At 69.1% G+C, this 54,829-nt stretch carries 54 protein-coding genes (2 of these 54 only partly in view); 24 read left to right on the forward strand and 30 right to left on the reverse strand.

Annotated elements, in window-relative coordinates; translation table 11 throughout:
• Positions 1-199 carry the 3' portion of a YlcI/YnfO family protein gene (locus DPV79_RS10825; protein WP_060064984.1) on the forward strand. It extends 77 nt beyond the left edge of the window, so the window shows 199 of its 276 coding nt (coding positions 78-276); its start codon lies beyond the left edge, outside the window; the stop codon is at positions 197-199.
• Positions 196-495 (forward strand): type II toxin-antitoxin system RelE/ParE family toxin, encoded by a 300-nt coding sequence (locus DPV79_RS10830; RefSeq protein WP_113045414.1) that lies wholly within the window; start codon positions 196-198, stop codon positions 493-495. Before DPV79_RS10825 ends, DPV79_RS10830 begins: the two co-directional genes overlap by 4 nt.
• A 47-nt stretch (positions 496-542) precedes the next feature.
• On the opposite strand, the gene DPV79_RS10835 is transcribed toward DPV79_RS10830, so the two are convergent.
• Positions 543-2,339, reverse strand: coding sequence for a sensor histidine kinase (locus DPV79_RS10835; protein WP_113045415.1), 1,797 nt, complete (start codon positions 2,337-2,339; stop codon positions 543-545).
• On the reverse strand, positions 2,336-2,980 hold the full coding sequence (locus DPV79_RS10840) for a response regulator (RefSeq protein ID WP_113045416.1): 645 nt from the start codon (positions 2,978-2,980) through the stop codon (positions 2,336-2,338). Before DPV79_RS10840 ends, DPV79_RS10835 begins: the two co-directional genes overlap by 4 nt.
• Before the next feature lie 320 nt (positions 2,981-3,300).
• Here DPV79_RS10840 and DPV79_RS10850 point away from each other — a divergent pair, with 320 nt between their 5' ends.
• Entirely contained in the window at positions 3,301-3,753 is a 453-nt protein-coding gene (locus DPV79_RS10850) for a hypothetical protein (protein ID WP_059484700.1), read from the forward strand.
• 102 nt (positions 3,754-3,855) lie between these two features.
• Positions 3,856-5,874, forward strand: coding sequence for a VTT domain-containing protein (locus tag DPV79_RS10855; protein ID WP_113045417.1), 2,019 nt, complete (start codon positions 3,856-3,858; stop codon positions 5,872-5,874).
• Between the two features lie 16 nt (positions 5,875-5,890).
• Here the strand turns inward: DPV79_RS10855 and DPV79_RS10860 are convergent, their stop codons facing one another.
• From DPV79_RS10860 to DPV79_RS10875, 4 genes are all read right to left on the reverse strand, one after another.
• On the reverse strand, positions 5,891-6,220 hold the full coding sequence (locus DPV79_RS10860) for a helix-turn-helix domain-containing transcriptional regulator (RefSeq protein ID WP_011356110.1): 330 nt from the start codon (positions 6,218-6,220) through the stop codon (positions 5,891-5,893).
• On the reverse strand, positions 6,217-6,549 hold the full coding sequence (locus tag DPV79_RS10865) for a type II toxin-antitoxin system RelE/ParE family toxin (protein WP_113045418.1): 333 nt from the start codon (positions 6,547-6,549) through the stop codon (positions 6,217-6,219). Before DPV79_RS10865 ends, DPV79_RS10860 begins: the two co-directional genes overlap by 4 nt.
• 370 nt (positions 6,550-6,919) lie before the next feature.
• Complete coding sequence (locus DPV79_RS10870) at positions 6,920-9,370, reverse strand: flavin-containing monooxygenase (RefSeq protein ID WP_113045419.1); 2,451 nt, start codon at positions 9,368-9,370, stop codon at positions 6,920-6,922.
• On the reverse strand, positions 9,357-11,066 hold the full coding sequence (locus tag DPV79_RS10875; protein WP_113045420.1) for a GMC family oxidoreductase: 1,710 nt from the start codon (positions 11,064-11,066) through the stop codon (positions 9,357-9,359). Before DPV79_RS10875 ends, DPV79_RS10870 begins: the two co-directional genes overlap by 14 nt.
• 297 nt (positions 11,067-11,363) lie before the next feature.
• Here DPV79_RS10875 and DPV79_RS10880 point away from each other — a divergent pair, with 297 nt between their 5' ends.
• Complete coding sequence (locus tag DPV79_RS10880) at positions 11,364-12,395, forward strand: AraC family transcriptional regulator (RefSeq protein ID WP_113045421.1); 1,032 nt, start codon at positions 11,364-11,366, stop codon at positions 12,393-12,395.
• A 55-nt stretch (positions 12,396-12,450) separates the two neighbouring features.
• Positions 12,451-12,960, forward strand: coding sequence for a GNAT family N-acetyltransferase (locus DPV79_RS10885; RefSeq protein WP_059653792.1), 510 nt, complete (start codon positions 12,451-12,453; stop codon positions 12,958-12,960).
• Between the two features lie 16 nt (positions 12,961-12,976).
• Here the strand turns inward: DPV79_RS10885 and DPV79_RS10890 are convergent, their stop codons facing one another.
• The 3 genes from DPV79_RS10890 to DPV79_RS10895 all read right to left on the reverse strand — a co-directional run bounded on the left by DPV79_RS10890 (position 12,977) and on the right by DPV79_RS10895 (position 14,955).
• A complete protein-coding gene (locus DPV79_RS10890; RefSeq protein WP_048020334.1) occupies positions 12,977-13,930 on the reverse strand; it encodes a CgnE/CgnB domain-containing protein in 954 nt (317 codons plus the stop codon).
• 58 nt (positions 13,931-13,988) lie between these two features.
• On the reverse strand, positions 13,989-14,111 hold the full coding sequence (locus DPV79_RS43620; protein WP_021158412.1) for a hypothetical protein: 123 nt from the start codon (positions 14,109-14,111) through the stop codon (positions 13,989-13,991).
• A gap of 388 nt (positions 14,112-14,499) precedes the next feature.
• The gene (locus DPV79_RS10895) at positions 14,500-14,955 is read right to left on the reverse strand and encodes an Lrp/AsnC family transcriptional regulator (RefSeq protein ID WP_059709839.1); all 456 of its coding nucleotides are present in this window, start codon (positions 14,953-14,955) and stop codon (positions 14,500-14,502) included.
• Positions 14,956-15,072: 117 nt separating this feature from the next.
• Between DPV79_RS10895 and DPV79_RS10900 the strand changes: the two genes are divergently transcribed.
• Together DPV79_RS10900 and DPV79_RS10905 are read left to right on the forward strand one after the other, a co-directional pair.
• Positions 15,073-15,618 carry an RBBP9/YdeN family alpha/beta hydrolase gene (locus DPV79_RS10900; protein ID WP_113045422.1) on the forward strand — a complete coding sequence of 182 codons (546 nt, stop codon included), beginning with the start codon at positions 15,073-15,075 and terminating at the stop codon, positions 15,616-15,618.
• A gap of 166 nt (positions 15,619-15,784) precedes the next feature.
• Positions 15,785-17,053 carry a YbfB/YjiJ family MFS transporter gene (locus tag DPV79_RS10905; RefSeq protein WP_113045423.1) on the forward strand — a complete coding sequence of 423 codons (1,269 nt, stop codon included), beginning with the start codon at positions 15,785-15,787 and terminating at the stop codon, positions 17,051-17,053.
• Positions 17,054-17,064: 11 nt separating this feature from the next.
• Here DPV79_RS10905 and hpaC read toward each other — a convergent pair whose 3' ends face one another.
• The gene (gene hpaC / locus DPV79_RS10910) at positions 17,065-17,610 is read right to left on the reverse strand and encodes a 4-hydroxyphenylacetate 3-monooxygenase, reductase component (RefSeq protein ID WP_048020438.1); all 546 of its coding nucleotides are present in this window, start codon (positions 17,608-17,610) and stop codon (positions 17,065-17,067) included.
• Positions 17,611-17,963: 353 nt separating this feature from the next.
• Here hpaC and DPV79_RS10915 point away from each other — a divergent pair, with 353 nt between their 5' ends.
• Positions 17,964-18,596 (forward strand): response regulator transcription factor, encoded by a 633-nt coding sequence (locus tag DPV79_RS10915; protein ID WP_048020328.1) that lies wholly within the window; start codon positions 17,964-17,966, stop codon positions 18,594-18,596.
• Positions 18,597-18,728: 132 nt separating this feature from the next.
• Here the strand turns inward: DPV79_RS10915 and DPV79_RS10920 are convergent, their stop codons facing one another.
• From DPV79_RS10920 to DPV79_RS10940, 5 genes are all read right to left on the reverse strand, one after another.
• Positions 18,729-19,472 carry an SDR family NAD(P)-dependent oxidoreductase gene (locus tag DPV79_RS10920; protein ID WP_021161076.1) on the reverse strand — a complete coding sequence of 248 codons (744 nt, stop codon included), beginning with the start codon at positions 19,470-19,472 and terminating at the stop codon, positions 18,729-18,731.
• 59 nt (positions 19,473-19,531) lie between these two features.
• Positions 19,532-20,656, reverse strand: coding sequence for an amidase (locus tag DPV79_RS10925; RefSeq protein ID WP_060065010.1), 1,125 nt, complete (start codon positions 20,654-20,656; stop codon positions 19,532-19,534).
• Between the two features lie 31 nt (positions 20,657-20,687).
• The gene (locus DPV79_RS10930) at positions 20,688-21,221 is read right to left on the reverse strand and encodes a nuclear transport factor 2 family protein (RefSeq protein WP_059589485.1); all 534 of its coding nucleotides are present in this window, start codon (positions 21,219-21,221) and stop codon (positions 20,688-20,690) included.
• 8 nt (positions 21,222-21,229) lie between these two features.
• The gene (locus tag DPV79_RS10935) at positions 21,230-21,607 is read right to left on the reverse strand and encodes a hypothetical protein (RefSeq protein WP_021161073.1); all 378 of its coding nucleotides are present in this window, start codon (positions 21,605-21,607) and stop codon (positions 21,230-21,232) included.
• A gap of 113 nt (positions 21,608-21,720) precedes the next feature.
• The gene (locus DPV79_RS10940; RefSeq protein WP_021161072.1) at positions 21,721-22,914 is read right to left on the reverse strand and encodes an acyl-CoA dehydrogenase family protein; all 1,194 of its coding nucleotides are present in this window, start codon (positions 22,912-22,914) and stop codon (positions 21,721-21,723) included.
• A 166-nt stretch (positions 22,915-23,080) separates the two neighbouring features.
• Between DPV79_RS10940 and DPV79_RS10945 the strand changes: the two genes are divergently transcribed.
• Entirely contained in the window at positions 23,081-24,628 is a 1,548-nt protein-coding gene (locus DPV79_RS10945) for an ATP-binding protein (RefSeq protein ID WP_060054523.1), read from the forward strand.
• A gap of 50 nt (positions 24,629-24,678) precedes the next feature.
• On the opposite strand, the gene DPV79_RS10950 is transcribed toward DPV79_RS10945, so the two are convergent.
• The 3 genes from DPV79_RS10950 to DPV79_RS10960 all read right to left on the reverse strand — a co-directional run bounded on the left by DPV79_RS10950 (position 24,679) and on the right by DPV79_RS10960 (position 27,028).
• Positions 24,679-25,065 (reverse strand): tautomerase family protein, encoded by a 387-nt coding sequence (locus DPV79_RS10950; protein ID WP_113045424.1) that lies wholly within the window; start codon positions 25,063-25,065, stop codon positions 24,679-24,681.
• A 179-nt stretch (positions 25,066-25,244) separates the two neighbouring features.
• A complete protein-coding gene (locus tag DPV79_RS10955; RefSeq protein ID WP_060129544.1) occupies positions 25,245-25,748 on the reverse strand; it encodes an aromatic-ring-hydroxylating dioxygenase subunit beta in 504 nt (167 codons plus the stop codon).
• The gene (locus tag DPV79_RS10960) at positions 25,745-27,028 is read right to left on the reverse strand and encodes an aromatic ring-hydroxylating oxygenase subunit alpha (protein WP_048020316.1); all 1,284 of its coding nucleotides are present in this window, start codon (positions 27,026-27,028) and stop codon (positions 25,745-25,747) included. The genes DPV79_RS10955 and DPV79_RS10960 overlap by 4 nt, the downstream gene beginning before the upstream one ends.
• A 322-nt stretch (positions 27,029-27,350) precedes the next feature.
• Between DPV79_RS10960 and DPV79_RS10965 the strand changes: the two genes are divergently transcribed.
• The 8 genes from DPV79_RS10965 (at position 27,351) to DPV79_RS11005 (ending at position 34,888) form a co-directional block, all read left to right on the forward strand.
• Entirely contained in the window at positions 27,351-28,685 is a 1,335-nt protein-coding gene (locus tag DPV79_RS10965) for an MFS transporter (protein ID WP_059484711.1), read from the forward strand.
• A gap of 270 nt (positions 28,686-28,955) precedes the next feature.
• A complete protein-coding gene (locus tag DPV79_RS10970; protein WP_113045425.1) occupies positions 28,956-30,140 on the forward strand; it encodes an acyl-CoA dehydrogenase family protein in 1,185 nt (394 codons plus the stop codon).
• A 38-nt stretch (positions 30,141-30,178) separates the two neighbouring features.
• Entirely contained in the window at positions 30,179-30,700 is a 522-nt protein-coding gene (locus DPV79_RS10975; protein WP_059589592.1) for a flavin reductase, read from the forward strand.
• Positions 30,701-30,703: 3 nt separating this feature from the next.
• Positions 30,704-31,408: an ethyl tert-butyl ether degradation protein EthD gene (locus tag DPV79_RS10980; protein WP_113045426.1), complete on the forward strand. Its 705-nt coding sequence runs from the start codon at positions 30,704-30,706 to the stop codon at positions 31,406-31,408.
• Positions 31,409-31,473: 65 nt separating this feature from the next.
• Positions 31,474-32,394 (forward strand): LysR family transcriptional regulator, encoded by a 921-nt coding sequence (locus DPV79_RS10985; RefSeq protein WP_021161062.1) that lies wholly within the window; start codon positions 31,474-31,476, stop codon positions 32,392-32,394.
• 92 nt (positions 32,395-32,486) lie between these two features.
• On the forward strand, positions 32,487-33,407 hold the full coding sequence (locus DPV79_RS10990) for a LysR family transcriptional regulator (RefSeq protein ID WP_113045427.1): 921 nt from the start codon (positions 32,487-32,489) through the stop codon (positions 33,405-33,407).
• Between the two features lie 473 nt (positions 33,408-33,880).
• On the forward strand, positions 33,881-34,642 hold the full coding sequence (locus tag DPV79_RS43040; protein ID WP_208866715.1) for a hypothetical protein: 762 nt from the start codon (positions 33,881-33,883) through the stop codon (positions 34,640-34,642).
• Positions 34,643-34,651: 9 nt separating this feature from the next.
• Positions 34,652-34,888: a hypothetical protein gene (locus tag DPV79_RS11005; protein ID WP_060065026.1), complete on the forward strand. Its 237-nt coding sequence runs from the start codon at positions 34,652-34,654 to the stop codon at positions 34,886-34,888.
• Positions 34,889-35,094: 206 nt separating this feature from the next.
• Here DPV79_RS11005 and DPV79_RS11010 read toward each other — a convergent pair whose 3' ends face one another.
• On the reverse strand, positions 35,095-36,075 hold the full coding sequence (locus DPV79_RS11010; protein ID WP_113045428.1) for a PDR/VanB family oxidoreductase: 981 nt from the start codon (positions 36,073-36,075) through the stop codon (positions 35,095-35,097).
• Positions 36,076-36,231: 156 nt separating this feature from the next.
• Positions 36,232-37,629: a spinster family MFS transporter gene (locus DPV79_RS11015; protein WP_113045429.1), complete on the reverse strand. Its 1,398-nt coding sequence runs from the start codon at positions 37,627-37,629 to the stop codon at positions 36,232-36,234.
• A gap of 411 nt (positions 37,630-38,040) precedes the next feature.
• Here DPV79_RS11015 and DPV79_RS11020 point away from each other — a divergent pair, with 411 nt between their 5' ends.
• Positions 38,041-39,159 (forward strand): porin, encoded by a 1,119-nt coding sequence (locus DPV79_RS11020; protein WP_113045430.1) that lies wholly within the window; start codon positions 38,041-38,043, stop codon positions 39,157-39,159.
• A 47-nt stretch (positions 39,160-39,206) separates the two neighbouring features.
• On the opposite strand, the gene DPV79_RS11025 is transcribed toward DPV79_RS11020, so the two are convergent.
• On the reverse strand, positions 39,207-40,241 hold the full coding sequence (locus DPV79_RS11025; RefSeq protein WP_059687654.1) for a LysR family transcriptional regulator: 1,035 nt from the start codon (positions 40,239-40,241) through the stop codon (positions 39,207-39,209).
• Positions 40,238-41,218 carry an AraC family transcriptional regulator gene (locus DPV79_RS11030; RefSeq protein ID WP_113045431.1) on the reverse strand — a complete coding sequence of 327 codons (981 nt, stop codon included), beginning with the start codon at positions 41,216-41,218 and terminating at the stop codon, positions 40,238-40,240. Before DPV79_RS11030 ends, DPV79_RS11025 begins: the two co-directional genes overlap by 4 nt.
• Positions 41,219-41,367: 149 nt before the next feature.
• Between DPV79_RS11030 and DPV79_RS11035 the strand changes: the two genes are divergently transcribed.
• Together DPV79_RS11035 and DPV79_RS11040 are read left to right on the forward strand one after the other, a co-directional pair.
• Complete coding sequence (locus tag DPV79_RS11035; protein ID WP_113045432.1) at positions 41,368-42,474, forward strand: NAD/NADP-dependent octopine/nopaline dehydrogenase family protein; 1,107 nt, start codon at positions 41,368-41,370, stop codon at positions 42,472-42,474.
• Positions 42,471-43,481, forward strand: coding sequence for a 3-hydroxybutyryl-CoA dehydrogenase (locus DPV79_RS11040; protein ID WP_113045433.1), 1,011 nt, complete (start codon positions 42,471-42,473; stop codon positions 43,479-43,481). Before DPV79_RS11035 ends, DPV79_RS11040 begins: the two co-directional genes overlap by 4 nt.
• Before the next feature lie 122 nt (positions 43,482-43,603).
• On the opposite strand, the gene DPV79_RS11045 is transcribed toward DPV79_RS11040, so the two are convergent.
• From DPV79_RS11045 to DPV79_RS11080, 8 genes are all read right to left on the reverse strand, one after another.
• Positions 43,604-44,959, reverse strand: coding sequence for an MFS transporter (locus DPV79_RS11045; protein WP_113045434.1), 1,356 nt, complete (start codon positions 44,957-44,959; stop codon positions 43,604-43,606).
• A 164-nt stretch (positions 44,960-45,123) separates the two neighbouring features.
• Positions 45,124-46,170, reverse strand: a complete 1,047-nt coding sequence (locus DPV79_RS11050; protein ID WP_048020295.1) for an ABC transporter substrate-binding protein — start codon at positions 46,168-46,170, stop codon at positions 45,124-45,126.
• The gene (locus tag DPV79_RS11055; RefSeq protein WP_059676807.1) at positions 46,167-47,318 is read right to left on the reverse strand and encodes an NAD(P)/FAD-dependent oxidoreductase; all 1,152 of its coding nucleotides are present in this window, start codon (positions 47,316-47,318) and stop codon (positions 46,167-46,169) included. Before DPV79_RS11055 ends, DPV79_RS11050 begins: the two co-directional genes overlap by 4 nt.
• Positions 47,311-48,744 carry an FAD/NAD(P)-dependent oxidoreductase gene (locus DPV79_RS11060; RefSeq protein ID WP_113045435.1) on the reverse strand — a complete coding sequence of 478 codons (1,434 nt, stop codon included), beginning with the start codon at positions 48,742-48,744 and terminating at the stop codon, positions 47,311-47,313. The genes DPV79_RS11055 and DPV79_RS11060 overlap by 8 nt, the downstream gene beginning before the upstream one ends.
• Positions 48,741-49,088 carry a (2Fe-2S)-binding protein gene (locus tag DPV79_RS11065; protein ID WP_021158738.1) on the reverse strand — a complete coding sequence of 116 codons (348 nt, stop codon included), beginning with the start codon at positions 49,086-49,088 and terminating at the stop codon, positions 48,741-48,743. Before DPV79_RS11065 ends, DPV79_RS11060 begins: the two co-directional genes overlap by 4 nt.
• Positions 49,088-49,882, reverse strand: a complete 795-nt coding sequence (locus DPV79_RS11070) for an ABC transporter permease (protein WP_021158739.1) — start codon at positions 49,880-49,882, stop codon at positions 49,088-49,090. The genes DPV79_RS11065 and DPV79_RS11070 overlap by 1 nt, the downstream gene beginning before the upstream one ends.
• Positions 49,879-50,886 carry an ABC transporter permease gene (locus tag DPV79_RS11075; RefSeq protein ID WP_113045436.1) on the reverse strand — a complete coding sequence of 336 codons (1,008 nt, stop codon included), beginning with the start codon at positions 50,884-50,886 and terminating at the stop codon, positions 49,879-49,881. The genes DPV79_RS11070 and DPV79_RS11075 overlap by 4 nt, the downstream gene beginning before the upstream one ends.
• Positions 50,887-51,969: an ABC transporter ATP-binding protein gene (locus tag DPV79_RS11080; RefSeq protein WP_113045437.1), complete on the reverse strand. Its 1,083-nt coding sequence runs from the start codon at positions 51,967-51,969 to the stop codon at positions 50,887-50,889.
• Positions 51,970-52,263: 294 nt separating this feature from the next.
• Between DPV79_RS11080 and DPV79_RS11090 the strand changes: the two genes are divergently transcribed.
• From DPV79_RS11090 to DPV79_RS11100, 3 genes are all read left to right on the forward strand, one after another.
• The gene (locus tag DPV79_RS11090; protein WP_021158743.1) at positions 52,264-53,160 is read left to right on the forward strand and encodes an IclR family transcriptional regulator; all 897 of its coding nucleotides are present in this window, start codon (positions 52,264-52,266) and stop codon (positions 53,158-53,160) included.
• A gap of 305 nt (positions 53,161-53,465) precedes the next feature.
• Positions 53,466-54,593: a porin gene (locus DPV79_RS11095; protein ID WP_120760941.1), complete on the forward strand. Its 1,128-nt coding sequence runs from the start codon at positions 53,466-53,468 to the stop codon at positions 54,591-54,593.
• Between the two features lie 39 nt (positions 54,594-54,632).
• Positions 54,633-54,829 carry the 5' portion of a DUF3311 domain-containing protein gene (locus DPV79_RS11100; protein ID WP_021158745.1) on the forward strand. The gene runs 16 nt beyond the window's last position, so only the first 197 of its 213 coding nucleotides appear in the window; its start codon is at positions 54,633-54,635; the stop codon falls past the right edge of the window.

The following is a 54,829-nucleotide window of genomic DNA, read 5'->3' on the forward strand; positions in this document are numbered from 1 at the left end:
CGAGACGTTGTCTGCGTTCATGGAGTCGGCGCTTCGCGATGCTATCGCGCGTCGTCGCCTGCGGCGCGAGTTTGTCACCCGTGGCCTTGCATCGCGCGACGAGGCGCGCCGTACCGGTGAATACGTCGATGCCGCCGACGTGCAGGCCGAACTCGAAGGCATGCTGAACGCTGCGAGAGCAGCGACGGCGGCTGATTGATCTATCGGGTCCGATATACACGTGCGGCCCGTGGGGATCTGGCACGGATGTATCGATACCTGCTCGAACGTGATACCGATGCAGCGGCAGCGGGCTGCGGGCGCGATCGAACAAGGTACGCCACGCTTCGAATGTTTCCGTTCACATGCCGCAAGATCGACGATGGGAATCCGTTTCCGCGTGAGCTGATCGTGTCTTTCGGCAAGTCGGGCTATGTCCTGCTTTTCGAGATTGAAGCGACCGAGCAAGTCACGATTCCAGCCGTGCGACATCAACGGGAAGACGACTACCACTGACGCATGATCGACGCGGCAGCCGGCATTTGCCGACATTGCCGCCTCGATCAGCGATCAATCCTCGGCCCCCCATTCCCGCCATGCGCGACCGCAGCAGGCGCAGGCGACAGCGGAATCTCCACCTCGACCGTCGTCCCCTCGCCGAGGGTCGTCGCGATCCGCAGCGTGCCGCCAACGAGATACGCGCGCTCGCGTAACCCGACCAGCCCGAACGATCCCGACTTGCGCGGCACGCCGGGATCGAATCCCGCGCCGTCGTCGCGAATCGTCAGCTCGATCGCCTGGTTCGCCTGCACGAGCGCGACGTTCGCATGCGACGCGGCCGCGTGCCGTGCGACGTTCGCGAGCGCTTCCTGGGCGATGCGAAACACCGCCGTCGCGTAAGGCTCGTCGAGTTGCAGTTCGGGCGGGTCGACATGCAGCGCGCAGTCGATGCCGTGACGGTGCCGGAAATCCTCCACGAGCCATTGCATGGCCGCGGCGAAACCGAGATCGTCGAGCATCAGCGGGCGCAGGTCCGACGCGATGCGGCGCGTCGCGGCCACCGCGCCGCGCGCCAGCGTGTGCATCGCCGCGATCTTGCGCGCCAGCGGTGCATCGTCCTGCGGCACGCGATCGATCAGCCATTCCAGATCGTTCTTCAGCGTCGCGAGTGTCTGCGCGAGTTCGTCGTGCAGCTCGCGTGCGATGCGGCGCTGCTCGGCTTCGCGTGCGCTCGCGCTGATCGCGGCGATCTCGCGCAGCTCCTCGCGCGACGCCTGCAGCGCGCGCTCGGCGCGCACGCGTTCCTCGACTTCGCGCCGCAGGTCGCGGTTCGACGCGCTCAGTTGCGCGGTGCGTGCGGCAACGCGCTGTTCGAGCCGTTCGTTCGCGTCGTTCAGCTGCGCGCTCTTCTGCACGACGAGCAGATGCTGGTAGCGCGCGCCGGCCAGCGCGCGCACCGTCTGCGCATGCAGCCGGCCGTTTTCGAACAGCATCGCGAACAGCACGACGCCGGACGCGACCAGACCGTACGCGCGCCCCGCGTAGAAGCCGAGATCGTAGCGCCCGTGATTCAGCATCGCCGACAGCGCGATGTCGAACAGCCACGCGACGAGCACCGTCATCACCCACAGGTCGAGCACGGAATGACGCCGCCGCCGCTGCCACATCAGCATCAGCGCCACCAGGTTCAGCCCCCAGACGATCGTGATCGCGTTCGTCATCGTCGCGGCCATCCGGTTGCCGTTCATGATGCGCGGCAGCAGGTCGTGGCCGACCGTCGCGAGCAGCGCGAGCGCGGCCGTCGCACCGAGCGCGGCCGCGATGCACAGCACCACGGGAATCGCCGCGCGGCGTTGCGGAGCCGGGATCGGGCCCGCGGCACGGGATGCCGCACGCAGCAGCGCGTACGCGGCGACCGCCAGCGGGAAGCCGCCGTGCCAGAACAGGTAGAGCCAGGCGGTGGTCTGGTCGCCGGCGCCGAGCAGGCCGGTCGGCGCGAACAGCCCGGGAAAGGTCAGCATGTGGGTGCCGGCCATGAAACCCGTGAACAGGTAGCCGCCCGCGAGCACGAGCAGCGGCTTCTCGCGCAGGATCGCGTACTGGCCGAGCAGCAGGCCGGCCGTCACCATGTCGTTGACGACGATCGCCGACTGGTACACGGGGATGAACGCCCAGCCCGGCGCAAGCGGCCTGCCCGCGAATGGCGCAAGCGCGGCGAAGATCACCGCGGACACGAGCACGGTCGCGAGCGCGAGCCGCCGTTCGCGCCGGCCCGGCGGCAGCGACGACATGAACAGGCGCGACGCGTCGGCGGTGTCGTCGTCCGGGGGCGAGGGCGGAAGGTGGAAGGCGGCCGTCATGCGTCGCCGCCGGGGTCGAGGTCGTGGCGCACCGCGTAGCGGACCAGCGCGGCTTCGTGCGGCAGTTCCATCTTCTCGAGGATCCGTGTCTTGTACGTGCTGACCGTCTTCGCGCTGAGCGCGAGTTCGGTCGCGATCTGCGTGACGGTCTGGCCGGCGACGATGCGGCGCATCACGTCGAGCTCGCGCGCGGACAGCCGTTCGTGCGGCAGTGCCGCGGCCGGCGCGCGCAGCGTGAGCGCGAGGCTTTCGGCCGCCGACGGGCTCACGTAGACGCCGCCCGCCGCGACCTTGCCGACCGCCTCCACGAGCTCGGCGGTCGCGCTGTCCTTCGTCAGGTAGCCGGTTGCGCCGGCCTTGAACGCGCGCGCCGCGTATTGCGCCTCCGCGTGCATCGTCAGCACGAGCATGCGCAGCGACGGCGCGTGGTGCTTCACCAGCCGGATCAGCTCGATGCCGGTCGGCGCGGGCATCGACAGGTCGAGCAGCAGCACGTCGGCGGCGCTGCGCTCGACCAGCGTGAGCGTGGCCGAGCCGTCGCTTGCCTCGCCGACGATTTCGAAGCCGCCGGCCGTTTCCAGGATGTGACGCAGTCCGTCCCGCATGACTGCGTGATCGTCAGCCAGAATTACCCTGATCATCTAGCGATCCTCTTCGGGATGACGCCGCGCCCTGCTGTCCGGTGGTCGCCGCGGCCGTTCTTCTGATCAATATATTCCGCCGAATCCGAAAACGGTACACATCCGGGAAATTTTCGAGACGGGTTTTCGACGAATGTGTACTGAAACGAAATAATTCCCGAGAAAACGTACGCGGCGGGGCGGGCGCGAATCAGGGTATTCCCGGGTGATCGCGGCGGCGGGAACCGGGCGGCGCGGCGGGTCGCCAGCCGCCCCGCGAACCGTCCGGATTCGGGACTAAACTGGTGCCCGATGCCACGACACTAACGAGGAGCCCCGTGATGATCGATCTTGCCGATATCCTGCCGTCCGCACTGCCTGCCGCCGTCGCGTGGGCCGAAGCGGAGGCGGCGCGCGGGATCGCGCAGGGTGCGCCGCTGACGCCGGCGCAGGCCGACGACGCGCGCGCGGTGGGCGTCGCGCAGCCGGAGCGGATCCGCTTGGTGATCGTCGAGCGCATGCCGTTTCCGGAGACGCCGACGCTCGCCGCGATCGCCCGCGACACGGGCCTGTTGTCGCCGGGGACGATCGGGCTCACGCTCGGTCATGCGGTGTACGTGCTGCGCGGACAGGACACGCGCCGCCTGCTGACCCACGAATTTCGCCACGTGCATCAGTACGAGGCCGCCGGATCGATCGGCGCGTTTCTCGCGCGCTATCTGCAGGAGATCGCGACGGTCGGCTACCACGACGCGCCGCTCGAGGCCGACGCGCGGCAGCACGAATTCGATTGATCCGCCACGCCGGCGCGACCGCGCGCACCGCCCGATGAACGCTCGCCATGCCATCGCCGGCCCGGTGCTCTCACGCCGGGTCGCTTCGCCATGGAGCGTGCAATGAGCGACACGATCCACGCATGGATCGGCGCGATCGGCGCGCATCCGCTGCTCGTGCTCGCGGTCGTGTTCGTGACCGCGTGCGCCGAGGCGATCGCGCTGATCGGCACGGTCGTGCCGGCCGGCGCCGTGATGTTCGCGGCCGGTGCGCTGATCGGCGCGGGCGCGCTCGACGGCTGGACGACGATCGGCGTCGCGGCAGTCGGCGCCGTGATCGGCGACGGCATCAGCTACGAGCTCGGGCGGCACTACCGCGGGATGATCCGCAACGCATGGGCGCGCTTCGGTTATGCGAACGCCTACGGGCGCGGCGAGGAGTTCGTGCTGCGCCATGGCGTGAAGAGCATCGTGCTCGCACGTTTTCTTGCGCCGGTGCGCGCGGTCGTGCCGGTCGTCGTCGGCTGCGCGACGCTGCCGCGCCGGTCGTTCTATCCGGTCAACGTCGTCTCGGCACTCATCTGGGCGCCGGTGCATGTCGCGCCGGGCATCGTGTTCGGCGCGTCGACCGCGCTGGCCGCGGCGATCAGCGTGCGGGTCGCCGTGATCCTGCTGGTGGTCGCGGCGCTGGTCGCGCTCGTGTGGATCGGCGTGCGCGTCGCGCTGCGGCGCGGTTGGCCGCTGTTGCGTCGTGCGCTCGTCGAAGGGGTGCACGCATGCGCGCACCGCTGGCCGCGGTTCGGCGCGCGGCTGCACGACGCGATCGCATACGTGCGCGGCCTGCCGGGCGCGGTGCCCGCGCTCGCGCTGCTGTTCGTCGGCTGCGTGTGGCTGTTCGCGGGCCTCGTGCAGGATGTCGTCGCGAACGATCCGCTGACGCACGCGGACATCGCGCTGTATGCGTTCCTGCAGAACCTGCGCACACCGCCGGTGGACGCCGTGATGCGCGCGCTTGCCGTGTTGCACGGGCACGATACGGGGCTGATCGTCGCGGCCGCGTTTCTCGTCTGGCTGATGATCCATCGCTGCTGGCTGACCGCCGCGTGGTGGCTCGCGACCGTCGGCGTCGCCGTCGTGCTCGTGCCGGCGTTCGGTGCGGGCGTACCCGGCGCGACGCCCGCGAGCCTGCCGCCCGGCGCGCTGCATGTACCGCTGCCCGATGCCGAAGCCGCGTTCGCGATTCTCGCAAGCAGTGGCCTCGGCTGGGTGCTGACGCGTGACCGGCCCGCGCGGTGGCGGATCCCGGTCGTGACCGCGGTGGTGCTGTGGATCGTGCTCGGCGGTTTCGCGCGGCTGTATGTCGGAGACACGTGGCTGTCGGGCCTGCTGGGCGGCTGGAGCCTCGGGCTGGCCTGGTTCGCGTTGCTGGCCGGCGCCCATGCGTACTGGCGCGTGCGCGAGCACGTGCAGCCGAGGGGCGCGCTCATCGCGGTGACCGTGGTGCTCGCGACGGCGGGCGTATGGACGGTTCCCGCGCAATGGCAGCTCGACCGCGCGGCGCGCCCGCATGTCGGAGACGTGGTCGCGATGACCGTCGACCAGTGGCTGCGCGGCGGATGGCAGCGCGTGCCGGTGCGGCGTACCGAGATCGGCGGCGACCGCGAGGAATATCTGCCGCTGCAATGGAGCGCGACGTCGGACACGCTCGACCGGCATCTCGCGCAGGCCGGCTGGCAGCGCGCGACGCCGTGGTCGCCCGCCACCGCGCTGCGCTGGCTGCTGCCGCAGGCGCCCGCCGACGCGCTGCCGGTGCTGCCGCGTTACACGCACGGCGAAAGCACGCGCCGCGTGTTCGTGCGCGTCGATCCGGGCCAGCCGGAAAGCCGCCTCGTGCTGCGGCTGTGGCGTTATCCGTACGTGTTGCAGGACGCGCTCGGCATGCGGCCGCTGTGGTACGGCGCGCTGTATCGCGAGACGCTGCATCGGCCGGCGCGGCTGATGACGATCGTGCGCTCGACGACGATCGACGATGCGGCGTCGATCGCGAAGGCGCTGGCGGTCGAGCCGACGATCGGGCATCCGCCGGCGGGGACGACGGCCGCGCCGGCCGAGATGCTGCTGGTATGGATGGTCAGGCCGTGAGCGGGCCGTGCGCCGCTTACGCGTGCGCCGGCTGCGCGGGGACGACGGACAGGCGCAAGCCGACGGTCTTGAGCACCGCGAGCAGCGTTTTCAGCGTCGGGTTGCCGTTGGGGGACAGCGTGCGATACAGCGATTCGCGGCTGATGCCGGCTTCGGCCGCGACCGCGCCGAGCCCGCCGTACGCTTCCGCGACGGTGCGCAGCGCGAGCAGGCCGGCCGCGCGGTTGTCGGGATCGTCGAGCGACTCCATCGCGACGCGCAGATAGGCCACTGCGAGTTCGCGGTCGGCGCCGAGTTCGGCGACTTCCGCGTCGTGGTGCGATACCGCACCTTTGAGCTTGGTCATGTTTGCCTCCGTTTCCAGTTCGACCAGTGTTCCTTGGCGCGCCTGATGTCGTCGGGTTGGCTGCTTTTGTCGCCGCCTGACAGCAGCAGCACCAGTGCGCCGCCGTACCGCCCGAAATACACGCGATAGCCGGCGCCGACGTGGACGCGCGGTTCGATCACGCCTTCGCCGACAGGCTCGCAATCGCCGAAGTTGCCCGTCTGCACGCGGCGCAGGCGTTCGCGAATCCTGGCCTGAGCAAGCTTGTCGCGCACGGCGTTCAACCATTCGGTGAAGGGCTCGCGACCATCGTCGCGCTGGTAGCGAAGAAGTTCGAACTTGGAGAGCATTGTAACTTATAAGCTACAAAAAAGGTGGATGAAAAAGGAGGCTGTCGTGCGCGTTGCCGGGTGGTGTGCGCAGGGGCGTGCGCGCATCGGCGAGTCGGAACGACACAGGACGCCGCATGCGTGGCAATTGCCGTGCAGGCGGCATCGTCGACGTTCGGGACGGGCAGGCGGCGAAACCGGCTTCCCGGACGAAGATCATTCTTTCATCCGTTACCTGGCGTGGCGATTCGGCCGAATGGCCGGTGTCGATGGCGCGTGCCGAGGGCACGCGCCATGAGCGGGGACGTGAAGCAAGTGCGCGAACAGTCCGACGGCGGGCGCATCGCGCGGTGCGTCCGCCGGAAAATCCTGATGCGTTACCGTTGCATCGTCATGCCGTCGCGGCAACGCGTGCCGACGCAAACTCCGCCAGCGTGCGCAACGCGTTCCGCGCCGAGCGCAGGTAAAACGACTGCAGATGAAACACATGCCAGCGCGCCGCATGAATCTCCAGCCGGCACGGCACGCCGCAGGCCTGCGCGTGACTGGTCAGCCGCTGCGCGTCCGACAGCAGCACTTCCTGGTCGCCGGCCTGGACGAGCATCGGCGGCAGGCCGCGCAGGTCGGTATCGAGCGGGCCGCGGGCCGCCGCCGATCCGGCGCCGTGATACCAGCGCAGCCCTTGCTCGAGCCAGCCGCGGCGGATCATCGGATCGTCGTGGCGGCGCGAAGCCAGCGTCGCGCCGCCGAGCGCGGGATCGGTCACGGGCGAGATCAGCAGCAACGCGGCGGCGGCCGGCTCGCCGCGCTCGCGCAGCGCGATGGCCAGTGCGAGCGCCAGCGCACCGCCGGCCGAATCGCCCGCGATCGCGATCCGGTGCGGCGCGTGACCCTGCGCGCGCATCGCGTCATAGACGGCCAGCGCATCGTCGAGCGCGGCCGGGCTCGGATGCTCGGGGGCCAGCCGGTAATCGGGCACCCACACCGGCAGGCCGGCATCGTTCGCGAGCCGCGTCGTCACGCCGCGATGCGTATGCGGCCCGCCGAGGCAGAATGCGCCGCCATGCAGATAGAGGATCGCGCCGCCCGTGTCGCCGCGTTTCGGCGCAACCACTTCGACCGGCACGCGGTGCGCGTGCGTGCGGTAGCGCAGCGTGCCGCCCGTGCCGGGCATCAGCGGCGACAGCAGCGCGACGACGCGGCGTTGCATGCGTGCACCGAACGGCGGCCCGATCAGCGGCCGGAACGCCACGCGCAGGAAACCGCGCAGCGAGGCGGCCGTGAGCGCCTCCAGCGGGCCGGCGGGCGGCGCGACCACGACGTCGCATGTCGGGGCAACCGATTCGGGCACCGGATGCGTGAAGCGGTAGGCGGACATCCCGGTGAAGCGGGTGATCCACCGGTAGGTCAGCGTGAAGCCCGGCCAGTTCGTGCTGTTGTGTCCCGATGCATCGACATACCAGCTCTTGCAACTGTTCCACACCGATCCTTCGAGCCGCTGCTGCACATGCGCGTTGAAGCGCCGGTAGCGGCGCGCGTCGACGTCGATCTCGCGCGCGCCGTTGCGCCGCATCGCGTGCAGGCAGCGCATCACGTGCGCGATCTGGCTTTCGAGCATGTAGACGATCGAGTTGTGGCCGAGATTGGTGTTCGGGCCGTACAGCATGAAGAAGTTCGGGAAACCGGGCACGGCAAGCCCGAGATACGCCTGCGCGCCGCGCCGCCATGCGTCGTTCAGGTCGAGCCCGTCGCGGCCCGTGATGCGCATCGGCGACAGGAACTCGGTCGCCGCGAACCCCGTGCCGTAGACGATGGCATCGACCGGATGATGCACGCCGTCGACAGTCTCGATGCCGCGCTCCGTCACGCGCCGGATCCGCTGCGTGACGAGTTCGACGTTGTCGCGGCTCATCGCGGCCAGGTAGTCGCTCGACAGCAGGATGCGCTTGCAGCCGATCGGGTAGTCGGGCGTGAGCCGTGCGCGCAACGCGGCGTCCGGCACGTCGCGCGCGAGCAGCTTGCGGAACGGCCGGCCGACCGCGACCTTCATCAACCGGTGCAGGCGCGTGAACGCGATCGCGCGCGATTCGTAGCGCAGGTAGATCGATGCGCGATGCAGCTTCATCGCCCACGGAAGCGTGCGGAACAGCGCCTTCTCCCACGGACGGTACGCACGGTCGGGGCGCGGCATCACGTAGGCCGGCGAACGCTGGAATACGGTCAGGCGCTGCACGTCGCCGGCGATCGCGGGGACGAACTGGATCGCCGACGCACCGGTGCCGACCACCGCCACGCGCTTGCCGGCGAGCGCGTAGTCGTGATCCCAGTGCGCGGAGTGGAATGCGCGGCCGCGGAACGTGTCGATGCCGGGCAGGTCGGGCATCGCGGGGCGGCTCAGCTGCCCGGTGCCGCTGACGAGCACGGCGGCGCTGAGCGTCGTGCCGTCGGCGAGCGTGACGCGCCACAGCGCGGCGGCTTCGTCGTAACGCGCATGCGTGACATCGGCGCCGAAGCGCAGGTAGCGCGCGAGGCCGTACTTGCGCGCGCAATGCTGCAGGTACGCATGGATCTCGGGCTGCGGTGCGAACACGCGCGACCAGGCCGGATTGGGCTCGAACGAAAACGAGTACAGGTGCGAGGGCACGTCGCACGCGGCGCCGGGGTAGCTGTTGTCGCGCCACACGCCGCCGACGTCGTGCGAGCGTTCGACGATCGCGAAATCGTGGATGCCGGCACGTTGCAGCGCAATGGCCATGCCGATGCCGGCGAAGCCGGCGCCGATGATGATCGCCGCGAGCGGTGCGGCGGAGTCGGTCAGGTGGGTAGCGTCACGCGACGACATGGCGGGTCTCCTCCGGCTGGACGGCTTCGTGCGCGGCGTGCGAAGCGGGAACGGTATCAATCGTTGTCCTGACGGTTTCGCGCTGCGGCCGCGCGGACGTGCGGCATACGCCGCGGATCAGGTCGACGGCCTTCTCGGCGATCATGATCGTCGGTGCGTTGGTGTTGCCGCCGACGAGCGTCGGCATGACCGACGCATCGACGATGCGCAGCCCCTGCAGGCCGCGCACGCGTAGCTGCGGATCGACGACGGCGAGCGCGTCGTGCCCCATCCGGCACGTGCCGACCGGGTGGTACACGGTGTCGGTGCGCCGCCGCAGCACGTCGCGGATTTCATCGTCGGTGTCGACGTTCGCGGTGAACAGGTCGCGCGTGGTCCAGCCGGCGAGCGCCGGCGCTTCCATCAGCCGTCGCGTGAGCCGGAAGCCCGCGACCATGTCGTCGAGGTCGCGCGGATCGTCGAAGAACGCGGGGTCGATGCGCGGCGCCGCGAGCGGATCGGCGCTGTCGAGCGTGACCGAGCCGCGGCTGCGCGGCCGCAGCAGGCACACGTGGCACGACAGCCCGTGGCCGGCGTGCAGCTTGCGCGCGTGATCGTCGACGAGTGCGACGACGAAGTGCAGCTGGATGTCCGGTGCGTCGAGGTCCGCGCGGGTCTTCAGGAAACCGCCGCCTTCCGCGAAATTCGACGTCAGCATGCCGCGCCGTTCGCGGCGAAAGCGCGCGAGCTCGCGCAGCATGCGCACGCCGCCGCGCGCGGATACGCCCATCGTATCGACGCTGCGCGTGCGGTAGCCGAAGATGAAATCCGGATGATCCTGCAGGTTGCGGCCGACCCCGGGCAGGTCGGCGTGCACCGCGATGCCCCGTTGCCGGAGCTCGCCGCCCGGGCCGACGCCCGACAGCATCAGCAGTTGCGGCGTTTGCAGCGCGCCGGCCGCGAGCACGACTTCGCGCCGTGCGCGCAGTGTGCGGACCTCGCCGTGCTGCCGGACTTCGACGCCGGTCGCGCGCGTGCCGTCGAACAGGATGCGCAGCACCTGCGCATGCGTCTCGACCGTCAGGTTGTCGCGGCGGCCGATGTGCGGCAACAGGTACGCGCGCGCCGCGCTCCACCGTTCGCCGTGCTTCTGCGTGACTTGGTAGATGCCGATGCCTTCCTGCTGCGCGCCGTTGAAATCGTCGGTGAGCGGCAGGCCGGCCTGTTGCGCGGCTTCCAGGTAGCGCGCATGGAACGGGTTGCCGGTGCGCAGGTCGCTCACCCACAGCGGGCCGTCGCGGCCGTGCCACGCATCGTCGAAGCGCTCGTTGTGCTCGCTCAGGCGGAAGTACGGCAGCACGTCGTCGTAGGCCCAGCCTTCGTTGCCGAGCGCGGCCCAGCCGTCGTAGTCGACGCGATGGCCGCGGACATAGACCATCGCGTTGATGGCCGACGAACCGCCCAGCGCCTTGCCGCGCGGCTGGTAGCCGATGCGCCCGCCGAGGCCGTGCTGCGGCACCGTGTCGAAGGCCCAGTTGTTCACGCGGGTCGGCATCATCGCGACCGCGCCGGTCGGCACGTTGACGAGCGTGCCGTCGCCGCGGCCACCGGCCTCGAGCACGCAGACGGTCACGGCCGGGTCCTCGGTCAGCCGCCCGGCGACGACGCAGCCGCCCGACCCGCCGCCGACGACGATGTAGTCGAAAGTCCTGCTCATGGGTTCATCCTCCGATGGTCGATGGATCAGGCGGGGCGCGGCAGCGCGCACGGGCGGCCGGCGCGGGGCCGGGCAGGGGCAGGGGTTCGTGCAGGCACGGCGCGCCGGCGTGCGAAGCGGGCTGCGGGATCGGTCGGGCGACTGCGTCGCATGGTGTCTCCTCCGGAGGGCATTGGCGTCGTTCGGGCGACGACTGGATGACGCCGATGGTGCTGGCCGCATGGGAAAACACCAATGCTGCTTCGGGACAATTGTTTTAGTATTTGGGCCAAATCGGCGCTTCGAGGGTTTCTCCGCATGAGCTTCTGGGATTTCACCCGGAGTCCGGCCAGCGCCCGGCTGCTGGTCGATTTCGGCGACGAACGCGGCGTGCCGCACGCGACGCTGCTGGCCGGCACGGGGCTCGCCAACGCGCAGCTCGACGATCCGAAGGTCGAGGTGACGGCCGCGCAGGAACTGCGGCTGACCGGCAACCTGCTGCGCGCGCTCGGGCGCGCGCCGGGCCTCGGGTTCGAGGTCGGCCTGCGCTACCACTTCTCCGCGTACGGCGTGTGGGGTTACGGGCTGATCGCGAGTGCGACCGCGCGCGACGCGCTCGCGCTGGCGATGCGCTTCCTGCCGCTCACCTACGCATTCACCGTGATCACGTATCGTGAAGAGGACAGCACGTGCGTGCTCAGTTTCGGCTCGCCGGAACTCGATGGCGCGCTGAGCCGGTTCCTCGTCGAGCGCGACATGTCGGCGGCGGCCGTATTGCTGCGGGAAATCGGCGGCGACGCATTCGAGCTGTCGCGCTTCACGGTGCAGGCGACGCGCACGCCGTCCGCGCCGGTGCCGCGCATCGCCGGCGTCGAGCCGGTTTTTTCGGCGCGCGCGAACAGTCTCGCGTTCGATCGCGCGTTGCTCGACCGGCCGCTGCCGCACGCGAATCCGCTGACGGTGTCGATGTGCGAGCAGATGTGCAGCCAATTGCTCGAAGCGCGGCGCGCGCGGGTGGGCACGTCGGAGATGGTGCGCCAGTACCTGGGCGCGACGCCCGGCCCCGCGCCGTTCTCGCTCGAGGACATGGCGCGGCTGCTGAACACGAGCCCGCGCACGCTCAAGCGCCGGCTGCAGGAGGAGGGCACGACGTTCCGGGCGCTGCTCGCGCAGGCGCGCGGCGCGATGGCCGAGACGCTGCTCGGCGATGCACGCCTGTCGCTCGCGGAAGTGGCCGAGCGGCTCGGCTTCAGCGACCTGTCGAGTTTCTCGCAGGCGTTCAAGCGCTGGTACGGCGTGCCGCCGGGCGCGTATCGCAGCGCGGCGCAACGGGACGGCGGCCGTTCCTGAATCACGCCACGATCGCTGGCTGTGCGGCCGGCATTCCAATCAAGAGAGAACCCGCATGATCACGATTCGCCCGATGACCGACGACGATTTCCCGCGCTTCTGGCCGACCTATCGCGCCATCGTCGCTGCTCAGGAAACCTATGCATTCGATCCCGATGCGACACCCGAAGCGGCGCGCGCGTCATGGCTCGATGCGCCGCTCTGCACGTGGATCGCCGAGGAGGACGGCGTGGTACTGGGCTCGTACTACCTGAAGGCGAACGCGGCCGGCCCCGGCAATCACGTGTGCAATTGCGGCTACATGGTGAGCGAGGCCGCGCGCGGCCGTGGCGTCGCGCGCCTGATGTGCGAGCACTCGCAGCAGGTTGCGCGCGAGCGCGGTTTCCTCGCGATGCAGTTCAACTCGGTCGTTTCGACGAACGAGGTGGCGGTCGCGCTGTGGCAGAAGCTGGGATTTGAAATCGTCGGGCGCCTGCCGCGTGCATATCGTCACGCGCGGCTCGGGTTCGTCGATTGCCTCGTGATGTTCAAGTGGCTCGGCGACACACCCGCCGCCCGAGCCTGAGCGCGCAACGGCCGAATCAGACGGCGAACGCGCCGTCGAACACGATCCGGTCGTCGAGCGCGAGCGTGCCGCGCGCGAAGATCAGGTCGAGATGGTGGCTGCCGTTTTCGCCGCCGCCGAGCCCGAGGTGCAGGCCCGGATGACGTTCCTCGAACCCCGCGTTGCGGCCGTACAGCCCGCGAATGCCGAGGTTCGTGCCGATGCCGAATTCCTCGATCCGCCGGTGATTCGGATGCCGGTCGAGATAGGCCGAGAAATCGCGCCGGAAGCCCGTGTCGTCGGTATCGAAACCGACGATCGTGCTGTTCTCGACCTGCAGCGTCGCGAGCCGCTCGGCCACCTTGTACTTGATCGCGAACGGCACGGTGCCGAGAAACGTGCCGCTGAAGACGATCGTGCCGTTGAGATCGGTCACGTGCGTCGCGATCTCGCCGGGCACGACGTCGAGGTTGCCCATTCCGTCCACGCTCGTCCATTTCTGGTCCGGCGCGAGCGAGCCCGCCAGCGTGTTCCCGGCTTCGTCGATGAAACGGATCTGCGATGCGCGCGCGGCCGCGTCGATCAGCCGGCCGTTGCGTGCCGCGATGTCGTCGAGCGATTCGGCGAACGCCTCGTCGAGATGCGGGCCGTAATCCTTGAACAGCACCGACTTGCTCCAGTGCTCGACGATCGCCGGGCGGATCGCGGCGAGGAACGGCGGCCCGCTCGGCGACGGTGTCGGCAGGCACGACGAGTCGTACAGCAGCACGAACAGGTCGGCTTCATCGAGTGCGGCGGTGATATCGGCGGGCGGGGTGCTTTCGAGGCAGAGGGTCGTGGCGTCGAGTGAATCGGGCAGGGCGGCAAATGCGCGCAACGCGATGTCGCGGTTGCGGGTGTCGTGACCGACCAGCAGTTTTCCCGATTCGCCGCGCGCCAGTTTGTCGCGCAGCGCGGGGTGGAAGCCGAGTGCGCGGTGCAGGTTCAGCATGCGTGTCTCCGGAAGCGGCGGAAGGGCCGCGGCCCTTCCGCGAGAACGGGTGGCCCGCTCAGACCGGCCAGAGCGCGGTGCCGAACGGCACCACGGCGTCCTCGACCATCATGTCGATGGCCTCGGGGTGCGTGTCTTCCTGCATCCAGTCAAGCAATTCGATCTGCTGGGTGTCCTGCATGTCAATTCTCCTGTGGTGAACATGAGTGTTTCAACATGAAAGCGCGGCTAAAAAGTTGCCACTCCTCATCAGGCATTTCGTGAATGCCGGATGAGTGGCGTTGATATTAGTCTGACGAATTTGCGAATGCAATGCGTTGCAAGGATTTTAGCCTCGGCGTGCTAAACAACGCGGGATGACGACACACGTGTGGTAAAAGGCGGGTAAAGAGAGCGACGGATTCAATGTCATTTTTTCAATGAAATGAATCGCAATCGATGTATCGTATTCGGCGAATTTTTATCGGAATTTAGATAGCCTCGATCATGGCGACCGACGTCGTGCGCGGAAGCGATGCATACGAAGGCATCGCCGGTCGGTGCGGGCGTGTCGGCGGCCCGATGCCGTGTCAGCCGAGCAGCGCCTTGCCGAGCGGTTTGGCCGGCTCGGAGCGGAGCACCAGCGACGTCGTGACCGCGCCGAAACGGGCAATCGCGTCGATGATGGTTTCCAGTTGTCCCGGTGTCGGCACGAGTACCTTCAGCAAGAAGCAATCGTCGCCGGTCATCCGGTGAACCTCGATGACGTGCGGCATCTCGGCGAATGCGCGCAGCGCGGGCTTGATGTGTTCGTGTGTCGTCTTCAGCCGAATGATGGCCATCATCCCCAACCCCAGCGCCGCCGGGTCGATTCGCGCGCCGTAGCCGGCGATGATGCCGCGTTCTTCCAGCCGCTTGACGCGCTCCGACGTCGCCGGCTGCGACAGCCCGATGCGCCGGCCCACCTCGGACAGCGGCATCCGCGCGTTTTCCTGTAGTGCCTCGAGGATCGAAAGATCCAGGCGATCGAGCTCTCCATTCGACATGTCCGTTCTCCCGCTCCGTTAATTCATCGGCATATTGTCTCAATAACCGATGACTTGCCATTCCCGGCCGGTTTCCGGCGGACGAGACTGAGCGCTCGCCTGTTCATGGAGACGGAGATGGAGCAAACGATCGTGATCGTGCCGGGGATCGGCAACTCGGGACCGGATCATTGGCAGAGCCACTGGGAGGCCGCGATTCCGGGCGCCATCCGCATGGCGCCCGCGTCATGGGATGCCCCCGACCTGCGCGACTGGATGGCGGCGCTGGATGAAGCCGTCGCGCAAGCCGCGGCGCCGCCGGTGTTGATCTGCCATTCGCTGGGGTGCCTGCTGTTCGCGCACTGGCGCGCGGCGTCGGCGCGCGTCGTGCGCGGCGCCTGGCTCGTTGCGGTGCCCGATCCGGGCGGCCCGCGTTTTCCGGCCGCGGCGCGTGCGTTCGCGAACGTGCCGGGCGGCGATTTCGGCGGTTTGCCGGTGCTGGCGATCGCCAGTTCGGACGACGGGTACGACCCGTCCGGGCGCGGTATCGCATGGGCGAGCGCACGTGGCGCGACGCCGCTGCGGCTCGGCCCGCGCGGCCACCTGAATGCGGAAGCGGGATTGGCGCAGTGGCCGGAGGGGCGTGCGTTGCTGACGGCCTTCGTGGCCGGATTGCCGCGCTAGCGCCGGCAAGCGGCTGCCGTCCTTCCACGCGTGCTTGCCCGTGACGGCTCAAGTATGATCGGTCGACAGAATCGGAAGCCTCGACGGACAGTCGGGACCGGCGCGTGCGAAACGCCGGTTCCGTCGCGTCGACTCCCCCGGCTTCGAACGACAAAGGAGACACGCGATGCGCGCAGCGCCGCAACCGAAGCCCACCGGCCCGTCGCAGCCGGACACCGGCGCGACCCGCCATACCCCCGAACGTGACCCCGATCGCATGGCCGCGTGGCGGCTCGCGATCGGCCTGTCGCTCGGCAGCGCGATCGCGCTCGGCCTCGCGCGCTTTTCGTATGCGCTGCTGCTGCCGCCGATGAAGGCCGATCTCGGCTGGACCTTCGCGCAAGCGGGCGCGCTGAACACGGCGAACGCGGCCGGCTACCTGATCGGTGCGCTCGGGTTTCCGTTGCTGTCGCGGCGCTGGCGCGCGGGCACGCTGCTCGCGGCCGGGTGCATGCTGACCGCGTTGCTGATGGCCGCGTGCGGGCTCACGTCCGGCACGCACGCGCTGCTCGTGCAGCGGCTCGCGACCGGCGTCGGCAGTGCGCTGATCTTCATCAGCGGCGGCGTGCTGGCCGCGCGGCTCGCGTCGGCGTCGCCGCGCGATGCGGGCCTGCTGCTCGGCCTCTACTACGGCGGCACCGGATGGGGCATCGTCGCTTCGTCGCTGCTCGTGCCGGCGACGCTCGCGCAGGGCGTACATGGCTGGCAGCCCGCGTGGTTCGCGCTCGCGTTCGCATGTGCGCTGTTCTCGGCGGTGGCCGTGTCGGCCGCGCGCCGCATCGAGCGCGTGCACGCGGCACCCGCCGCGCCGCGCGACGGTGCGGTGCCGGCGGCGACCGCGAGCCCCGTGCGATTCGCCCTCGCGCTGGCCGGCTACGGCCTGTTCGGCGTCGGCTACATCGGCTACATGACGTTCATCGTCGCGCTGCTGCGCGGCGCGGGAATGAGCGGCACGGTGGTCGCCGCGTTCTACGTGATGCTCGGCGTCGCGACCGTCGTCTCGGCACGGCTGTGGTCGGGGCTGCTCGACCGGATGCGCGGCGGCCAGGCGCTGGCCGTGCTCAATGCGCTGCTCGGCATCGCGACGCTGATGCCGGCGATGTTCGTGCATCCGGTTGCCGCGTTCGCGTCAGGCGTGCTGTTCGGCGCGACGTTCCTGTCGGCCGTCGCGTCGACGACGGCCTTCGTGCGCCACAACCTGCCGCCCGACGGCTGGGCGAAAGGGATCAGCGCGTTCACGACGGTCTTCGCATTCGGGCAGATCGCCGGGCCGGTCGCGATCGGCTGGGTGTCGGACAGCGCGGGGCTCGCGCGCGGGCTCGTGTATTCGGCGCTGACGCTGTTCGCGGGTGCCGCGCTCGCGGCCGGGCAGCGCGCGTTGCGGGCCGCCGCGTAGTCACGCGCGATTCACCGCACGCACGCCGTGCGCGATACGCGATGAAACGCACGGCCGAAGTAGATCAGGCTGTCGCCGTCGTCGCGCACGCGGATCGACGTCGCCTCGATGAACATCACCGAATGCGAGCCGACTTCCTTCATGTCGGCGATCGTGCCCTGCAGGCTCGCGAGCGCGTCGCGCAGCACGGGCACGTCCTGCTCGCCGCGATCCCACACGGGCAGTTCGAAGCGCCGGTCCATCGGCAGCTCGGTGAGCCCCGCGAAGTGCCGCGCGAGCTGTTCGTGTTCGGCCGGCAGCACGTTGATGCAGACGTGGCGATTGCGTTCGAACGTCGCATGCATCGCGCTCGACCGGTTGAGGCACACGAGCAGCGTCGGCGGCGTGTCGGTGACGGAGCACACGGCGCTCGCGGTGATCCCGCAGCGGCCGTGCGGCCCGGCGGTGGTGATCACGTTGACGGCCGCGCCGAGGTGGGCCATCGCTTGCCGGAAGGCCTTCTGCGCGTCGGTCGGCTCGACGCGTGCCGGTCGCTGGATATCGGTCGTGGAAGACATGGGCGCTCCTGGTTGGACGAGAGCGGCGATCATGCGGCGCTGCGGGTGCAGCGCCTGATCGCCGACGATGACCCAAGCGTACGTCGCGAAAAGGCGGACGACCATTCGCACGATTGACGATGGAGATGGCGTTCTCGCCAACGCGTCTAAAGGTTCTACCTAGGTACGCGGGGCGACGCGCGAAAAAAACCGGGAATGTGCGTTCGTGCGGCCCGAGAAGGGGTTTTCAGCGGGTTTTCGGCTCGTTATGATGTGCCGCGCATCCCCAGCGAACGACGTGCGCGACGCGCCGGCAACCGGCCCCGTAGGCGGCGCGTGCGATACCCATACCGATATTCAGCGAGACCCCCGCGATGACGTCACCCGCACCGATCGTATACATCGTCGACGACGACAGCGGCATGCGGACGTCGCTCGCCTGGCTGCTCGAATCGGTCGGGATCGCGTCCGAGGGGTTCGCGAACGCCGCGGATTTTCTCGCGCGCTTCGACGTGAACCTGCCCGCGTGCCTGGTGCTCGACGTGCGGATGCCGGAGAAGAGCGGCTTCGACGTGCAGGCCGAACTGAACGCGCGGGGCGCGACGCTGCCGGTGATCTTCGTCAGCGGGCACGGCGATATCCCGATGTCCGTGCGCGCGCTGCAGAACGGCGCGATCGATTTCGTCGAGAAGCCGTACAACTCGCAGCAGATGCTCGAGCGCGTGCAGCGCGCGCTGCGGCTCGCGCAGCAGCGGCACGCGGTGAGCCAGCGCCACCGCGAGCTGCGCCAGCGGCTCGATGCGCTGACCGCGCGCGAGAAGGAAGTGCTGCGCGGCGTGGTGGACGGCAAGGGCAGCAAGCAGATCGCGTCGGATCTGTCGATCAGCGTGAAGACCGTCGACGTGCATCGCGCGAGCATCAAGGAGAAGCTCGGCGCGACGTCGATCGCCGCGCTCGTGCGGGACGTGATGGTCGTGTGGGGCGACGACGGGGAGCCGTCGCGATAGGGGGCTGCGGGGTCGCCGACGTTGGCTTGCTCGCACGAGTTTCATACGTGTCCTGCGCGAGTAGCGCACGAGCCCTGCACGAGTCCTGCGCGCGCCACCGCTCGGCAGCGCGCAAGCGATGCAGCCCACCGCTCAGCGCATGTACAACCCGCCGTTGATGTCCCAGCACGCGCCGTTCGCGAAGTGCGCGTCGCCCGACGCGAGCAGCACGGCCGCATCCGCCACGAAACCGGCCGACCCGAGCTTGCCGCCCGGCAGGCTCGCGAGCACCTGGCGCAGTTTCTCCGGCGCGACGCTTTCATGCACGATCGGCAAATCGAGCGGGCCCGGCGAGATCGCGTTGACGGTCACGCCCCGCGCGGCGAGATCGCGTGCGAACACCTTGGTCAGCGTCAGCGTGCCGCCCTTCGCGGCCGCGTAGTGCGCGCCCGTTGCCGAGCCGCCGTTCTGGCCGGCGAGCGATGCGATGTTGACGATGCGGCCCGCACCACGTTCCGCGAAATACTGGCCGAACACCTGGCAGCCGAACAGCACGCTGCGCAGGTTCACGTCGATCACCTGGTCGAACTGCTCGGCCGTGATCTCCATCGCGGGCACAACCTTCGATGCGCCCGCGTTGTTCACGAGCACGTCGATCGTGCCCCAGCGCGCGACGAGCGCATCGCGCGCCGCTTCGAAATCGCGTTTCGACGTGACGTCGAGCGGCAGCGCGATCGCGCGTTCGCCGCCCGGGTCGAGTTCGCGCGCATGCGCATGAATGGCGTCGGCGGCGATGTCGGCCAGCGCGACGCGATAGCCGGCCGCATGGAAGCGGTCGGCGATGACGGCGCCGAGCCCGCGTGCGGCGCCGGTAACGAGGACGACTCGGTCTGACATGGTGCGTGATTCCCTGGTTCGCGGGCGTGTGAACGATGAAGCCGCGCCCGCTTCGTGGTTCATGCGGCGAGGGCCGCTTCGAAGTGTGCCGCGATCGCGCAGACCCGCTCGTCCGCGCCCTTGCGCCCGACGATCTGCAGGCCCGCCTTCAGCGGCGAACCGGCCAGCGGCAGCGGCAGGCTGAGCGCCGGATGGCCGCTCAGGTTGAACGGCCGGATCAGCGACGACATCGCGATCACCGATACACCGTCGCGCGCCTGCTGCAGCGTGATCGGCAGCGCGGGCAGCGTCGGCAGCACGAGCACGTCCGCGAGTTCGAGCGCGGCGTCGACCTGCGCGGTGAAGCGTGCGCGTACGGCTTCGGCTTCCGCGAGAGCGGCGGGTGTCGTCGTCGCGGCGGTGCGCAGCCGCGCATCGAGATCGGCGCCAAGCTTGCCGGTGTCGACCAGGTGGCCGAACGCGCGCGACGTTTCCGCGTTGATCACGGTGAGCCCTGCCGCGAATGAAGCCGGCATTTCGTCGAGCACGAGCGCGTGCGAACGCAGGCCCGACGCGCGCACGGCCGCGTCGAGCGCGGCGGCGATCGCCGGATCGGCTTCGACGCGGATCTGCGCGATCGTGCAGCCCGCCACGGAGGCCGCCGCTTGCGCCCGATCGAAGCCCGGCGCGATCGCGGCCATCACCGCGGCCAGCGTGCGGATATCGCGTGCGAACGGCCCGACGCAATCGAGCGTGGTATCGGCCGGCGCGACGCCGCGCCGCGACACGCGGCCGAACGTCGGCTTCAGCCCGGCCACGCCGCAGCAGGCGGCCGGCCCGCGAATCGAGCCGCCGGTGTCGGTGCCGAGCGCCGCGTCGACCGCGCCGAGCCCGACGAGCGAAGCGGAACCGCTCGACGAGCCGCCCGGGATGCGCGTCGCGTCCTGCGGATTGACGGGCGTGCCCGTGTAGTCGTTGATGCCGGTCATGCCGAACGCGAGCTCGTGCATGTTCGCCTTGCCGGCGATCTGCCAGCCCGCGTCGAGCAGCAGGCGGACGACGTCCGCATGTTGCGCGGCCGGCGGTGCATCGGCGAGCGCGCGGCTCGCCGCGCGGGTCGGATGGCCCGCGATGTCGATCGTGTCCTTGATCGCGATCGTGGGGCCCGGGCCGCCGAGCGTGAAGGTGTCGATGAAGCCTGTCATGGTCGATAGCGTGCGGAAGCGGTGGAAAGCATCAGGGCCGTGGCGCGGCGGCGAGCGGCCACGGGCCGTCGAGCACGCGTTCGGTGCGAAAGTGCCGGATCAGCCAGGTCGCCCCGTCGCCGGCCGGCATGAAATCGACGGTCAGCCGCGCGGCGATCAGCTCGGCCGTGCCGTTCGCGTAGCGCGACGCCTGCAGCATGATCCAGCGGCCGCGCGCGCTCGTGTTGCCGGCGCCGATCTCGATCGACTCCGACGTCAGGAAGTGCAGGTTCGCCGAGAAATGCGGATCGGGCGGCAGGTAGCGGCCCAGCATCGCGACGATCGCGGCCGTGCCTTCGAGGCGGCCGAACTTCTGCGCGTATTGAGGGCCGATGCCTTCCCACACGGCGTCGGGTGTGAACAGCCCGGCGAGCGACGGGCCGTCGCCGGCATCCTCGGGCACGTCGCACAGCGCCATGTAGCGCGTGATCGTCGCGCGCACCGCGCGCTCGGCGTCGAGCGCCGCCACGCGCTGCGCGAGTGCGTCGATCAGGCCGGGGGACGAGCTGCGAGACAGGTCGGTCATCGCGCGCCTCACGACGCGGGTTTCGCGGCCGGCGGCACGGTCAGCGCGCGGCCGACCCGCGCTTCGATCTTGCCGTAGCGCCACAGGTTGTATTCGCCGACCGGCGTCGTGCGATACAGGTTGCACACGGCGACCGTCGTGTCGAAATCGGCGACGTCGGCCATGATGTAGAAGGTCCACGGCGCGCCGTCGGCCTGGCCGACCACGAGGCGGTCGTCGTCCATCACGCCGAGCACGCGCACGCCGGGCATCGCCTCGACGGCGGCGAGCATCGCGCCGTACGCCTGCCACACTTCGCCGATCTTCTCGCGCGGCAGGTCGAAGAAGTTCTGCGACACGCCGCAGCAGAACAGGACACGCAGCGGCAGCGGATTCGAATCGGACATCTCGGGTTCTCCAGGGGAAACGGTTGGGCGCATGCGCCGGCCGGTAGCGGTGCTTCGGCATCGGCGCCATGCGCGTTCGGGAAACAGCGCGGCCCAGGCGCGGGTTGCGCGGGTTACAGGTAGCCGGGAAACGGCGTGACGCCGGTGAACACCGCGCCCGCGCCGTCGAAGTTGCCTTCCGCGAGAAACGCGTGCTGCGTGACGACCATCGCGTCGCGCAGCAGCCGCTGAAGCGGATGCGTGCGATAGATCGCCGCCGTGCCGCCGAGGCGGTACGCGCGTTCGACGACGCTCGCGCCTTCGCGTGCGATATGCGTGGCCGCGAGCCGCAGCAGGCTGACCTGGTCGGGCGTCACGGGGTTGCCCGCGAGGATCGATTGCCACACCGTGTCGGTTGCGTCGTAGAAGAACGCGCGTGCCGAGCGCAGCTGCGCTTCGGCCTTCGCGAGCTCGATGCGGAAATACGCGCGATCGGCGAGGCGCGGCGCGCCGGTCGTCGTCTGCCGGCCGCCCGACATGCGGTTCGCGACGTCGAGCGCCGCGCGCGCGAGGCCGAGATTGACGACGGCCAGCACCTGCGCCGCATACGCGACGGTCGGGTAGCGGTACAGCGGCTCGTCGACGGTCGGCTCGCCGCCGCGCACGAAGGTCCACGCTTCGGGCACGAAGCGGTCGTCGACGCGCAGGTCATGGCTGCCGGTGCCCTGCATGCCGACCACGCTCCAGTTCTCGACGATCTCGACATCGGCCGCGCGGAACACGGCCGTGCGCGGCTTGTTCGGCGCGGCGTCCTGCGCGCCGGGCACGGCGATGCCGACGCCGAGCCAGTCGGCACCCTTGCAGCCGCTCGCGAATTTCCACGTGCCGTTCACGCGCCAGCCGCCCGGCGCGGCCTGCGCCGGCTGCACCGGGAACAGGCCGCCCGCGAACACCTGGTCGGGGCCGCTCGCGTACAGCTCGGCCTGGGTCTCGAGCGGCAGCGCGGCGAGATAGACGTTCGCGGAGCCGAAGCTCGCGACCCATGCGGCCGAACCGTCGGCGGTCGCGATCCGTTCGATCATGTCGAGGAAGGCGGTCGGCGCGAGCGCGTCGCCGCCGAAGCGGCGCGGCGTGCCCGCGCGATAGATGCCGGCCTGCCTGAACAGCGCGATCACGTCGCGCGGCACGTGCGACAGGCGATCGAATTCGTCGCGGCGCGCGGCGACGGTTTCGATCACGGCGTCGAGCGGCGACAACCGCGCGGCCGCGGTGCCTGCCACGGGCTGGGAGGACGGCGCGGGTTCGATGGCGAGGGCGGCTTGCGGCATGGTTGTCTCCTGGACGGATAGGGGTTCGGATGCGGGGCGGCATGCGTGCTGTCTCGGGTGGCAACACGACGATGCAACCAGTCTAGAAACGCCGAAAACACGCAGCAATTGGTGCGTTGGGCCGCGCGACTGGTGAGGTTCCGTGCCGGCCTAAAGAAATCTTCAGATGCGATCGGCGCGCGCCGGTGCTATGTTGGCTTTCCGGCCGCGCGACGCCGCGCGCCTTCATCCGAAGCCGATCATGAGTTTCCCTGACGAAGACGATTTCCACCGGCTGCTCGACGCGCTGACCACCTGCGTGCTGCTGCACGACGCGCGGACGAAGGCGATCGTGTGGGCGAACCGCGCCGCGTGCATCGCGCTCGGTTTTTCCGTCGAGGAACTGCTGCCGCTGAAGGCGCCGGACATGACGCGTCCCGAGCCGAAATACCAGCGCGAGATCGCCGTGAGCGCATGGGATCGCGCGCTCGTCGACGGGCCGCAGGTGTACGAATGGTGCTACCGGTCGCGCACGGGCGTCGACATGCTGTCCGAGGCGACCGCCACCTACGTGCCGCTGCGCGGGCGCGACGTCGTGATGGTGCAGTTCCGCGACATCAGCGCGGAAGAGGCGGTGCGCCAGCAGTTGCGCCGCTACGAGGCGCGGCTGCGCGAATTCATGCAGGATCTCGACGAAGGTATCGCGGTCGTCACGCCGCGCGGCGGCGTGCAGTTCATCAGCGAGTCGGGCCGCCGCGTGCTCGGGCTCGCGCCCGACGAAGCGCTCGGCGAGGTGCTCGACTACTGCTCCGAGGCCGATCGCGACCGGCTCGTCGCGCAATTGCACGATGCGCCGTCCGCGTGCCCGTCCGCGCCGCAGCGCTACCGGATCGTGCGGCGCGACGGCTCGCCGTGCTGGCTGCGCATCCTGTGCCGGCAGGTCGAGATCGAGGGCGATCTCGACGGGCTGCTCGTGCAGTTCCGCGACGTGAGCGACGAGGTCGCGATCGAGGACGCGCGCCGCGCCGAAGCGCGCATGCTCGAACACGCGGGCCGCTACAACGCGATGGGCGAGATGGCGAGCGTGATCGCGCACGAGCTGAGCCAGCCGCTCGCGGCCGTGCGCAATTTCATCGAAGGGGCGGTGCAGCGGCTGAACGGGCGCGGCGCGATCGACGACGCGATCTGGGGGCTGCGCAGCGCGGACCGCCAGGCCGAGCATGCGGCGCTGATCATCAAGAGCGTGCGCGAATTCATCGTGAAGCGCGAGCCGGTCGTCGCGCTCGCCGACCTGCGCGACATCCTCGCGGACGTCGCGTATTTCATCGAGCTGCGTGCGAAGGATGCCGGCGTGACGGTCGCGATCGTGCAGGCCGATGCGCCGCTGCCGATCCGTTGCGAGCGCGTGCTGATCGGGCAGGTGATCCTGAATCTCGCGTTCAATGCGATCGAGGCGTTCGCCGGTTGCGAACGCGTGCCGCGCATGCTGACGCTCGGCACCGCGAACGTGGCCGGGCACGCCGAGCTGCGCGCGATCGACAACGGCCCCGGCATCGCGGCCGGCGCGCACGGCCGGTTGTTCGACGGCTTCTCGTCGTCGAAGGCCGGCGGCAACGGGATCGGATTGTCGCTGTGCAAGAGCATCGTGACGCGCCACGGCGGCCTGATCGGCGCGAGCCCGGCCGAGGGCGGCGGGCTCGACTGCCGCGTGACGCTGCCGCTCGCCGACGGGTGAGCGCAACCGCGTCGGTGTGTCGCGGCGAGGCGGCGACGCGCGATGCATGGTCAGCGCCCCAGCGCCCGCGCGGTCTGGCCGTCGATGCCGAAGTCCGTGTTCGGAATGTCCTTGATGATCACGCGCGTCGCCTGCAGCGGCGCGTCGAGCACGTTCGCGCCCACGTCGGACAGCGCGGCGATCAGCGCGCGTTTCTGTTCGTCGGTGCGGCCGGCGATCAGGATCGCGACGATTACCGGCAGCGACGGCGGCGCGCCGTCCGCGGCGCTGCGCCCGCCGAGGCCGATATGTGTCGCGGGCAGTTCGGTGAGCAGCACGCGCACGGATTCGATGGGTGCGCCGATCGCGTCGACGGTCGCGATGCTGAGCCGTGCGATCAGTTCGGCCTTGCGCGCGTCGTCGTGGCCGGCCGGCAGGAAAACTTCGAGTGTGGGCATGGTCGTCCGGAAAGGTGAAGGTGACTGGCTCACCGTTGCGCGGGCGACGGCGAACCGGTGGCCGTTCAAAGGTGAAGGTGACCGGCTCACCTTTGTGTGGGCGACGGCGAGCCGGCAGCCGCTCACAGGTGAAGGTGCCCGGCTCACCATTGCGTTGGCGACGGCGAACCGGCCACGGCTCACAGCAGGAAGCCGATCGCGCTGAGCGCTTCGGTCGAGTCGATCAGGCGCACGACCTTTTCGGCAATCCGCATCTCGCCTTCGGCATCGACGTGCAGCTTGTGCGTGACGTCGGCCGCGAACAGCGTCGCGACGCCGCGCTTGTACGCGACGACGACCTGCGCCGATTTCAGCCCGACGGTGCCGGCGCTGCCGCTTTCCAGCGTGAAGCGCGACACGGTGCGCACCGTGCGCGCCGCGTCGGCGGCCGACGCCGAGTAGCCGGACACCATCCGCTGCACGCGCTTCTCGCGCATGTCCTGGTCGTCGAATACGTAGTTCAGCGTCGCCGCGAAATCGGTCGTGTCGGGATCGATCGGCACCACGTAATGGCCGGCCGGATCCCACAGGTCGAGCCATGCGCGATAGTCGCGGCGGTCGAGCATCTCGGCTTCGCGCCACACGAATTGGACCGCGCGGGCGAAGGTCTGCTCGGAAAAGAGGGCGTTGCGGTCGTCCATCATTGCTGCTCCATCATCTTGCGCCATTGCTGGTAGGCCTCGCGCATCCCGGTTTCGTCGGTCGCATGGGCGGTCTTTTCGCCGTTCGCGGCGGTCGTCTCGCGGTTCAGCCCGCGATTCACGAGGATCGGCACGTCGGGGCCCGCGTGCGCGCCGCGCTGCACGCGCTCCCACGCTTCCGCGTCGTCGGGGCTCCCGAAACCGAACGGGCCCTGGAAGTGCTCGTGAATGCGCAGCCGTTCGCGGTTCGCTTCGTCGGGGCCGCCGTCCATCGCGAGCGCGACGTGCCGGATCTCGGTTTCGTTCGCCGCGATCGGCCGCAGCACGCGGAAGAACGCCATCGACAGCGCGAGGTTCGGGAACAGGTTCAGGTTGAAGCCGACCCCCATCAGCGAGCGCACGATGCGGCGCACTTCGTCCGGCGAGTGGCGCTCGGCGAGCTTCGCCGCGAGCGGCGCGAAGCGCTCGGGCAGCGGTGCGCCGTCGTCTTCGTCGAGGTCGATCAGCTCGGGCATCAGCACCGCGAGGCTGTGGCCGTTGCCGAGCCCGCGGCAGAACGCGTCCTCGCTCGTCATGAAGCTCGTGATCGCGGCGGCCGTCTCGTCGTCGATCGACTTCATCCACGACTTGTGCACGACCGGGAAGTGATAGAGGTCGGTCGTGTTCTCGAGCTGGATCTTCCAGTTGCCCTTGAACTTGAACTTGTGCTCGCCGTTCGCCTTGATCGGGTAGCCGGCGCCCTGTTTCATGAACAGGTCGATCCACGGCTTTGCGCCGCCGAGGAAATCCTCGAGCGGCTCGATCGTGTCGTTGAAGCTCGCGAAGACCAGCCCCTGGTACACGCCGACGCGCAGCTTCACGAGCGGCAGGTCGCCTTTCTCGCACACGCCTTCGTAGCCGTCGCCGTAGGGCAGCGCGCGCAGCGTGCCGTCGAGCGCGTACGACCAGCTGTGATACGGGCACGTGAAGCCCTTTGCGTTGCCCTTGTGCGATTCGCAGACGGTCGCGCCGCGATGACGGCAGCGGTTCTGCAGCACGTTGATCTCGCCGGTCTTGTCGCGCACGACGATCACCGGCTGGCGGCCGATCGTCGTCGTGATGAAGTCGCCCGGGTTCGGCAGCTCGCTCTCGTGTGCGACCCAGATCCAGGTGCGGTAGAAGATGCGCTCGAGCTCGGCTTCGAACAACGCGGGATCGTGATACATCGCCGGTGCGATGCGGTCGGGTTGCGCGAGGCCGTGCAACGCGCTGGTGTCGATCGTCTGGTAGGGAATGTCGCTCATCGTTGTCGTGGGGAAAAAGTCGCGAGGAAGCGCAAGGCCCGGTCGGACGGACCTCGTGCGGATAGCGGAACCAGTTTCGTCGTCGCGATTCCATCCGTCAAATTGATCTAAAAAATGCAGTCAAATAAGCCGGATGAATAATTACGCGGGTGACTCGCGATGCGTCGCGACCATGCATGCGATTCATGGGCGGCATTTTTGGCGGGAATTTGACCGGGTCCGGCTGCGCTCTTATCGTGGTCGGACGCAGTGAACAGATTCGATCGCGGACCTGCCGCCGGATGCCGGACCGGCAGGACAACTGACTCTATTCGGACTCCACATGAACTCATCGGCGCCCCTGTCTGCGGTTGCGTTGCCCGCTTCCCGCAGCACGCATTCGGTTCGACGCGCGGTCACTACGGCCGTGCTCGGGCAGGCACTCGAATGGTACGACTTCTTCCTGTACGGGACGGCCGCCGCGCTGCTGTTCGGCAAGCTGTTCTTTCCGGTCGGCAGCGATCCGCTGACCGGCACGATCGCGGCGTTCGGCGGCTTCACGGTCGGCTTTGTCGCGCGCCCGATCGGCGGCCTGCTGTGCGGGCACATCGGCGATCGTTACGGCCGCAAGACCGTGATGATGCTGACGATGTTGACGATGGGCGCGGCGACGGTCGGGATGGGGTTGTTGCCGACCTATCGAGAGATCGGCATCGCTGCACCGGTCGCGCTCGTCTTGCTGCGCGTGCTGCAGGGGCTCGCCGCGGGCGGAGAATGGAGCGGCAGCATCCTGCTGATCCACGAGAACGCGCCAGCCGGGCGGCGCGGCGCGCTGGCCGCGTGGAGCCCGTGCGGCGCGGCGTTCGGCTTCGTGTTGTCGACCGCCGCGTTCCTGCTCGTGCAGCAGCTGCCGGCCGCCGACGTCGAGCGCTGGGGTTGGCGCATCCCGTTCCTCGCGAGCATCGTGCTGGTCGGGTTCGGCCTGTGGATGCGCCGCTCGATCGGCGAAAGCGCGGAATTCGCCGAAGCGCGTTCGACGCAGAAGGCCAGCGCGACGCCGCTCGTCGACGTATTGCGCGAATGCCCGCGCGAGGTGCTGACGGTGTTCGGGCTGAGATTCGGCGAAGGCGCGGTGTCGTATCTGTTCTTCGCATTCTCGCTCGCATACGGGAAGTTCATCGGCCTCGATGCTTCGTGGCTGCTGAGCGGGCTCGTGATCTCGATGCTGCTGATGATTCCGGTGACGCTGTTCGCGGGCCGCCTGACCGATCGGGTCGGCCGCAAGCCGGTCTACCTGCTCGGCGCCGTCGCCGTCGTGCTGATCGCGTATCCGTACTTCACGCTGCTGCAGTCGGGCCGCTTCTCGCACGTGATCGTCGCGCTGATCCTGGCGAACAGCGTCGCGATCGGCATCCTCGAAGGCGCGCAGCCGGCGTTCATCAGTGAACTGCTGCCCGTGCACCTGCGCTTCTCGGGGCTCGGCATCGGCCGCGAAATGGCGTCGGTGCTCGGCGGCGGGCTGTCGCCGGTGATCGCGACCGCGCTGCTTGCGCATTACCGCAGCGCGACGCCGATCGTCATCTATCTCGTGATCCTCGGTGCGATCACGGTCGTCGCGACCTGCATCGCGCCGGAAACCCACCCGAAGGCGATGCGCGATGCAGCCCGCTCGCGCTGACCGTCGCCACGCCTTTCGTCTAGGGCCTGTTCACGCTAATAACGGGCTTGCGAACGTGCCTTTCCGCCCGCAGTGCAAGGAGTACGGAGCGCCGTTTGGCCGCGCCAAACGCCCCGAAGGAAGTCCCCTTGGGGGACAAGCGACGCACGACGCCGCAATGTGGGCGGAAAGGCACGTTCCCCTGTTTGGAACGATTTATTCGTGGGGCCAGCGCAAGCCCGTTATTAGCGTGAACAGGCCCTAAACCCTTCGCCCTTTCAGGAAGTCACCATGCAAGCCAATTCCGCCATTCGTGCCGTCGTGCCCGCGTCACCGCAACCGGCCGACCGCTCGCCGCTGCCTCTCGAGGCGGTGATCGCCGAAGTCGAACGCAGGCGCGACGAGTTCGACCGGCTGTCGCATGTGCCGCGCGACGTGATCGCGATGATGAAGCGCGCGGGCATCTTCCGCGCCGGCACGCCGGGCCGCTTTGGCGGCGACGCGCTGCCGCCACACGTGTTCCTCGCGATGCTCGAACGGATCGCGGTCGCCGACGGGTCGGCCGCGTGGGTCGCGGCATTCGGTTCGGCCAATACCTATCTCGCCGCGCTGCCGCTCGACACGCAACGCACGATCTATGCGGACGGTCCCGACCAGGTGTTCGCCGGTGGTCTGTACCCGCTGCAGCCGGCGCAGCGCGCGCCGGGCGGCTACCGCGTGACGGGGCGCTGGCGCTTCGCGAGCGGCTGCAAGGGCGCGGACTGGATCGGCGTCGGCATCGGCGGTGCGCCAGCCGACGGCGAGGCGCCGGGCAAGCCGTTCACGGCCGTGTTTCGCGCCGACGACGTCGAGATCGTCGAGAACTGGCGTGTGGTCGGCATGCAGGGCACCGGCAGTCACGATCTCGCGCTGAACGACCAGTTCGTCGACGAAGCCTGGACCTTCGTGCGCGGCGGCGAGCCGACCGTCGACGAGCCGCTGTACCGCTATCCGGCGGTCGCTTACCAGGCGCAGGTGCATGCGGCGGTCAACGTCGGCATCGCGCGCGCCGCGCTCGACCTGCTCACCGCCATGTCGGGCGCGACGAAGACGACGACCGGTGCGCCGCGTCTCGCCGATCGTCCGTACTACCGCGAGGGCCTCGCGAAGGCCGAGGCCGACTGGCGCAGCGCGCGCGCGTTTTTCTACGAGACGGCGGAGGCCGCGTGGGCGTCGCTGGCCGCCGGCCGGCCGGTGTCGCCGCAACAGGCCAACCTGCTGCGGCTGAGCGCGACGCACGCGGCGCAGGTGTGCGCGAAGGTCGTGATGCAGGCGTACCAACTGGCGGGCACGGCCGCGATCTATCGCGAGAACCGGCTGCAGCAACTGGTGCGCGATTCGATCGTGGTCACGCAGCACGCGTTTCTCGGCGAGGCGACCTATGACGGCTCCGGTGCCGTGTTTGCCGGCATCGCACCCGTGACACCGTATCCGTGACCGGCGATCGCGCCGATTCTTCGCAGCAGGAGCTCGAGATGAACGATGCAACGATCCACGACGACATGCGCCAGGACTTTCGCGAGGCGATGTCGCGCCTGCCGGCCGGCGTCAACGTCATTACCACCGACGGCGTGCACGGCCGCTGGGGCATCACCGCGAGCGCGGTGTGCTCGGTGACCGACACGCCGCCGACGATGCTGGTGTGCGTCAACCGCGGCAGCCGTGCGCACGACATCATGCACGGCAACGGGCGCGTCGCGATCAACCTGTTGCCGTCCGCGTGCCAGGAGGTCGCGAGGGCGTTCGCCGGCATGGCGCCGGGCGACACGCGTTTCGACGATGCGCGCTGGCGGGACGGGAAAACCGGCGTCCCGGTGCTGGCCGACGCGAACGTCAGCCTCGAAGGACGCATCATCGACAGCAAAACGGTCGGCTCGCATTCGGTGATGTTCGTCGAGGTCGACCATATCGCGCTGCATGCGGCGGCCGACGGGCTGATCTACTTCGGCCGCGCGTTCCACCGGCTCGCGCATCCGCTGGCCGCGCAGGCGGGGTGACGGATGGACATTTGCCTGTTCCTGATCGTCGATCGTGGTGGCGACGATGACGCCGGCGGGCCGCCACCGGGCCTCGATGATGCGATGGCGGCGCTGCGCGCGGTGCCCGGGCTGACGCGGCTGGTCGTGCATCGGCCCGCCGCGCTGGCCGCCGATCGCGCCGACCCCGTCGCGCGCCCGCCGTCGCCGGCATGCGTGGTGCAAGGCTACTTTGCCGAACTCGGCACGCTCGAAGCGATGCTTGCGCCGACGGGGGCCGCGCACGCGTGCGTCGCGCGTTGGCAGGCAGCCGGGCGGCGCGTCGTCCAGCAGGCGATGGCCGTACGCCCGATCCCGCTGGCCGGCCCGCGCGCGGCCGCGCAAAGCTGCACCTACCTCGTCAGCTACGACGGCGAAGCCGCGGACCCGAACGCGTGGCTGTCGCATTATCTCGATCATCATCCGCCGCTGATGGCGCAGTTGCCGGGCATCCGCGCGATCGAGATCTATACGCGCATCGATTACCGGACCGCGCTGCCGGTGCCGCGCGCGGATGCGATGCAGCGCAACAAGGTCGTGTTCGACGATGCCGGTGCGCTGGAGCACGCGCTGGCGTCGCCGGTCCGGCTGCTGATGCGCAGGGACTTCGACGCGCTGCCGCCGTTCACCGGCGCCACGCCACATTTCCCGATGACGAGCGATAGTTTTGAGATAACATCGATCGAGTAGTCGGCGCCGCGTCGCGCGATTGCGGGTCCGCCGCGTCGACGCCCCCGCCGCGGCTCACGAGCGCCATGACCCAATCCCGTCCGGTCGTCACCGACCTCAACCTGCTGCGCGTGTTTCTCGCGATCTCGGAGCTGCGCAGCCTGACCGCGGCCGGCGAGCGGCTCGGGCTCACGCAGCCGGCCGTCAGCCACGCGTTGCGGCGGCTGCGCAACCTGTTCGACGATCCGCTGTTCGTGCGCACGCCGACCGGCATGGCGCCGACCGACACGGCGCGCCAGCTGCACGGCCCGCTGACGCGCGCGTTCGGCATCATCGATCTCGCGGTGCAGCAGGTCGCGCACTTCGATCCGACCACCGCGAACCGCACCTTCCGGTTGTCGATGTCCGACATGTCGGAGTTCTATTTCCTGCCGCCGCTGCTGGCGAGGCTTGCGGACGTCGCACCCGGCATTCGCGTCGATATCGCGAGCGCAACCGTCGACGCGGTCGGCGCTGCGATGCGCAGCGGCGAGATCGATCTCGCGCTCGGCTACGTGCCCGATCCGGGACCCGGCTGCGTGAGCGAAACGCTGTTCTCGGACGAGCACGTGTGCATGGTGCGGGCCGGCCATCCGCTGCGCAAGCGCGCGCCGACGCAGGAGGACCTGACCGCGCTGCGCTACATCTACGCGAGCAGCAATGCGACCGGCCACCGGATGGTCGAGAAGTGGCTCGACGAGTTGCAAGTCGAGCGCACCGTCGTGCTGCGGCTGCCGCACTTCATCGTCGCGCCGGAGATCGTGCAGCACACCGATCTGGCGATCATCTTCCCGCGCAGCGTCGCCGAGCGCTTCAACCGCGGCCGCGCGTTCCGGATCTTTCCGTTGCCGTTCGTGCTGCCGCCGATCGAAATCCAGATGCACACGCACGTGCAGTTCGCGGCGGACCCGGGCATTGCGTGGCTGCGCGGCGTGATCCACGAGATGTTCCATCGCCCGGAAGCCTGACGGCGATTGCGCGCCCCTGCATAAAAATCCGCTTCACTGATTTAGAATGCGTTCACGCATCAATTTGACGAATAGTGATAGTGGAGGCGGTCATGACGTCGGTCGATCATCTCGATCTGAACCTGTTGCGCGTATTCCAGGCGATCGTCGAGGAACGCAGCCTGACGAAGGCCGGCGAGCGGCTCGCGTTGTCGCAGCCGGCCGTCAGCTATTCGCTCGGCCGGCTGCGCACGCTGTTCGACGATCCGCTGTTCGTGCGCACGCGCTCGGGCATGCAGCCGACGCCGGTCGCGCTCGAACTCGCGGGCATCGTCGGCAAGGCGCTCGACATGGTGCGCGTGGCGCTGCGCTACGCGGAGCGCTTCGATCCGGCGACCAGCACGCGTACGTTCCGGCTGTCGCTGTCGGATGCGGGGGAGATGGCGTACTTGCCCGCGATCTGCCAGGCGCTGCGCGAGCGCGCGCCGCGCGTGACGCTGAGCGTGCAGCCGCTGCCGGTGGAGGAGATCGAGGAAGCGCTGCGCGCGAGCCGGCTGGATTTTGCGATCGGCAACCTGCCGGAGCTGATGCCGCGCACGCGTCACCAGATGCTGTTCGAGGAAACCTACGTGTGCATGACGGGCCGCCGGCGCGGGTTGCCGAGCGGCGGCGCGCTGAGCCTCGAGCAATTCGTGCGCGCCGCGCACGTCAACGTGAAATCGGTCGAGCACAGCCACCACGCGCTCGACGACGCGTTGCGCGCGCAGGGCGTGGGCCGCAACATCGCGCTCGAGGTGCCGCACTTCGTCGCGCTGCCGAGCGTGCTGTCGGTCACGGATCTGTACGCGACGCTGCCGAAGCGGCTCGCGCAGATCCTGAATCGCGACAACGCGTTCCGCCTGTACGACCTGCCTGTCACGCTGCCGCCCGCGCCGGTGACGATGCACTGGCACGAGCACTTTCACGAGGACGAGGGCAACGCGTGGATGCGTGCGCTGCTTGCCGAGATCGTCGAGCGGTTCGACGACGCGTGACGGCCGGGGTGTGCGCGGCGGCTTCCGCGTGAGCGTGTCAGAGATCGAGGACGAGCACCGCCGAGCGCGCGCGCGACACGCAGCAGCAGATCACCGTGTTGCTCGCGCGTTCGGCCTTGCTGAGGCGGTACTCTAGTCGACCTGCCTGTTGGCGCAATTTGGCGCTACACCGAAGCCCATCCGATCGATCCGTTCATCGCACAACGCTTGGAGAAAGGGTGGAGGGTGCCGGGCCTCGCCGCGAAGTTGCAAGCGTCGCAGCAATGGCATGGCGAGCGCGCCGTTCAGGTGCGAGTTCGTGGCGCTGGCTGGTACGGCAATCGGTACAAGATGAAGCTTTGATCCATCGCGAGTACTCTGACCCGAAGCCGTCCGTCCGGACACTCTTGCTAAAGTATGGGCTTCGAAGTGCTGGGCCTAACGTTGAGAGAGCAACGTTATGTCCTGCGAAGCCGATACGGAGAACAGGATTCATGGCTTCAGTGACTATTGATCTGGGTTCTGGAAAGCGCGCTACGCTGACGCGCACGGCAGGTTCGGCCGGTGCAGTTCCTTCGGCTAGCCAACGCAGCGATATGTCCGATTTGATGTTGCACTGGCCGAAATACACAGGGCTGACCGCGAACGCGCTGACGTACCTTCGCCAACTTGGCCTAGACGCGTTCCAAGGCACGCCGCTCGATGCGCTCAAGGCAGCCATCGAAGATGGGCGCGTGGCGGTACAGATCGAACGACAGGCGGTTGGTGGTGGAGGCTCGGCTGGAGGTTCTCCCACAACCCCGCCATTCCCAAAAGCCAACAGGTTCGCCAGCGTGCCGGGAATGGCCGCGCTACCGGTCGACAAGCCCTTGCCTGGTTGGGCGACACCCAGCGATGTGTCTGCGGGCGAACTCATGAGCTATCTACAAAGTGTTGTTGCTGGCAGCGGTGCAGGTGGTGCGGCCGCGCTTGCGGGCGGCGCGGGCTTCGCTGATTCGACTTCGCTCAGCGAGGTATCTCCATTCGATTATTCGCCAGATGTCTTGGGAGACGCGGTTCAAGTCGCGGGCATCGACCGAGGCGATATGATGGCCTGCGACATCATCAAGGCCGAGTGCAAAGGCTCGGTGTTGCGCGAGTTCCCCGGCCAGTATCTGAATTCGACGCTCAACGAGATTCAAGGCGATGCGAGCGATGGCATCAAAGAGGCGCGTAAGGCGCTCAAGTTGCTCAACGATAACCGTTTCAAGAAATAGGTGCCCGACATGACCACAAACACATTGTTCGATCTGCTCGACCAGCTCGACTCCGCGAAGATTCACTACACCCTGAGCCGCAATCGACCGGATACGGTGCTGGTTTCGGTCACGGTGGTCGGGATGCGGGTAGAGGTGGACGTGTTCCGAGACGGGCACACCGAGGTCTGCATCTTTCGCGGCACGGAGGAGCCCACGGACGATGCCAATGCACTTGAGCAGATCATCGAAGCGAATCGGGATTGACCGCTGAACGCCGCGCCCGGTGCATCGCGCAGATAAGCCGGGCGATACGGACGAACGGATTAACCGACCGTGAAGACTGACGTGATACGCGGGGAGGGGCTGCTGCGGCCGGGCTGGCCTGAGAGACTCACGGTCAATTCCGTATGACTGTCCGTACACGTTTCGTATCAAACAGTCATATTGGCCGTAAGTCATTGTAGGGCGCGTCAGAGATCGAGGACGAGCACCGCCGAGCGCGCGCGCGATACGCAGCAGCAGATCACCGTGTTGCTCGCGCGCTCGGCCTTGCTCAGGCAGTGATCGCGATGATCGGGTTCGCCGTCGATGACGGGCACCATGCAGGTGCCGCATACGCCTTCGCCGCATGATGTATCAACTTCGACGCCGATCCGCGCGAGCGCGTCGACGATCGACGTGTCGGGCGTGACGCGCACCGATTGCCCGCTGCGCTGCAGCCGGACTTCGAAGCCTTCCGCCTGAGCGGCATCCGCGGTGGTGACGGCTGAGGACGGTTCCGCCGCGAAGCGTTCGAGATGAATCGCATCTCCCGGGATGCGCTCGGCCGCGGCTGCGACAACGGCATCCATGAACGGCCCGGGGCCGCACGTATAGACATGCGCTTTCAGATCGATCGACGCGATGCAGCGGCCGAGTTCGGCCACGAGCGCATCAGGCTCGACGCCGTAGTGGAACGTCACGTGCGACGCGAACGGCTCGGCCGACAGTTCGTCGACGAAGGCCGCGTGCTCGCGGCTGCGCGCGAAGTAATGCAACCGGTAGCGCGCGCCGCGCCGGTGCAGTGCATACGCCATCGACAGCAGCGGCGTGATGCCGATACCGGCCGCGATCAGCACGTGCTCGCTCGCGTCATCCGTCAGACGAAACAGGTTGCGCGGCGTACCGATCGACAGCTCGGCGCCAACCTGCACATCGTCGTGCAGCGAACGCGAGCCGCCGCGCGACTGCGCTTCCTTCTTCACCGCGAACAGATAGCTGCCGCGCTCGTCGGGGTTGCCGCACAGCGAGTATTGCCGCGTGACGCCGGACGGCGCGGTGACGTCGATATGGGCACCGGGTTCGTACGCGTCGAACGGCTGGCCGTCGATGCGCGAAACCCGGAAACAGCGGATGTCCTGCGCCGCGTCGATCAGCGCGTCGATCCGGACCTGGTGGCGGTTCGCTTGCATGGGAAATTCCGTGGGGTATGAGGAAAGCGGCGCGGCAGACACCGCGCCGTCATGCGATCGAGAATAGGGACGGGCATCGCATAAATCAAATCGATTAAAAAGCGATGCATGAATCAGTGGGATGGATGATGGTCGGCGTCGGAGCGTGCCCGTCGTTCAGCGCGCGGCGATTGCGTTGCCCGCCTCGGTTGCCTGCGGTGCCGCTGCCGACGCATGGCCGCGTTCGCGATCGAGGCTGCGGCGATAGTGCCGGCAGCCGGCGGCGAGCAGCAACGCGGCGAGCGTGGCCGCCGCGACGTTGACGATCGACATCGAATGGCCGACCGCCGCCGGCGCGCCGAACACGCGATCGGTGAACAGCGCGACGACGGTCGTACCGATCCCGAGCGCGATCAGGTTCGACACGAGCAGGAACAGCGCGGAGATCTGCGCGCGCATCTGGTTCGGCGCGAGCGTCTGCATCGCGGCGGTCGAGGTCGGCATCGGGAACGACGCGAAGAACATCGCGACGACGAGCATCGCGAGCGAAGCGGGCAGCGAGTCGAGTTGCGTGAACAGCGTCGCGGGAATCACCATGCACGCGGCGCCGATCGCGCCGGCGCGCATCGGCGCGTCGCCGCGGCCGCGTCGCAGCAGCCAGTCGTTGAGCCAGCCGCCGCAGAACACGCCGGCCGTGTTCGCGACCAGCAGCACGATGCCGAGCGTGTAGCCGGCTTCGACGGCCGTCATCCCGAAGCAGCGGATATAGAACGCGGGCGTCCAGCTCAGCAGGCAGTACAGCGTCATCGCGTAGAACGAGAAGCCGAGGTAGTGGCACGCGAAGGTCGCGCGATGCGTGCCGACGAAGCGCAGCGAATCGCGCATCGAGACGCGCCGCACGGCGCCAGAGCGATCCTGCGCGAGCCCCTTGCGCTGCGGGTCGCGCACGGTCGCCGCGAACAGCAGCGCGACCAGCAGCCCCGGCAGCCCGACGATCAGGAACGTGACCTGCCACGCATGCACCTGTCCGACCACCGGCAGCGTGAACGCGCTCGCATGCTTGAGCAGCGCGATCACGTAACCGCCGATCAGGAACGCGACGCCGCCGCCGATGAACGAACCGAGCGAATACACGGCGATCGCGCGCCCGAGCTTCTCCTTCGGAAAGTAGTCGGCGAGCATCGAATACGCGCCGGGCGACAGTGCGGCCTCGCCGACGCCCACGCCCATGCGCGCGATGAACATCTGCACGAAATGCTGGCTGAGGCCGCACGCGGCGGTCGCGACGCTCCACAGCGCGATGCCGAGCGAGATGATCCGCGGGCGCGCGTAGCGATCGGCGAGATACGCGACCGGCAGCCCCATCACCGCATAGAACAGCGAGAACGCGAAGCCGTTGAGCAGGCTGAACTGCGTGTCGGACAGGTGCAGGTCGCGCTTGATCGGCTCGATCATCAGCACGAGGACCTGGCGGTCGACGAACGAAAAGACGTACGCGAGCATGCAGATGACGACGACATACCATTCGTATGTATAGCGCTTGCCGTCGGCAGCGCGGGCCGTGGATGCGGACATGCGGATTCTCCAGGAGCGGGCGGTGGATAAGCGCGGCATCGGCCTCGCGGGCCGGGCGCCGTCGCGGCGCGAAAGCGTGCGGAGGGCACGTGTCGGAGACGCAGCGTAGTCGGCCAAATCCGGCCGCCATAGCCGGAGTGACAGCCGCGCCACACGGGCATCTACCGACCCGGATAAAGAAAACACCAGGGTTGCGCGCCCTGGCCGCCGCGCGGCGCGCTTGCAGCGGGGCGCGCGCGCATCATGCGGCGCATCTATAAGCGTTATAGAGCGCATTGCGTCGACGTCCGAAATTGTCGTTCCTAGACTCGGCCCGTTTTTGATCGGCTGCGTTGGCCCTTCGCGGCGAACGCGCTTCACACCAGCCGGCGCGATACCGACAGGCGCCGGAACTTCTACGGGACGACGACGATGAACCAACCGAACAGGCGGGCCGACCGGCTTGCCGTACCGCTTGCCGCGCTGCTGGCCTGCGCGGCGCTGCCCGCATTCGCGCAATCGAGCGTGACGCTCTACGGCCGCGTCGACACCGCGATCGAATACGCGAACGCCGGGCCGAACCACGTGACGCGCATGGGCAGCGGCAACCTGTTCGCTTCGCAGTGGGGGCTGAAGGGCGTCGAGGATCTCGGCGGCGGCTACGCGACGATCTTCAAGCTGGAGGACGGCTTCAACGCGGCCAGCGGTGCGCGGTCGAACAGCAGCGCGCTGTTCGGCCGCGAAGCGTGGGTCGGCATCACGGGGCCGTTCGGCGGCGTGCAGTTCGGCGAGCTTTACACGATCCTGCACACGACGCTCGTCACGTACAGCCTGCCCGGACTCGGCGCGGGGCTCGCGTGGGGCAACGCGACGAACAACTTCGTCGGGCCCGCGTTCCTGCGCGTGCGCAACTCGATGCGCTATACGTCGCCGCGCTACGCGGGCTTCATGCTGCGCGCGATGGCCGCGCGCGGCACCAACGGCGCGGCCGGGCAGCCGGCGACGCTCGGCGATACGTACGGCGCGGGGCTCAACTACGTGCGCGGCGGCCTGTCGGTCGACATCGACTACATGCAGCAGAAGTTCAGCCCGGTGGCCGCGGCCGCGCTCGGCGACACGAGCCCGGCCGCGAACGGCAACTACACGCTCGGCGCGATTTCGTACGACTTCAATGTCGTGAAGGTCGCCGCGCTGTACCTGCGCCATCGCGGCGGCCCCGACGTCGCGACCGCGATCGACAGCCAGAGCGCGTATCCGCACAGCGACATCATGGAACTGAGCGCGACGGTGCCGATCGGGCGTGCGTCGCTGCTGCTGAGCGTCGGCCATTACCGCAAGGTCGCGGACAGCGACGGCAATGCCGATTCGTACGGCATCCGTTTCGACTATCCGCTGTCGAAGCGCACGGTGCTGTACACGGGCGCCGCGATGGTGCGCAACGGCGCGCATGCGCGCTTCGTCGTCAACGGCGCGGCGGGCGGCGGCGTCGCGGTCGCCAAGCCCGGTGCAACGGCGAGCTCGATCGTCGCGGGCATCCTTACGTCGTTCTGACCGGCGCGCGCCGCTGCCCGCTTGCGCCGTCCGAGCCCTTCGCGCCGTCATGCGCAGGCGGGCGGCTGCGGCGCGAGCCATGCGTCGAACGGCGCCAGCTCGCCGATGTGGAACAGCTCGAGCAGCAGCGCGCGCAACCAGCGATGGCCGGGGTCCGCGTCGAAGCGCCGGTGCCAGTACGCGTTGACGGCCCATTCGCCGGCACCGGCGATCTCGTACAGGGCGCACGGCTGCCGCGCCGCGAACGTGATCGCGATCGTCTCCGGCAGGATCAGCGCATAGTCGCCGTCCCGCAGCAGCGCGGGCACCACCATGAAATCGGGCAGCGCCGCGCGCACGCGCGGCATCAGCCCATGCCGTTCCAGCAGTTGCATCGATTGCGGATGCGACGTGACCGCGACGAAGCGCAATGTATCGGGCGCCTCGCCATCGAGCACGTAATCGTCGGGGAGCGCGACGCGCTGCGCGGTGCGGCGCGGCATCAGCAGCACGCAGCGCTCGTGCAGCAGCGCGGTGCGCTGGAAGTGGCTCGACGCGTCGGCGAAATGCCCGAGCGCGAAGTCGATGCGCCCCGATTCGAGCGCGACGTTGAGCTGGCATTCGTCGACGTGCAGCGTCTCGATCACCGCGCCCGGCGCACGGCGGTCGAACGCGGCGAGCAGCGTCGGCAGGAACGCGCTCGCGGCGAAATCGCTCATGTGCAGGCGGAACACGCGCTGGGTACTGTCGGGCGTGAAGCGCGACCCTTCGTCGAGCACGTCCTGCAGGATCGCGAGCGCCTTGTCGACCGAGATCGCCAGCCGTTGCGCGCGCGGCGTCGGCTCGACGCCGGTGCCGGTGCGCACGAACAGCGCGTCGCGGAACATCAGCCGCAGCCGGCCGAGCGCATGGCTGACGGACGGCTGCGTGACGCCGAGCCGCAGCGCCGCGCGGCCGACATGCCGCTCCTCGTAGACCGCGCGAAACGTCTTCAGCAGGTTGAGGTCGAGATCCTGCACGCGCAGTTCGGACAGGTCGCTGTCGTGCGGCGCGGATTCCACGCGGGTCGGGGCCGCCGGGCGGCCGGTTGCGGCGTGCGTCATCGGGATTGCCTCGCGGTGACGGAAGGCGCATGGCCGTAGCGCCGCGCATACGCCTTCGCGAAGTGGCCGAAACCATGGATGCCGTGTGCGATCAGCACGTCGGTCACGCTGCGCGTGTCGCCGCGTTGCAGCGCCGCGTGCACGGCGGCGAGCCGGCGCTCGCGCACGTAGGCGGCCGGCGTGGTGTGCAGGAACGCGCGAAACGCGTGCTGCAGCGTGCGGGGCGCGACGCCCGCGACGGCCGCCAGCGCGGCGAGTGCGAGCGGCTCGCCGAGGTGCGCGTCGACGTGATCGCACGCGCGGCGCACGTGCGCCGGCAACGGCGGCGTGCCGCGTGCGAGCGCGTCGCTGTACGAGTGCGGCAGGTGCGTGAGCAGCAGCGACATCAGCCACGCGGTGAGATCGGCGCCGAAGAGGGGCGAGGCCGTGCCGATGCGCGGTTGTGCGCCGAGCTTGCACAGGTATTCGAAGGTCGGCAGCACGAGCGCGGCGCCCGTGCCGGTGCCGATGCCGCCGGCCGCGAGATCGAACTGCAGCGGCCGCGTGAGCGTTGCCCGCAGCATGTGCTGCAGCTTGCGTTCGAGCGCGCCGCGTTCGAGCCGCAGCACGAGGTTGCGGCAATCGGGGCTCGTGCTCAGGCGGCTGGCGAGCGCGGGCGACGATACGGTCAGCTTGCCCGGGCCGGCGCGCGCGACGACGCTGCCGGCCTGCAGCTCGCAGGCGCCGGCGAGCGTCAGCCTGAACAGGAAGTGACCGGCATCGTCGCCGAAATCGATGCGCGTTTCGCGGCCGTAGCAGAGTTCGAGCAGCGCGCCGTGATGCAGCGGCACTTCGTACAGCTCCGCATGAAACGGATCGCGGCCGCGCGCGGCCATCCGGTGCGGCCCGAGCCGGTGCGCGACCGCGCGTTCGACTTCGTCGGGGGCGTGCAGCGTGCCGAGCCTATTCGGCGCATGGCGGGAAAGGGCGATATCCATTCACGGACCTCGTATCGGATGCAGGGGCGCGGTTTCGTGCGTGTCGCCCCGATTGCGTTGCGCGAACGGGCGTGCCGTTGCGCGTTTTGAAGCGACGCGGCGGGGGTGGACGCGTAGTCTCGGAAGCACTCATTCACCGGGAGAAGACGATGAAGGTATGTGTTCTGGGCGGCGGCCACGGCTGCCATGCGGCGGCCATCGACCTGTTCGAGAAGGGCCACGACGTGACGTGGTGGCGGCGCGACCGCGCGCCGCACGCTCGGCTGCGCGAGCTTGGCGTGCTGAACGTGACCGACTATCGCGGCAAGCGGACGGTGCCGCTCGGCGACGCGCCCGGCGCGATCCGCCTGAGCGGCGATCTCGCGGCCGCGCTGCGCGGCGCGCGGCTCGTCGTGGTGCCGCTGCCGGCCACTTCGCACGATGCGCTCGCCGCGCAGGTCGCGCCGCTGCTGGAGGACGGCCAGGTGGTGTTCCTGCCGCCCGGCACGTTCGGCAGCGTCGTGTTCGCGCGTGCGGCGGCCGACGCCGGCAACCGTTCGCGCGTCGCCTTCGCCGAGACGGGCACGCTGCCGTATCTCGTGCGCAGGCACGGCGACAACGACGTCGTGATCAGCGCATACGCGACGCGGCTGCCGACCGGCGTATTTCCGGCGAATGCGGCCGGCTGGGCGTTCGACGTGCTGCGCGCGGGTTATCCGTCGGTCGAACGGGTCGAGGACGCGTTGTCCGGCGCGTTGATGAACGCGGGCCCAGTGATCCATCCGCCGCTGATCCTGATGAACGCCGGGCCGCTCGAGCACTTCGACGCATGGGACATCCACAACGAAGGCACGCAGCCGTCGATCCGCCGCGTGACGAACGCGCTCGACGCCGAACGCATCGCGGTGCGCGAGGCGCTCGGTTACCCGGCGCCGCATTTCCCGCTCGCCGATCACTACGCGACCGACGGCGACGAATGGATGTACGGGCGAGGCGCGCACGGCAAGCTGACCGATAGCGGCGACTGGCGCGAGAAGATCGATCTGCGCACGCATCGCTACATGCTCGAAGACACCCGGCTCGGGCTGTCGTTCATCGTGTCGTGCGGGCGCCGGGCCGGTGTGCCGACGCCCGTCGCGCAGGGGCTGCTGAGCATTGCGAGCGCGGTCGCGGTGCGCGACCTGTATGCGGAAGGCCGCACGCTGGAGCGGCTCGGGCTCGCCGCGCTGTCGAAGGACGCGATGCGCGCGCTGCTCGACGCGGGGTACGCGGCATGAGGGCGGGCGCCGATGTGACGCGTGTCCACGTGCTCGGCGCGGGGCGCATGGGGCAGGGGATCGCGCTCGTGTTCGCGTTCGCGGGGCTCGACGTGACGCTGGTCGACTTCAAGCCGCGCGACGCGGCCGGATGGCGCGCCTTCGAGGCACGCACGCGCGACGAGATCGAAAGGCCGCTGCATGCGCAGGTCGCGCTCGGCCGCATCGACGCCGCGCAGGCCGAAACCGTGGTCGCGCGCATCGCGCTCGTCGCCCGGGACGGTGCGGCCGATGCGGTGCGGCAGGCCGGCATCGTGTTCGAGGCGTTGCCCGAAGTGCTCGATGCGAAGGCCGACGCGCTGCGCTGGCTCGGCGCGCATGTCGATGCGCATGCAACGATCGCGTCGACGACGTCGACGTTCGTCGTCACCGAGCTGCAACGCCACGTCGCGCATCCGTCGAGGATGCTGAACGCGCACTGGCTGAACCCGGCGCTGCTGATGCCGCTCGTCGAGATCAGCCGCAGCGATGCGACCGACCAGACCGTCGTCGAGTCGCTCGCCGCGTTGCTCGAACGTGTCGGCAAGAAGCCGGTGATCTGCGGGCCGGCGCCCGGTTATATCGTGCCGCGCATCCAGGCGCTCGCGATGAACGAGGCCGCACGGATGGTCGAGGAGGGCGTCGCGAGCGCGGCGGACATCGACACGGCGATCCGCACCGGTTTCGGCCCGCGCTTCGCGGTGCTCGGGCTGCTCGAATTCATCGACTGGGGCGGCTGCGACATCCTGTACTACGCGTCGAAGTATCTGGCCGGCGAGATCGGCCCGCGTTTCGCGCCGGCCGCGAGTGTCGTGCGCAACATGGAAGCCGGGCGTGACGGCGTGCGCACGGGTGCGGGCTTCCACGACTACGCGGAGGTCGACGTGCCCGCGTACATGCGGCAGCGGCTCGGCGAATTCGCGCGCTTGCTCGATCACCTGGGGCTCGCGCCGGCGTTCGACGGCGCGCGGCGGGAGGGCGGCAACTAGGCGGCGCGCCGGGGTGGCGGGCGCGGCGGGCGGCACGCGCCCGGGACGGCCGTGCCGCCCCCCGCCGTGTTCGCCGCCTGCCGGTGCGGATCGGCCCGCTTGCGCGGATCGAAGCGTCGTGGTCACGCCGTGTCGCCGCGCGTGTCGGTAGCGGGAGCTGCGGGAGCGGCGCTCACGATCCGCGTTTCGCGCATCATGCACAGCGTCGCGACGGTGACGAGGCCGAGCGCGACGAGAAACAGCGACACGGGCCACGATGCGTGATAGCGCGCGAGCAGCGCGGTGGCGATCAGCGGCGACATCCCGCCGGCGAAGATCGACGCGACTTCATGCCCGAGCGCGACGCCCGAGTAACGCACCTCGGTGCTGAACAGCTCGCCGACAAGCGCGGGCAGCGTGCCGATCATCGCGCCGTGGCTGACGGCCGTGCCGACCGTCAGCGCGAGCCAGACGAGCGGTGTCGCGCGCGTGTCGAGCAGCCAGAAGAACGGGAATGCGCACGCGACGAGGCTCAGCGCACCGATCAGGTACACGGGCTTGCGGCCGATCCGGTCGGACAGCCGGCCCCACGCGAGCATCGCGCCCATCTCGACGATCATCGCGATCATCACGCCGGTCAGCATCACGCCGTTCGGAATGCCGACGTATTTGCCGTAGACGAGCGAGAACGCGAGAAAGATGTAGGCGCCGCCGTTCTCGGCCACGCGCAGCCCCATCGCGAGCAGGATTTCCTTCGGATGGCGGCGGATGCACTCGACGATCGGCAGATGCGTGTGCGCGCCGCGCTGGCCGGCCTGCTCGAAGTCGCGGCTTTCGGGCAGGTGGCGGCGGATATAGATGCCGATCGCGAAGATCGCGATGCTCGCGAGGAACGGCAGCCGCCAGCCCCAGGTGCGGAACATATCGTCCGGCAGCGCCTGCGCGGCGAGAAACGCGGCCGACGACAGCACGAAGCCGCCGCCCACGCCGAGCTGGCTCCACGCCGCGTAGTAGCCGCGCTGCTCGGGCGGCGCGTTCTCGCTGATCATCAGCACACCGCCGCCCCATTCGCCGCCGGACGCGATGCCTTGCAGCAGGCGCAGCACGACGAGCGCCGCCGGTGCCCACAGGCCGACCTGCGCATAGGTCGGCAGCAGGCCGATCGCGAAGGTCGACGCGCCCATGATCAGCAGCGTCCACACGAGCGACGCCTTGCGCCCGTAGCGGTCGCCGACGTGGCCGAACACGATCCCGCCGAGCGGCCGCGCGACGAAGCCGAGCGCGAATGCCGCGAACGCGGCGAGGCTGCCCGCGAGCGGCGACGCGCCGGGCGGAAAGAACACGTGGCCGAACACGAGCGCCGCGGCCGTGCCGTACACGAAAAAGTCGTACCACTCCATCGCGTTGCCGGCGACGGAGGCGATGACGATCCGGCGCAGTTGCCGGTCGGCGAGCGGCCGGGCGGCGCTCGGGGATTGCACGGTGTCGGTCGGGTACATGGCGGACTCTGAAGGGGGGCGGGCGCGTGCCGTCTTTGCAGCACTGCGGGCTAGTGTTGTCGGCACCGCGCCCCCGGTCAAATCCGCAGAAAAAGGGGAGTGTCATCACTCCCGCAAATGATGGTCATGCGGCGCGCGGCCGTGCCCGCGCGCCCGGCATGCCGTCACCGCTCGATCTGCCGGTTCCAGCGCGTATCCCACTGCGCGCGGCGCGCGTTGATCGCGGTCCAGTCGACCACGGTCACCTTGCGCACGAGATCGTCGACATTGCCGAGGCTCTGTTGCATCGCGGCGGGCATCTTCGCGAGACGGTTGGTCGGAATCTGCTTGCCGGCCTCGGCCGCCTTCGTCTGCGCGGGCGCGGACAGCAGGAACTGCGCGAGCTTCTGCGCGAGCTGCGGATCGGGATTGTTCGCGACCACGCACAGGTCGACGAGCAGCAGCACGGGGCCTTCCTTCGGGTTCGCGTAGGCGACGGGGATGCCCTTGTCCTGCAGGTCGCCGACGCCGGTCGGCGTGAGCGGGAACAGGCCGGCTTCGCCGGTCTGCACCATCTCCGAGATCTTCGCCGAGTTCGGGATGTACTCGACGACGTTCGGCCCGACCGTGCTCGCCCACTTGCTGAAGCCGGGCTCGACGTTCTGCTCGTTGCCGCCGAGCAGCCGGTTGATCGCGAGGAAGCCGTGCAGCCCGAACGTGCTGCTCGACGCCGACTGGAACACGACCTTGCCCTTGTATTTCGGATCGGCGAAATCCATCCACGACGTCGGCGGCGTCCAGCCTTTCTCGGCGAACAGCTTCTTGTTGTACGCGATGCCGGTCATCCCGAGCTGCACGCCCGCGCCGACGTCGTCCTTCATCCGCGCGAACGGATACAACTCCTTCAGCACCGGCGAATCGTCGAGCTTCTGGCACACGCCGAGGCTGACCGCGCGCGCCATCACGCCGTCGTCAAGGAACGCGACGTGGATCTGCGGCTTGTTGCGGTTCGCGAGCAGTTTCGCGAGCACGTCCGACGACGTGCCGGGCACGACGACGACCTTCACGTTGTTCGCCTTCTCGAAGTCGGGCAGTACCTGGCTCGTGTAGGCCTTCTCCATCGGGCCGCCGTTCATGCCGACGTAGATCGTCTTCGTTTGCGCGAACGCGGGCGCGCCGGCACCTGCGATGCAGAGGGCGGCGGCCGCCGCGATCGTTGCGGGCAGTTTCATTTGTGGGTCTCCTCTTGACGGAAAGGGGCGGTCGGCTCGGCTTCGCGGAAGAAGCGGCCGATCGAGAATGCATCGAGCGGGGTGGCGGTTTCGCCGGTCGTGACGAGATCGGCGAGCACGTCGCCGACGCCCGGCGCGAGCAGGAAGCCGCCGCCGGAAAAACCGAACGCATGAAGCAGGCGCGGCGTCGTGCGGCTCGCGCCGATGATCGGGTTGTGGTCGGGCGTGCAGCCTTCGACGCCGCTCCACGTGCGGATCAGCAGTGCGTCACGCAGCGCAGGCAGCAGCGCGCAGGCATCGCGCATCACCGCGCGCGTCGTATCGACCGACGGCTGGCCGAATTCGCCGTCGCCGCGGCCACGCCCGCCGCCGATCACGCAGTTGCCGCGCGCGACTTGCCGCGCATACACGCCGCCGCCGTACACGCCGAGGTTGTGCGTGATGAACGGCGGCAGCGGTTCGGTCACCCACATGTTCGGGTAGATCGGCTCCATCGGCACGGCTTCGCCGAAGCGTTCGGCGATCGTGTTCGCCCACGCGCCGGCCGAGTTGATCAGCCACGTCGCGGTGCAGGCGCGGCCGCCTGCCCGAAAGTGAAAGCGCGTGCCGTCGTGGTGAACGTCGTCGACGGGGGTGTGCTCGAACACGTCCGCGCCCGCCGCGCGGGCCGCGCGCGCGAACGCGGGCGACACGAGGCGCGGGTTGGCGTGACCGTCGGTCTCGCACAGCGAGCCGCCGAGCGCCGCACGGCCGAGCCACGGGTAACGCCGCCGGAACGCATCGCCGCGCATCACCTGCAGCGGCAGGCCGTGTTCGCCGGCGAGCGTCGCGTAGGCATCGAGCGCGTCGAGATCGGCGTCGCTGCGCGCGAGCCGCAGGTGGCCCGACACGACGAATTCGCCGTCGATGCCGATCAGTTCGGGCAGGCGATCCCAGATGCGCCGCGCACGCAGCGCGAGCGGCAGCTGCTCGGCGGGCCGGCCCTGGCAGCGCACGCCACCGTAGTTCACGCCGCTCGCCTGCGCACCGCAATCGCGCCGCTCGAACAGCCCGGTGCGCAAGCCGCGCCGCGTCAGCGCGAGTGCGGCCGACGCGCCGACGAGGCCGCCGCCGACGATCGCGACGTCGTAATGCCGGGTCTCATTCATCGCGTGCCTCGTCGGGAATCGCCGCGACATCGTCGCCCGCCAGCGCGGCCGAGATCGGGAACGGCTTCACGGGCGGTTGCGCACGCAACCGTCCGACGTCGGCGAGCGGGCGACCGGTTTCGGCGGCCAGCAAGAGCGCGGCCGCGTCGCCGCACATGCGGCCCTGGCAGCGGCCCATTCCGACGCGCGTCAGCGCCTTCAGCCGGTTCAGCTCCGTTGCCGCGCCGTCGCGGACGCAGCGGCGCAGCGTCCCTGCATCGACCTCCTCGCAGCGGCACACGATCGTGTCGTCCGCGCAGCGTGCGGCCTGCTCGACCGGCGGCGCGAACGCCGCTTCGAGGCCCGCGCGGAATGCGGCGACGCGCGCGAGCGTGCGTTCGAGCGTCGCCCCGTCGGGTTTGCCGGAGGGCACGGGCGACGCGATGCCGGCGTCGTCGAGCAACGCGAGTGCCGCGCGCCGGCCAGATGCCTCGGCCGCGTCGGCGCCCGCGATGCCCGCGCCGTCGCCGGCGACGTAGAGGCCGCGCACCGACGTGCGGCCGGCCGCGTCGCGCTCGGGCAGCCATGCGCGGTTGAGCGGGTCGAACCTGAACCGGCAGCCGGCGAGATCGGCGAGCTGCGTTTCGGAGCGCAGGCCGAAGCCGAGACCGAGCGCGTCGCAGTCGAGCAGGCGCGGCGGTGCGCCGTCACCGGCGGCGCGCCATGCGATTCCCGTCACGTGCGGGTCGCCGAGCACGCGCTCGAGCGTGACGCCCGTTTCGATCGCGACGCCGTGCGCGCGCAGCCAGCCGATGTAATAGAGCCCCTTCGCGAAGGTCGACGGCATGCGCAGCAGCGCGGGCGCGGCAGCGGCCTGGCGGCGCAGCGGGCTCGTGTCGAGCACGGCCGCGACCTGCGCGCCGGCCTTCGCATACTGGTAAGCGACGAGGTAAAGCAGCGGGCCCGTGCCCGCGAACACGATGCGACGGCCGATCGCGCAACCCTGCGCCTTCAGCGCCACTTGCGCGCCGCCGAGCGTATAGACGCCCGCGAGCGTCCAGCCCGGCACGGGCAACAAGCGGTCGGTCGCGCCGCTCGCAATGATCAGGTGCGAGTAGGGCACCGTCACTTCGCGGCCATCCTGCAGCGTGTCGACGCGGCCTGCGCCGCATGACCAGGCAAGCGTATTCGGCCGGTAGTCGACATGCGGCAGCAGTGCGGCCATCGTCCGGTGCACGGCGTCGGCCTTCGCGGCCTCGAAGCCGTACAGCGTGCGCTTGCCGCGCGCGAACGCGCCGTCGGCCGGCGGCTGCCGGTAGATCTGGCCGCCCCAGCGCGCGTTCTCGTCGATCACGACCGGGCGCAGCCCCGCGTCGACCAGCGCTTCGGCCGCGCGCACGCCGGCCGGCCCCGCGCCGACGATCACCGGTTGCGGTGCGGCGCTCACGCTGCGTCTCCGGTCGCGGCCGGCCGGGCGGACGTGAGAATCCGCATGCCTTCGGCGATCGGCGTCGAGCATGCACGCACGCGCGCACCGGTTTCGGTGCGCACCCAGCAGTCCTGGCACGCGCCGATCAGGCAGAAGCCCGCGCGCGGCTGGCCGCTGAATTCGCTCACGCGCACGCGCCGCTGGGCAACGAGGATCGCGGTGAGCACGGTGTCGCCGGCGAGCGCGAGCGCGGGGCGGCCGTCCAGCGTGAACGCGACGGCGGCACGTTCGCGTTCGGCGACGCGCACGAACTGCGCACCGTCGTCCGGGATGCAGGTGGAACGGGAAACGGAAGTCGTCATCAGTGTTGGCCGATCAGGATGCGGTTCAGGCCGTACACGCGATCGAGCAGCAGCATCGCGCCGGCGGTGATGAAGATGACGAGCGCCGACACCGACGCCATCATCGGGTCGATCGACTCGGTCGCGTACATGTACATGCGCACCGGCAGCGTGACCGTCTGCGGCGACGTGACGAAGATCGACATCGTCAGTTCGTCGAAGCTGTTGATGAACGCGAGCAGCCAGCCGCCGGTGATGCCGGGCACGATCATCGGCAACGTGATGCGGCGGAAGGTCGTCCACGGGTCCGCGCCGAGCGAGCACGCGGCCTGCTCGATGCTGCGGTCGAGGCCCGCGACGGACGCGAGCACGAGCCGCATCACGAACGGCGTGATGACGACCATGTGCGCGAGCACGAGCCATGCGAACGAGCCGGTCGCGCCGATCAGCGCGAAGAAGCGCAGCAGCGCGATGCCGAGCACGAGGCCGGGAATCACGAGCGGCGACAGCAGCAGCCCGTTCAGGAACGCGCGGCCGGGAAACGTCGCGCGGCCGATGGCGAGGCCCGCCGGCAGCGCGATCGCGAGCGACAGCGTCGCCGACGCGAACGCGAGCTTCACGCTGTTGAAGAACGCGGTGACGAAGTCGGGATAGTCGAGGATCGCGCGGAACCAGCGCAGCGAGAACCCGTGTGTCGGCAGTGTCAGCGTCTCGTCGGGCGTGAACGCGACGAGCACGACGATCACCAGCGGCGCGAGCACGAACAGGATCACGAGCGTGTGGAAGGCGAGGGCAAAGGGGCCGTTCTTTCTCATCGCGATGCGCCTCCGAGGCTGCGCGCGTAGCGGCGTTCGAGCACGCGGTAGTAAGTGAGCATCACGACGAGGTTCGCGACCAGCAGCAGCACGGCGATCGTCGCGCCGAGCGGCCAGTTCAGCGAGCCGAGGAATTCGTCGTAGACGGCCGTGGCCGCGACCTTCAACCGGCGTCCGCCGAGCAGGCCCGGAATCGCGAACGCGCTCGCCGACAGCCCGAACACCATCAGGCTGCCCGACAGCACGCCCGGCATCAACTGCGGCAGCACGATGCGGCGCAGCGTCGTGAACGGCGATGCGCCGAGCGACAGCGCCGCATGCTCGGTCTGCGGATCGAGCCGCTGCAGCGCGGTCCACACCGGGATCACCATGAACGGCAGCATCACGTGCACCAGCGCGATCACGATCGCGAAGGTCGTGTATTCGAGCTTGTACGGCCCGAGGCCGGCGAGCCCGAGCGCCTGGTTCACGAGCCCGCTCGTGTTCAGCAGCATGCTCCAGCCGAACGCGCGCACGACGACCGACACCAGCAGCGGCGCGAGGATCGCGAGCAGGAACAGCGAGCGCCACGGGTCGCGCATTTTCGACAGCACGTATGCCTCCGGCGTGCCGATCGCGACGCAGATCGCGGTGGTCAGCGCGGCGATGCCGAACGTGCGCGCGAAGATCGTGTGGAAGTACGACGAGCCGAGCACTTCCGCGTAGTTGCCGAACTGGAACGCGGCGATCGGGCCGGTGGCCGGATCGAAGCGGTAGAACGTCAGCATGAACGTCATCGCGAGCGGGACGAGCACGAGCGCGGCGAACAGCGCGAACGCGGGCGCGCACATCAGCCACAGCGGTGCGTGGGCGCGCCAGCTCGCGCGCGGCGCGTGGCCGCCGCCGGCGCGCGGGGACATTGCATCGGCGGCGGCCGGTGCGGCCGGTGCGGCCGGTGCGGCCGTGGCGGCCGCAAGCGTGGCCGGCGCGCCGTCATTCGGGAGTGGGCGGGCAGGCTGTCGCATTCAGGCCTCCCGGCGCATCACGCGCACCGCGTCGCTGTGCCAGTCGATCCCGACCGGCGCGCCTTCCGCGAGCGGCTCCGCGCCTTCGTTCTGGCAGCACACGAGCACTTCGCCGAGCGCGCTGTCGACGTGGTACAGCCACTGGCTGCCGAGGAAGAAGCGGCTCGTGACGGTCGCGGCGAAGCGGCCCGCGTCGGGCGCGCACAGCCGCAGCTTCTCGGGACGGATGCAGACCGACACCGCATCGCCGATGCGCATGTCGCGCTCGCGCGCCGGCAGGTGCGCGAGCCGGCCCGTTTCCGCGAGATCGTGACCGAGGTCGATGCGGATCGCATCGCCGTCGTGCGCGACGATCGTGCCGGGCAGCAGGTTCGCCTTGCCGATGAACTGCGACACGAAACGGTTCTCCGGGCGCTCGTACGCGCGGTACGGCGTATCGGTCTGCGTGATGCGGCCGGCTTCCATCACGACCACGCGGTCGCTGATCGACAGCGCTTCCGACTGATCGTGCGTGACCATGATCGTCGTCGTGCCGATCTTGCGCTGGATCGCGCGCAGCTCGAACTGCATGTCCTCGCGCAGCTTCGCGTCGAGGTTCGACATCGGTTCGTCGAGCAGCAGCACCGGCGGCTCGATCACGACCGCGCGCGCGATCGCGACGCGCTGCCGCTGGCCGCCCGACAGCTCGCGCGGGAAGCGGTGCGCGAGCGCGTCGAGACGCACGAGCGAGAGGGCCGCACGGATGCGCTCGGCGCGCTCGGCCTTGTCGACGCCGCGCATGTCGAGGCCGAAGCCGACGTTCTCGGCGACGCTCATGTGCGGAAACAGCGCATAGCTCTGGAACACGATGCCGAGCCCGCGCCGGTTCGGCTTCAGGTGCGTGATGTCCTGCCCGTCGAGCGCGATGCGGCCGCGCGTGACGTCGACGAAGCCCGCGATCATCTGCAGCGTGGTGGTCTTGCCGCAGCCGGACGGCCCGAGCAGCGACACGAATTCGCCTTGTTCGACCGACAGGTTGACGTCGGCGACGGCGGTGAGTTCGCCGAAGGTTTTCGTCAGATCCGTAAGCGTGAGAAACGACATGGGAAGCTCCGGGTTCGCACACCGCGTGGCCGGTGTACCGATGTGGCGGACTCTAGCCAGCCATATTTCGGAGCGTCAATTTCGAATTCTGCTGAACGGGAGGAATTTCTGAAAAATTCCATTGAACGGAACGGTTGGAGAAATCGCGAGCGAATCGTTCCGCTGGGTGGCGCGTGGCAATGCCGCGAAATGCACGCGTCAATCCCGTGCACACCCGGATGCCCGCGGAATTTCGGCGGGACGACAATGGCGGTTCACGTATTCCGTTCAATGAAATCATCGAGGAGAGCCGGCATGCAGGAACCCCATTCGACCGGAACGTCGCCGGCCGCACGCGCGCCGCGCCCGGACGAGGACGCCGTCGATGCGCCCGATGCGGCCGGCGCACCGGGCACCGGCATGCTGCAGCGCGCGTTCGCGATCCTGCGCGCGCTGGCCGGCATGCAGCAGGACGGCGTGCGCGTCACGCATCTGGCAAAGGCCGTCGGCCTCACGCAGGGCACCGCGCACCGGATCCTGCAATCGCTGATCGCGGAAGGGATGGTCGAACAGGACGAGCAGTCGAAGCTGTACCGCCTGAGTGTCGATTTCTTCGCGCTCGCCGCGCAGGCCGGCAACCCGAGCAGCATGCGCACGTTGTGCCGTCCCGCGCTGCTGAGGCTGTGCGCCAGCCTCGGCGAGACCATCTTCCTGCTGGTGAAGAGCGGCTTCGACGCCGTGTGTCTCGACCTGTGCGAGGGGCCGTTTCCGATCCGCTCGTTTACCGGCGACATCGGCGGCCGCATCGCGCTCGGTGTCGGACAGGGCAGCCTTGCGATCCTCGCGTTCCTGCCGGAAGCCGAACGCGAGGAAGTGATCCGTTTCAACGTGCCGCGCATTCGCGGCTACGGCGTGCTCGACGAGGTGTACCTGCGTACCGAGATCGAACGCGTGCGGCAGCTCGGCTACGCGGGCCGCAACAGCGGCGTGCTCGACGGGATGGCCGGTGTCGCGGTGCCGATCCTCGATCGCACCGGTTATCCGGTCGGCGCGTTGAGCGTCGGCACGCTCGCGTCACGCCTCGGTGACGACCGGATGCCGATGGTCGTCGAACTGCTGCGGCGCCAGGCCGACGCGATCGGGCCACGTACCAATCCGTTCGACGCCGCGTTGCGGCGGCCGATGCACGGGTTATCAGGGAAAACCGTATAGCCGCCTCACGCGTCGCCGTTTCGTCAGCTTGCTTACGCAAGCCATTCACGTCCGATCAAAACGCACCGCGTCCAGCGGGCCTGCGTGCTTTCGTTTCCCTTGCGGGGCCGCGTGACCCCCGCTCATTTCCCCTCCATCGCCTCTCATTCGATTTTCAACTGCCGGCCAGTTGAACATTTCATTTCTTGATGTGATTGCGGCTGGATACCATCCAGCGACTGTCTATACAACCCGGTCGGCGCGTGTGGGCAGGATCAAAAAAACACAACACATCGATGAACAGGTTTGGAGAGGAGAAGACGGAGATGGTGCGAATGAAGGGTGGGAAGACGGGCGCCGCGTGCATGAGCGCGGCCATGGCGATGGTGTTCGCCGGCGCCGCGCACGCGCAGTCGACGGTGACGCTGTACGGGATCGTCGACGCGGGCGTGACCTACACGAACAACGCGAAGGGCCATTCGCTGTGGCAGTTCACGGGCGGCAACGAATCGGGGCCGCGCTGGGGCTTGATCGGCTCCGAGGATCTCGGCGGCGGCCTGAAGGCGAACTTCCGCCTCGAGAACGGCTTCAACGTCGCGAACGGCGCGCTCGGGCAGGGCGGCCGGATGTTCGGGCGTTCGGCGTGGGTCGGCCTGAGCGGCGCGAACTGGGGCGCGGTGACGCTCGGCCGCCAGTACAACTCGACGCAGGACATCCTCGGTTCGCTGCAGATGAGCAGCTTCCTCGCGCAGTACTCGACGCACCCGTTCGACAACGACGACATCAACAACACGTTCCGTCTCAACAACGCGGTGAAGTACGTGTCGCCGACGATCGCGGGCCTGCAGGCGAACCTCGTGTACGGCTTCTCGAACTCGACCGGCTTCGCGAACGACAACAGCTGGAGCGCGGGCGTCACGTACGTGAACGGGCCGCTCAACGCGGGCGCCGCGTATGCGCGCGTGAACCATCCGGCGGTCAGCACGAGCGGCGCAGTTGCTTCGGACAACTACTATCCGTCGTCGGCATCGGTGTTCGGTGCGAGCCTCGGGAGCGCGATCCGCCAGCAGATCTGGGGTGCGGGCGGCAGCTACGCGATCGGGCAGGCAACGCTCGGCCTGCTGTACACGGGCTCGAACTTCGGCCAGGCGACGGGCGGCGCGCTGCGTTTCAACAACTACGAAGGCAGCCTGCGCTACATGGTCACGCCCGCGCTGATGGCGGCGGCCGGCTACACCTATACGCAGGTCGCGCGCGCCAGCGAAAGCGGCCATTACCACCAGGTATCGGCCGGCGTGCAATACCTGTTGTCCAAGCGCACCGACGTGTACGTGAACGGCTTCTACCAGAAGGCGTCGTCGGGTGTCGGCCACGCATGGATCGACGGCACCGACAGCGCATCGACGACGACGTCGCAGGTGGCGGTGGTGGTCGGCATCCGCCAGAAGTTCTGATGTTCTGACGCACACGCGCGTCTTCCGGAGGAGGCACTCATGAAACTGAAACTGTTGCTGGCGGCGTTGCCGTTCGTCGGGATGTATACGGGCGGCTCGCTTGCCGACGCGCGTCCGCTGCTGTTCGGGCTGCCGTTCCTGCTCGTCTGGAACCTGGTCTGGATGGCGGCCACGGCCGCGATTCTCGCGATCCTGTTCCATCTCGACGAGCGCGACGCGGCCCGCGCCGGCCGTTC

The sequence above is a fragment of the Burkholderia reimsis genome, assembly GCF_003294055.1.
GTDB lineage: Bacteria > Pseudomonadota > Gammaproteobacteria > Burkholderiales > Burkholderiaceae > Burkholderia > Burkholderia cepacia.

Excerpts from the sequence above, each read along its gene's own strand:
- DPV79_RS10835 (WP_113045415.1), bottom strand. The coding sequence starts at position 2,339 with ATGACGGCCGCCTTCCACCTTCCGCCCTCGCCCCCGGACGACGACACC.
- DPV79_RS10840 (WP_113045416.1), bottom strand. The coding sequence starts at position 2,980 with ATGATCAGGGTAATTCTGGCTGACGATCACGCAGTCATGCGGGACGGA.
- DPV79_RS10850 (WP_059484700.1), top strand. The coding sequence starts at position 3,301 with ATGATCGATCTTGCCGATATCCTGCCGTCCGCACTGCCTGCCGCCGTC.
- DPV79_RS10855 (WP_113045417.1), top strand. The coding sequence starts at position 3,856 with ATGAGCGACACGATCCACGCATGGATCGGCGCGATCGGCGCGCATCCG.
- DPV79_RS10860 (WP_011356110.1), bottom strand. The coding sequence starts at position 6,220 with ATGACCAAGCTCAAAGGTGCGGTATCGCACCACGACGCGGAAGTCGCC.
- DPV79_RS10865 (WP_113045418.1), bottom strand. The coding sequence starts at position 6,549 with ATGCTCTCCAAGTTCGAACTTCTTCGCTACCAGCGCGACGATGGTCGC.
- DPV79_RS10870 (WP_113045419.1), bottom strand. The coding sequence starts at position 9,370 with ATGTCGTCGCGTGACGCTACCCACCTGACCGACTCCGCCGCACCGCTC.
- DPV79_RS10875 (WP_113045420.1), bottom strand. The coding sequence starts at position 11,066 with ATGAGCAGGACTTTCGACTACATCGTCGTCGGCGGCGGGTCGGGCGGC.
- DPV79_RS10880 (WP_113045421.1), top strand. The coding sequence starts at position 11,364 with ATGAGCTTCTGGGATTTCACCCGGAGTCCGGCCAGCGCCCGGCTGCTG.
- DPV79_RS10885 (WP_059653792.1), top strand. The coding sequence starts at position 12,451 with ATGATCACGATTCGCCCGATGACCGACGACGATTTCCCGCGCTTCTGG.
- DPV79_RS10890 (WP_048020334.1), bottom strand. The coding sequence starts at position 13,930 with ATGCTGAACCTGCACCGCGCACTCGGCTTCCACCCCGCGCTGCGCGAC.
- DPV79_RS43620 (WP_021158412.1), bottom strand. The coding sequence starts at position 14,111 with ATGCAGGACACCCAGCAGATCGAATTGCTTGACTGGATGCAGGAAGAC.
- DPV79_RS10895 (WP_059709839.1), bottom strand. The coding sequence starts at position 14,955 with ATGTCGAATGGAGAGCTCGATCGCCTGGATCTTTCGATCCTCGAGGCA.
- DPV79_RS10900 (WP_113045422.1), top strand. The coding sequence starts at position 15,073 with ATGGAGCAAACGATCGTGATCGTGCCGGGGATCGGCAACTCGGGACCG.
- DPV79_RS10905 (WP_113045423.1), top strand. The coding sequence starts at position 15,785 with ATGCGCGCAGCGCCGCAACCGAAGCCCACCGGCCCGTCGCAGCCGGAC.
- hpaC (WP_048020438.1), bottom strand. The coding sequence starts at position 17,610 with ATGTCTTCCACGACCGATATCCAGCGACCGGCACGCGTCGAGCCGACC.
- DPV79_RS10915 (WP_048020328.1), top strand. The coding sequence starts at position 17,964 with ATGACGTCACCCGCACCGATCGTATACATCGTCGACGACGACAGCGGC.
- DPV79_RS10920 (WP_021161076.1), bottom strand. The coding sequence starts at position 19,472 with ATGTCAGACCGAGTCGTCCTCGTTACCGGCGCCGCACGCGGGCTCGGC.
- DPV79_RS10925 (WP_060065010.1), bottom strand. The coding sequence starts at position 20,656 with ATGACAGGCTTCATCGACACCTTCACGCTCGGCGGCCCGGGCCCCACG.
- DPV79_RS10930 (WP_059589485.1), bottom strand. The coding sequence starts at position 21,221 with ATGACCGACCTGTCTCGCAGCTCGTCCCCCGGCCTGATCGACGCACTC.
- DPV79_RS10935 (WP_021161073.1), bottom strand. The coding sequence starts at position 21,607 with ATGTCCGATTCGAATCCGCTGCCGCTGCGTGTCCTGTTCTGCTGCGGC.
- DPV79_RS10940 (WP_021161072.1), bottom strand. The coding sequence starts at position 22,914 with ATGCCGCAAGCCGCCCTCGCCATCGAACCCGCGCCGTCCTCCCAGCCC.
- DPV79_RS10945 (WP_060054523.1), top strand. The coding sequence starts at position 23,081 with ATGCGATCGGCGCGCGCCGGTGCTATGTTGGCTTTCCGGCCGCGCGAC.
- DPV79_RS10950 (WP_113045424.1), bottom strand. The coding sequence starts at position 25,065 with ATGCCCACACTCGAAGTTTTCCTGCCGGCCGGCCACGACGACGCGCGC.
- DPV79_RS10955 (WP_060129544.1), bottom strand. The coding sequence starts at position 25,748 with ATGATGGACGACCGCAACGCCCTCTTTTCCGAGCAGACCTTCGCCCGC.
- DPV79_RS10960 (WP_048020316.1), bottom strand. The coding sequence starts at position 27,028 with ATGAGCGACATTCCCTACCAGACGATCGACACCAGCGCGTTGCACGGC.
- DPV79_RS10965 (WP_059484711.1), top strand. The coding sequence starts at position 27,351 with ATGAACTCATCGGCGCCCCTGTCTGCGGTTGCGTTGCCCGCTTCCCGC.
- DPV79_RS10970 (WP_113045425.1), top strand. The coding sequence starts at position 28,956 with ATGCAAGCCAATTCCGCCATTCGTGCCGTCGTGCCCGCGTCACCGCAA.
- DPV79_RS10975 (WP_059589592.1), top strand. The coding sequence starts at position 30,179 with ATGAACGATGCAACGATCCACGACGACATGCGCCAGGACTTTCGCGAG.
- DPV79_RS10980 (WP_113045426.1), top strand. The coding sequence starts at position 30,704 with ATGGACATTTGCCTGTTCCTGATCGTCGATCGTGGTGGCGACGATGAC.
- DPV79_RS10985 (WP_021161062.1), top strand. The coding sequence starts at position 31,474 with ATGACCCAATCCCGTCCGGTCGTCACCGACCTCAACCTGCTGCGCGTG.
- DPV79_RS10990 (WP_113045427.1), top strand. The coding sequence starts at position 32,487 with ATGACGTCGGTCGATCATCTCGATCTGAACCTGTTGCGCGTATTCCAG.
- DPV79_RS43040 (WP_208866715.1), top strand. The coding sequence starts at position 33,881 with ATGGCTTCAGTGACTATTGATCTGGGTTCTGGAAAGCGCGCTACGCTG.
- DPV79_RS11005 (WP_060065026.1), top strand. The coding sequence starts at position 34,652 with ATGACCACAAACACATTGTTCGATCTGCTCGACCAGCTCGACTCCGCG.
- DPV79_RS11010 (WP_113045428.1), bottom strand. The coding sequence starts at position 36,075 with ATGCAAGCGAACCGCCACCAGGTCCGGATCGACGCGCTGATCGACGCG.
- DPV79_RS11015 (WP_113045429.1), bottom strand. The coding sequence starts at position 37,629 with ATGTCCGCATCCACGGCCCGCGCTGCCGACGGCAAGCGCTATACATAC.
- DPV79_RS11020 (WP_113045430.1), top strand. The coding sequence starts at position 38,041 with ATGAACCAACCGAACAGGCGGGCCGACCGGCTTGCCGTACCGCTTGCC.
- DPV79_RS11025 (WP_059687654.1), bottom strand. The coding sequence starts at position 40,241 with ATGACGCACGCCGCAACCGGCCGCCCGGCGGCCCCGACCCGCGTGGAA.
- DPV79_RS11030 (WP_113045431.1), bottom strand. The coding sequence starts at position 41,218 with ATGGATATCGCCCTTTCCCGCCATGCGCCGAATAGGCTCGGCACGCTG.
- DPV79_RS11035 (WP_113045432.1), top strand. The coding sequence starts at position 41,368 with ATGAAGGTATGTGTTCTGGGCGGCGGCCACGGCTGCCATGCGGCGGCC.
- DPV79_RS11040 (WP_113045433.1), top strand. The coding sequence starts at position 42,471 with ATGAGGGCGGGCGCCGATGTGACGCGTGTCCACGTGCTCGGCGCGGGG.
- DPV79_RS11045 (WP_113045434.1), bottom strand. The coding sequence starts at position 44,959 with ATGTACCCGACCGACACCGTGCAATCCCCGAGCGCCGCCCGGCCGCTC.
- DPV79_RS11050 (WP_048020295.1), bottom strand. The coding sequence starts at position 46,170 with ATGAAACTGCCCGCAACGATCGCGGCGGCCGCCGCCCTCTGCATCGCA.
- DPV79_RS11055 (WP_059676807.1), bottom strand. The coding sequence starts at position 47,318 with ATGAATGAGACCCGGCATTACGACGTCGCGATCGTCGGCGGCGGCCTC.
- DPV79_RS11065 (WP_021158738.1), bottom strand. The coding sequence starts at position 49,088 with ATGACGACTTCCGTTTCCCGTTCCACCTGCATCCCGGACGACGGTGCG.
- DPV79_RS11070 (WP_021158739.1), bottom strand. The coding sequence starts at position 49,882 with ATGAGAAAGAACGGCCCCTTTGCCCTCGCCTTCCACACGCTCGTGATC.
- DPV79_RS11075 (WP_113045436.1), bottom strand. The coding sequence starts at position 50,886 with ATGCGACAGCCTGCCCGCCCACTCCCGAATGACGGCGCGCCGGCCACG.
- DPV79_RS11080 (WP_113045437.1), bottom strand. The coding sequence starts at position 51,969 with ATGTCGTTTCTCACGCTTACGGATCTGACGAAAACCTTCGGCGAACTC.
- DPV79_RS11090 (WP_021158743.1), top strand. The coding sequence starts at position 52,264 with ATGCAGGAACCCCATTCGACCGGAACGTCGCCGGCCGCACGCGCGCCG.
- DPV79_RS11095 (WP_120760941.1), top strand. The coding sequence starts at position 53,466 with ATGGTGCGAATGAAGGGTGGGAAGACGGGCGCCGCGTGCATGAGCGCG.